The 57,671-nt window shown below is 58.6% G+C and carries 40 protein-coding genes, 7 tRNA genes, 1 pseudogene and 2 riboswitches (1 of these 50 running past the window's edge); of the genes and pseudogenes, 20 read left to right on the top strand and 28 right to left on the bottom strand.

Translation table 11 applies throughout. From position 1 onward, the window contains the following. Positions 1-315 precede the first annotated feature (315 nt). Positions 316-1,944: an MCR-3-related phosphoethanolamine--lipid A transferase gene (locus CK911_RS01010; RefSeq protein ID WP_098968686.1), complete on the top strand. Its 1,629-nt coding sequence runs from the start codon at positions 316-318 to the stop codon at positions 1,942-1,944. Between the two features lie 151 nt (positions 1,945-2,095). After that, positions 2,096-2,476: a diacylglycerol kinase gene (locus tag CK911_RS01005; protein WP_098968685.1), complete on the top strand. Its 381-nt coding sequence runs from the start codon at positions 2,096-2,098 to the stop codon at positions 2,474-2,476. Positions 2,477-2,553: 77 nt separating this feature from the next. On the opposite strand, the gene CK911_RS01000 is transcribed toward CK911_RS01005, so the two are convergent. From CK911_RS01000 to CK911_RS00930, 13 genes are all read right to left on the bottom strand, one after another. Continuing rightward, positions 2,554-3,258, bottom strand: a complete 705-nt coding sequence (locus tag CK911_RS01000) for an AcvB/VirJ family lysyl-phosphatidylglycerol hydrolase (protein ID WP_172953933.1) — start codon at positions 3,256-3,258, stop codon at positions 2,554-2,556. 11 nt (positions 3,259-3,269) lie between these two features. After that, the gene (gene mprF, locus CK911_RS00995; protein ID WP_098968684.1) at positions 3,270-5,819 is read right to left on the bottom strand and encodes a bifunctional lysylphosphatidylglycerol flippase/synthetase MprF; all 2,550 of its coding nucleotides are present in this window, start codon (positions 5,817-5,819) and stop codon (positions 3,270-3,272) included. A 151-nt stretch (positions 5,820-5,970) separates the two neighbouring features. Beyond that, positions 5,971-6,153: a hypothetical protein gene (locus tag CK911_RS00990; RefSeq protein ID WP_042021685.1), complete on the bottom strand. Its 183-nt coding sequence runs from the start codon at positions 6,151-6,153 to the stop codon at positions 5,971-5,973. 54 nt (positions 6,154-6,207) lie between these two features. Then, positions 6,208-7,533, bottom strand: a complete 1,326-nt coding sequence (gene rstB, locus CK911_RS00985) for a two-component system sensor histidine kinase RstB (protein ID WP_098968682.1) — start codon at positions 7,531-7,533, stop codon at positions 6,208-6,210. Positions 7,534-7,554: 21 nt separating this feature from the next. Continuing rightward, positions 7,555-8,265, bottom strand: coding sequence for a two-component system response regulator RstA (gene rstA / locus CK911_RS00980; protein WP_098968681.1), 711 nt, complete (start codon positions 8,263-8,265; stop codon positions 7,555-7,557). Positions 8,266-8,425: 160 nt separating this feature from the next. Then, positions 8,426-8,773, bottom strand: a complete 348-nt coding sequence (gene yajD, locus CK911_RS00975; protein ID WP_042021689.1) for an HNH nuclease YajD — start codon at positions 8,771-8,773, stop codon at positions 8,426-8,428. Positions 8,774-8,913: 140 nt separating this feature from the next. After that, a tRNA-Ala gene (locus tag CK911_RS00970) sits at positions 8,914-8,989 on the bottom strand. A 34-nt stretch (positions 8,990-9,023) separates the two neighbouring features. Next, a tRNA-Ala gene (locus tag CK911_RS00965) sits at positions 9,024-9,099 on the bottom strand. Positions 9,100-9,147: 48 nt separating this feature from the next. Beyond that, positions 9,148-9,223, bottom strand: a tRNA-Ala gene (locus CK911_RS00960). Between the two features lie 65 nt (positions 9,224-9,288). Then, positions 9,289-9,364 (bottom strand) — tRNA-Ala (locus CK911_RS00955). Between the two features lie 27 nt (positions 9,365-9,391). Then, positions 9,392-9,467: transfer RNA gene (locus CK911_RS00950), tRNA-Ala, on the bottom strand. Between the two features lie 777 nt (positions 9,468-10,244). Then, the gene (locus CK911_RS00935; protein WP_172953932.1) at positions 10,245-12,176 is read right to left on the bottom strand and encodes a glycoside hydrolase family 19 protein; all 1,932 of its coding nucleotides are present in this window, start codon (positions 12,174-12,176) and stop codon (positions 10,245-10,247) included. A 78-nt stretch (positions 12,177-12,254) separates the two neighbouring features. Then, positions 12,255-14,876 (bottom strand): glycosyl hydrolase family 18 protein, encoded by a 2,622-nt coding sequence (locus CK911_RS00930; RefSeq protein WP_098968677.1) that lies wholly within the window; start codon positions 14,874-14,876, stop codon positions 12,255-12,257. A gap of 99 nt (positions 14,877-14,975) precedes the next feature. After that, positions 14,976-15,063, bottom strand: a riboswitch (cyclic di-GMP riboswitch). 303 nt (positions 15,064-15,366) lie between these two features. Between CK911_RS00930 and CK911_RS00925 the strand changes: the two genes are divergently transcribed. Next, positions 15,367-16,716, top strand: coding sequence for a sensor domain-containing diguanylate cyclase (locus CK911_RS00925; protein ID WP_098968676.1), 1,350 nt, complete (start codon positions 15,367-15,369; stop codon positions 16,714-16,716). Positions 16,717-16,752: 36 nt separating this feature from the next. Here CK911_RS00925 and CK911_RS00920 read toward each other — a convergent pair whose 3' ends face one another. The 3 genes from CK911_RS00920 to CK911_RS00910 all read right to left on the bottom strand — a co-directional run bounded on the left by CK911_RS00920 (position 16,753) and on the right by CK911_RS00910 (position 24,304). Further along, positions 16,753-17,715, bottom strand: a complete 963-nt coding sequence (locus CK911_RS00920) for an IS1595 family transposase (RefSeq protein ID WP_098968675.1) — start codon at positions 17,713-17,715, stop codon at positions 16,753-16,755. Positions 17,716-17,830: 115 nt separating this feature from the next. Continuing rightward, entirely contained in the window at positions 17,831-20,425 is a 2,595-nt protein-coding gene (locus tag CK911_RS00915; protein ID WP_098968674.1) for a glycosyl hydrolase family 18 protein, read from the bottom strand. A 101-nt stretch (positions 20,426-20,526) separates the two neighbouring features. Beyond that, a riboswitch (cyclic di-GMP riboswitch) is annotated at positions 20,527-20,614 on the bottom strand. Positions 20,615-20,848: 234 nt separating this feature from the next. Next, positions 20,849-24,304, bottom strand: coding sequence for a PAS domain-containing hybrid sensor histidine kinase/response regulator (locus CK911_RS00910; protein ID WP_098968673.1), 3,456 nt, complete (start codon positions 24,302-24,304; stop codon positions 20,849-20,851). 224 nt (positions 24,305-24,528) lie between these two features. On the opposite strand from CK911_RS00910, the gene CK911_RS00905 reads away from it, so the two are divergent. The 3 genes from CK911_RS00905 to CK911_RS00895 are packed head-to-tail and all read left to right on the top strand — an operon-like array spanning position 24,529 to position 26,596. Then, entirely contained in the window at positions 24,529-25,152 is a 624-nt protein-coding gene (locus tag CK911_RS00905; protein ID WP_042021696.1) for a DUF2975 domain-containing protein, read from the top strand. 9 nt (positions 25,153-25,161) lie between these two features. Then, positions 25,162-25,371 carry a helix-turn-helix transcriptional regulator gene (locus tag CK911_RS00900; RefSeq protein WP_098968672.1) on the top strand — a complete coding sequence of 70 codons (210 nt, stop codon included), beginning with the start codon at positions 25,162-25,164 and terminating at the stop codon, positions 25,369-25,371. Positions 25,372-25,378: 7 nt separating this feature from the next. Further along, positions 25,379-26,596, top strand: coding sequence for a hypothetical protein (locus tag CK911_RS00895; RefSeq protein ID WP_098968671.1), 1,218 nt, complete (start codon positions 25,379-25,381; stop codon positions 26,594-26,596). 77 nt (positions 26,597-26,673) lie between these two features. Here the strand turns inward: CK911_RS00895 and CK911_RS00890 are convergent, their stop codons facing one another. Together CK911_RS00890 and CK911_RS00885 are read right to left on the bottom strand one after the other, a co-directional pair. Beyond that, the gene (locus CK911_RS00890; RefSeq protein ID WP_098968670.1) at positions 26,674-27,828 is read right to left on the bottom strand and encodes a 3-phenylpropionate MFS transporter; all 1,155 of its coding nucleotides are present in this window, start codon (positions 27,826-27,828) and stop codon (positions 26,674-26,676) included. A gap of 290 nt (positions 27,829-28,118) precedes the next feature. After that, positions 28,119-30,224 (bottom strand): TonB-dependent hemoglobin/transferrin/lactoferrin family receptor, encoded by a 2,106-nt coding sequence (locus tag CK911_RS00885; protein ID WP_098968669.1) that lies wholly within the window; start codon positions 30,222-30,224, stop codon positions 28,119-28,121. Positions 30,225-30,419: 195 nt separating this feature from the next. Between CK911_RS00885 and CK911_RS00880 the strand changes: the two genes are divergently transcribed. From CK911_RS00880 to CK911_RS00870, 3 genes are read left to right on the top strand one after another with little or no spacing between them, the layout of a single operon-like run. Continuing rightward, the gene (locus tag CK911_RS00880; protein ID WP_098968668.1) at positions 30,420-31,391 is read left to right on the top strand and encodes a ChaN family lipoprotein; all 972 of its coding nucleotides are present in this window, start codon (positions 30,420-30,422) and stop codon (positions 31,389-31,391) included. Positions 31,392-31,416: 25 nt separating this feature from the next. Beyond that, positions 31,417-31,971: a cysteine hydrolase family protein gene (locus tag CK911_RS00875; RefSeq protein WP_068976874.1), complete on the top strand. Its 555-nt coding sequence runs from the start codon at positions 31,417-31,419 to the stop codon at positions 31,969-31,971. Between the two features lie 37 nt (positions 31,972-32,008). After that, positions 32,009-32,392, top strand: coding sequence for a hypothetical protein (locus CK911_RS00870; protein WP_042021714.1), 384 nt, complete (start codon positions 32,009-32,011; stop codon positions 32,390-32,392). 91 nt (positions 32,393-32,483) lie between these two features. Here CK911_RS00870 and hutZ read toward each other — a convergent pair whose 3' ends face one another. Together hutZ and hutX are read right to left on the bottom strand one after the other, a co-directional pair. Beyond that, positions 32,484-33,041 carry a heme utilization protein HutZ gene (hutZ, locus tag CK911_RS00865; RefSeq protein ID WP_098968667.1) on the bottom strand — a complete coding sequence of 186 codons (558 nt, stop codon included), beginning with the start codon at positions 33,039-33,041 and terminating at the stop codon, positions 32,484-32,486. Further along, positions 33,038-33,550, bottom strand: coding sequence for a heme utilization cystosolic carrier protein HutX (gene hutX, locus CK911_RS00860; protein WP_098968666.1), 513 nt, complete (start codon positions 33,548-33,550; stop codon positions 33,038-33,040). Before hutX ends, hutZ begins: the two co-directional genes overlap by 4 nt. Positions 33,551-33,721: 171 nt before the next feature. Here hutX and CK911_RS00855 point away from each other — a divergent pair, with 171 nt between their 5' ends. The 8 genes and pseudogenes from CK911_RS00855 (at position 33,722) to pepE (ending at position 43,662) form a co-directional block, all read left to right on the top strand. Beyond that, a complete protein-coding gene (locus CK911_RS00855) occupies positions 33,722-34,573 on the top strand; it encodes a hemin ABC transporter substrate-binding protein (protein WP_098968665.1) in 852 nt (283 codons plus the stop codon). After that, entirely contained in the window at positions 34,570-35,601 is a 1,032-nt protein-coding gene (locus CK911_RS00850; protein WP_172953931.1) for an iron ABC transporter permease, read from the top strand. The genes CK911_RS00855 and CK911_RS00850 overlap by 4 nt, the downstream gene beginning before the upstream one ends. 11 nt (positions 35,602-35,612) lie before the next feature. Then, a complete protein-coding gene (locus CK911_RS00845) occupies positions 35,613-36,425 on the top strand; it encodes a heme ABC transporter ATP-binding protein (protein WP_098968664.1) in 813 nt (270 codons plus the stop codon). Positions 36,426-36,630: 205 nt separating this feature from the next. Further along, complete coding sequence (locus CK911_RS00840) at positions 36,631-37,989, top strand: endonuclease/exonuclease/phosphatase family protein (protein WP_098968663.1); 1,359 nt, start codon at positions 36,631-36,633, stop codon at positions 37,987-37,989. 246 nt (positions 37,990-38,235) lie between these two features. Then, positions 38,236-39,929 (top strand): annotated as a pseudogene (locus CK911_RS00835) (LytS/YhcK type 5TM receptor domain-containing protein). Then, a complete protein-coding gene (btsR, locus tag CK911_RS00830; protein ID WP_033136215.1) occupies positions 39,923-40,660 on the top strand; it encodes a two-component system response regulator BtsR in 738 nt (245 codons plus the stop codon). Before CK911_RS00835 ends, btsR begins: the two are co-directional and overlap by 7 nt. A 217-nt stretch (positions 40,661-40,877) precedes the next feature. Next, positions 40,878-42,686 carry a carbon starvation protein A gene (locus CK911_RS00825; RefSeq protein ID WP_098968662.1) on the top strand — a complete coding sequence of 603 codons (1,809 nt, stop codon included), beginning with the start codon at positions 40,878-40,880 and terminating at the stop codon, positions 42,684-42,686. A gap of 250 nt (positions 42,687-42,936) precedes the next feature. Next, positions 42,937-43,662: a dipeptidase PepE gene (gene pepE / locus CK911_RS00820; RefSeq protein ID WP_098968661.1), complete on the top strand. Its 726-nt coding sequence runs from the start codon at positions 42,937-42,939 to the stop codon at positions 43,660-43,662. Positions 43,663-43,782: 120 nt separating this feature from the next. Here pepE and CK911_RS00815 read toward each other — a convergent pair whose 3' ends face one another. From CK911_RS00815 to dnaB, 3 genes are all read right to left on the bottom strand, one after another. After that, the gene (locus tag CK911_RS00815) at positions 43,783-44,202 is read right to left on the bottom strand and encodes a secondary thiamine-phosphate synthase enzyme YjbQ (protein ID WP_098968660.1); all 420 of its coding nucleotides are present in this window, start codon (positions 44,200-44,202) and stop codon (positions 43,783-43,785) included. Further along, positions 44,202-45,275, bottom strand: coding sequence for an alanine racemase (gene alr / locus CK911_RS00810; RefSeq protein WP_098968659.1), 1,074 nt, complete (start codon positions 45,273-45,275; stop codon positions 44,202-44,204). The genes CK911_RS00815 and alr overlap by 1 nt, the downstream gene beginning before the upstream one ends. A gap of 200 nt (positions 45,276-45,475) precedes the next feature. Further along, positions 45,476-46,870: a replicative DNA helicase gene (dnaB, locus tag CK911_RS00805; RefSeq protein ID WP_042021740.1), complete on the bottom strand. Its 1,395-nt coding sequence runs from the start codon at positions 46,868-46,870 to the stop codon at positions 45,476-45,478. Positions 46,871-47,233: 363 nt separating this feature from the next. Here dnaB and CK911_RS00795 point away from each other — a divergent pair, with 363 nt between their 5' ends. Next, a complete protein-coding gene (locus CK911_RS00795) occupies positions 47,234-48,094 on the top strand; it encodes a Tim44 domain-containing protein (protein WP_068976889.1) in 861 nt (286 codons plus the stop codon). A gap of 178 nt (positions 48,095-48,272) precedes the next feature. Here the strand turns inward: CK911_RS00795 and CK911_RS00790 are convergent, their stop codons facing one another. The 3 genes from CK911_RS00790 to CK911_RS00775 all read right to left on the bottom strand — a co-directional run bounded on the left by CK911_RS00790 (position 48,273) and on the right by CK911_RS00775 (position 50,130). Continuing rightward, the gene (locus CK911_RS00790; protein ID WP_098968657.1) at positions 48,273-49,547 is read right to left on the bottom strand and encodes an alpha/beta hydrolase; all 1,275 of its coding nucleotides are present in this window, start codon (positions 49,545-49,547) and stop codon (positions 48,273-48,275) included. 427 nt (positions 49,548-49,974) lie between these two features. Then, a tRNA-Asn gene (locus tag CK911_RS00780) sits at positions 49,975-50,050 on the bottom strand. Positions 50,051-50,054: 4 nt separating this feature from the next. Further along, positions 50,055-50,130, bottom strand: a tRNA-Phe gene (locus tag CK911_RS00775). 264 nt (positions 50,131-50,394) lie between these two features. Between CK911_RS00775 and rraB the strand changes: the two genes are divergently transcribed. After that, positions 50,395-50,730 carry a ribonuclease E inhibitor RraB gene (rraB, locus tag CK911_RS00770; protein WP_042021758.1) on the top strand — a complete coding sequence of 112 codons (336 nt, stop codon included), beginning with the start codon at positions 50,395-50,397 and terminating at the stop codon, positions 50,728-50,730. 90 nt (positions 50,731-50,820) lie between these two features. Here the strand turns inward: rraB and CK911_RS00765 are convergent, their stop codons facing one another. Then, positions 50,821-52,776: an EAL domain-containing protein gene (locus CK911_RS00765; protein ID WP_098968655.1), complete on the bottom strand. Its 1,956-nt coding sequence runs from the start codon at positions 52,774-52,776 to the stop codon at positions 50,821-50,823. Between the two features lie 184 nt (positions 52,777-52,960). Between CK911_RS00765 and CK911_RS00760 the strand changes: the two genes are divergently transcribed. Next, the gene (locus CK911_RS00760; RefSeq protein WP_068976891.1) at positions 52,961-53,455 is read left to right on the top strand and encodes a hypothetical protein; all 495 of its coding nucleotides are present in this window, start codon (positions 52,961-52,963) and stop codon (positions 53,453-53,455) included. A 68-nt stretch (positions 53,456-53,523) separates the two neighbouring features. Here the strand turns inward: CK911_RS00760 and CK911_RS00755 are convergent, their stop codons facing one another. After that, positions 53,524-57,671 carry the 3' portion of a VWA domain-containing protein gene (locus CK911_RS00755; protein ID WP_157774501.1) on the bottom strand. It continues 193 nt past the right edge of the window, so 4,148 of the gene's 4,341 nt are visible here — the last part of the coding sequence; its start codon lies beyond the right edge, outside the window; the stop codon is at positions 53,524-53,526.

Raw genomic sequence — 57,671 nt, 5'->3', positions numbered from 1 at the left:
ACCCATCCGGTGGTTCGACAACGATCCGTCGAATAGAGCATGTCTGTGATTTCTTAAGAAATGCTTAAGCTCGATAAAATCGACAAAAAAACTGCTTTTTAGCCAGATGAGAGTCCGCCAGGCAACAATTTCCTCTTAATTTTTTCTTAAGGTTCAAGGGTTATTGTTCACTCATACTTCAGATTATTGATAAAGCTCATTATGCAACACGCCCTTACAAATATTGGGCTTTCTCTTCGTCCTGCTCTGGTACTATCCCCACGCAGTAATGGAATACCCAAAATCAATGTTTGAAATGCCTCTCTGGGAGAAGTCATGCCTTCAGTTGTTAAAATAAGAGTTGTGCCATTTATTTTATTGTTGGCGTTGGTGTTTGCCTTTCTGCTCAATTGGCCAGTATTGCTCCACTTTTATGAGATCTTCACCAATATGGAGCACTTCAAGATAGGGTTCGCAATATCGATCCCCATCCTGCTGGTGGCTGCACTTAACTTCGTCTTTATGCCATTTTCAGTGCGCTATCTGCTCAAGCCGTTCTTCGCGTTTCTCTTCGTGGTTGGCTCTATCGTCAGCTACACCATGATGAAGTACCGCGTTCTGTTTGATCAGAACATGATCCAGAACATCTTCGAGAGCAACCAGAGCGAAGCCCACTCCTATATATGTTTGCCCATAGTGGCCTGGGTGTTGCTGGCCGGAGTGTTGCCCGCGGTGTTGCTCTTTTTTGTGAAAATTGAGTATCCGAAAAAGTGGTATGCAGGCCTCTTCCAGCGTGGACTCTCCATGCTGGGCTCAGTGGCAATCGTCGGGATCATCGCCGCCTTCTACTATCAGGATTACGTCTCCGTCGGCCGCAATAACCAGACCCTCAACCGTGAAATCGTGCCTGCCAACTTTGTCTACAGCACCACCAAGTATCTCTACAAACGATATCTGGCTGAGCCGGTTCCCTTTATCACGCTGGGGGATGATGCCAAGCGGCTGGCGGCGAATGAGGATAAGCCGACCCTGATGTTCCTGGTGGTGGGGGAGACCGCGCGCGGCAAGAACTTCTCGATGAACGGCTACGGGAAAGAGACCAATGCCTTTACCAGCAAGAGCGGTGGCGTGATCTCTTTCAATGATGTCCGCTCATGCGGCACTGCGACAGCTGTCTCTGTGCCCTGCATGTTCTCTAACATGGTGCGCAAGGAGTATGACGACAATCGTGCCCGCAACAGCGAGGGGCTGCTGGATGTGTTGCATAAAACCGGGGTCTCAGTGTTCTGGAAAGAGAACGACGGCGGCTGCAAAGGGGTGTGCGATCGGGTGCCCAATATCGAGATCAAGCCCAAGGATCACCCGCAGTTCTGCGATAACAACACCTGTTATGACGAGGTGGTGCTGCAAAACCTCGATGATGAAGTCGCACAGATGAAAGGGGACAAGCTGGTTGGCTTCCACCTGATTGGGAGCCATGGCCCGACCTACTACAAGCGTTACCCCGACACTCATCGTCAGTTTTTGCCGGATTGCCCACGCAGCGACATCGAAAACTGCACGGATGAAGAACTGGTCAATACCTACGACAACACCATCCGCTATACCGATTTCGTGATCGCAGAGCTGATTGCCAAACTGAAAACCTACGAAGAGAAGTACAACACGGCGCTGATCTATGTCTCCGACCATGGCGAATCACTGGGTGCGTTGGGGCTCTACCTGCACGGTACGCCCTACAAATTTGCACCCGATGACCAGACCCGGGTGCCGATGCAGGTCTGGATGTCTCCCGGCTTCTCCCAAGAGAAGGGGTTGGACATGAGCTGCTTGCAGCAGAAGGCCACCGATACCCGTTACTCCCACGACAATCTCTTTTCGTCCGTGCTGGGGATCTGGGATGTCAAAACGGCGGTCTACGATCAGGGGCTGGATATCTTCAGCCAGTGCCGAACTGTGCAATAAACCCTGTATGGGGCGCTCATGCGCCCCTTTTTCATCCCCCTATTTGTTTAATTTGTCATGTAAACGCCCCTGCCAGGGTTCAGGTTTTCTATACAGCAGGGGCGTGTTCACCATGACGTGTTCACCATGAAAAGAGGAAGAGGAAAAGGAAATGGCAAAACCCGGTGCAACAGGGATCACTCGCGTCATTCATGCAACCAACTACAGCATGAAAGGGCTCTCGTCGGCCTGGCAGCATGAAGCCGCTTTTCGCCAGGAGTTGCTGCTCATTTTGTTGCTGATGCCGCTGGCTTTTTTCGTTGGCGACGGCCTTAACCAAATATTGCTGCTGATCGTCATCAGCTGGCTGGTGGTAATTGTGGAGATCCTCAACTCTGCTGTTGAAGCGGTGGTCGATCGGATTGGCTCTGAGCATCACGAACTCTCCGGCCGTGCCAAAGACATGGGCTCTGCCGCTGTTTTTATCTCGCTTGCCCTCAATGCGCTGGTGTGGGGCGCGCTGACCGGTCGTAACCTGCTTGGGTGGTGGTAATAAGCAGTGGTTGGCAAGAGATGCCGGATAAACAGAGAGGGCGACCGCATGGTCACCCTCTCTTGCTTCATCATCGCTCAGGGCGTGGTGAGCGTCATGTGTTTGGTGATGGCCTGATAGAGCTGGGGGTAGTCATCTTCAAAATGGTGGCCTCCCGGTAGCGTGACAGTGGTGACATTGGCTTGGTTGAGGCGGGGACAGAGGCGGTCGCTGTCATCGTCATCGGCTCCTTGCAGGCAGATCATCGGCAGATCACGGATGGTCTTCACCTGCGGTTCGGTCGGGTAGCTGCGGGCCTTGTGAGTCAGCATGTCGCTGACGTGGATCTCGAAATCCGAGCTGGTGGAGGGAGATAGCATCACAGCCCCTTCCAGAGTCTGGCGATAGCGCTCCGGCAGTCGGTTGATGACGAAGGGGACTATCTCAGCACCAAACGAGAAGCCCACCAGCAGCCAGCGCGGGCGTTGCCAGCGAGCCTGGTAATCGTCGAGGATCCGCTCCAGATCGGCAGTCACCTGTTCCGGGGTTTTCTTCTTCCAGTAGTAGCTGAGGGAGCTCCAGCCCACCACCGGCATGCCATGCAGTTGCAACTGGGCGCTCAACCCCTTGTCGAGGGCCGCCCAGCCGCCATCGCCGCTGAGAAACACCACCATGGGGGCGTCGGATGGCTGCTTGACCGGCAGTTCAATCAAACTCAGATCATCCTTGACCGGGGCCGCTTGCGCCGCAAATGACGAGATGGGCAGTACGAGACTGAGTAACAGCAATATCAAGGCTCTCATGGGCCATGCTCCTATTTCTTGATCAGCCCCAGCGGGCCGCGGCTAATCAGGGTGATCAGGTGAGTCAGGGTTCTTGGCAGTGCCAGCTTGCTGTTGCAGAGCAGGTAGCGCGGCTCCCAGCTGGGCGAAAACTTCTCTTTGTAGCGGCGAAGCCCCTGAAAGTTGTAAAAACGGCTGCCACGCATAAACAGGGTGTTGCCGAGGCGATCCCAATAGCTGCCGAGCGGGTGGTCATTGAAGCCGGACATGGGGGCCATCCCCAGATTGAAGCGGGCGTACCCCTGCGCCTTGCCCCACAACAGCAGCTCGACGAAGAGAAAATCCATGATGGGGGCAGTGCCGCTATCCAGGCTGTAACGCATCAGATCGATGGAGAGGCTCTCCTTGCTGTCGCTGACCCAGAGGTTGGCAAAGCCGACGATCTGCCCCTCGTGCCGTACCAGCGCTGCCGGGCTCAACGTCAGGTAGTCAGGCTCGAAACGGCCGACCGAGAAGCCCTTCTCTTTGCCCATCTTGCTCTGCATCCAGCTATCGGAGACGGCTTGCAGCCTCGGCAGCAAGGGGGCAACGGCAGTGGCCTCCACCACTTCGAAGATCAGCCCCTCCCGTTTTCCCTTGGTGTGGCTCTGGCGCAGGTTGCGCAGCCGGCTGCCCGCCAGATCGAAGCGGGTCAGATCGACCATAGCCTCTTCGCCGAGCTTGAAGGGGATCAACCCCAGCTCCAGATAGAGGGGAAGGTAGCGGGCCGACACCTGATAGAAGACCGGGTTGGCGTCGTGCTCGTCGCAGCGCTCCCGAAATTGCCAGAGCAGCTCTTCAATCAGCTCGGGGCGACCGACCGGATCCCCCATCACAATCCAGCTGTTGCCCTCGATGCCATACATCAAAAAGGCGTCACCGGCGGGGTGGAACAGCAGGGATTTATCTTTCAGCTGGGCCAGATAGCCGTGGCCCCCGCCGTCCCGCACCACCAGCGCATGAGCGCGTGCCAGCGCTTCTTTATCCGGCTTGTTGCCCACGATACGCAGCGGCGCCAGCAACTGTGCAACCCCGACGACTGCCAGCACGGCCACCACGCTACCCATGGCACGCAAGCCTCTGGCGGCACCGCCGTGAGGGGAGAAGTGGAACCAGAGGGCGTGGTCATACTCCACCTGACGGTAGGAAAAAAGCAGCAACCAGAGGGCCCCCAGCAGTACGGCACCGACCGAGATCAGCCAGCCCGGGGTGAACTGGGCATGCAGCAGGGATCCCTTGCGATAGAACAGCGGGCGACAGGGGGTCATGATCAGCAGAAAGCTGCCAAGCAGCAGGGTGGACTCCCAGTCTCCCCCCTTGAGCAGGGAGAAGGTCATCCCCAGCACCAGCAGTAGCTGGCTGATGCGAAAGGCGGCGTCGTGGCGGCGATAGAGGCTGCGGGCCAGCAGGATCAACAGCACCCCACTTACGCTGCCGAGGACGTGGGAGAGCTCCAGCAGATGGAGTGGCAGCACCTGCAGCAGTGTTTCGATGCGGCTGCGCATGGTAGGGATCATCCCCGAGCAGAGCAGCAGGCTGCCGGCAGCAAAGGTACCCAGGCTGATGAGGGCGGGCAGAAATTCGCGCACCGCGCTCATGATCCCCTGCAGCCGTTGCCAGCGAGCTTTCTGCTGCAGCATCTCCTGACTGGTAAAGAGCAGCAAGGCGCAGAGGAAGGGGAGCACGTAGTAGATGCCGCGATAGAGCAGCAGCGAGGCGAGTAGCTTGTCGGCCGGCAGATAATTGGCCAGCAGCAGACTCATGCTCGCTTCAAAGACCCCTATCCCGCCGGGCACGTGAGCCATCACCCCAAGGAAGCTGGCCAGCACGAAAGCACTGAGCAGCACTGGGTAGGGAACGCTCTGGGCGGGTAACAGCACAAACAGCACCGCGGCCGCGGCCATCCAGTCGATCAGGGCAACCAGTAGTTGCAGCAAGCGCACCTTGAACTCGGGCAGGGTCAGGGTGTGTTCCCGCCAGGAGAGCCGGGGTTGCGGCCAGCAGAGATAGCTCACCACCAGCAACAGCGCCATGGCGCCGGCCAGCTTGAGCAAGATGTCTGCCCACTGCGGCCAGTCTGGCAGCAACTGCGAGACATCGTTGGTCAGCAAGGCGCCGCCCCCCCAGGCCAGCAAGCCGAGGAAGAAGGTGATGGAGCAGAACAACACGACGCGGGCCACCTCCCCGGTGGCGAGCCCCAGGCTGGAGTAGATCCGGTAGCGTACCGAGGTGCCGGTGAGCAGGGCAAAGCCAAGGGTGTTGGAGAAGGTGTAGGCAATAAACGAAGTGATACCGACCTGTTGCCAGGGGAGCTGCTTGCCCAGCGCATGGAGAGCCAGTAGATCGTAGCAACAGAGGCAGGCATAACTGAACAGGGTCAATAGCAGCGCGGCTGCCAACAGGGGCAGTGGCTGCGACCAGATGGCGACACGAATATCATGCCAGTGCCATGAATGGGTCAGGTGATAAAGCACGGTCAGTGCGGTGCCCAGCAGCAGCAAGCTGCACAAGGGGCCTAACCATTTAACGAGATGACGCCACATGCCATGTTCCTGTGGTCATTGACCGTTTCCCGCAAAGGGGAGCCGGGTCGTGGATCCGGTTTGGACGAGTGAGGCGCTCGTCAGGAAAATATCGGGAGATATGGAAAGGGAGGCGTCAGCCTCCCTCTGTGATCTCCAGTAATCGGTTGGATCACTTGGTTTTCGGCGCGACTTTAACCGCTGGGGTCTTGGCGTGGGTGGTTTTATGATGTTTCTTCACCACTTTGGTCTGGGTGGCTTGCGGTGCAGCTGCTTTGGTCGGGGTGGCTGCCATGGTGAAACCGGAGGTGAGCGCGAAAACGGCAGCCAAAGTCAGGGGGATAATTTTTTTCATGTTCAATTTCCTTATTCGGGTTGATGTTATGGAGCGTTTCTCCATGACTTCATCCTATGACTGTTGCGGCTGTCCTTCAGTGAGCGGTTGGTGACGGTTTGTATCCAAATGTACAGGGAGGGTTATGCAGAAGCGGGCGCCGCGGTCACTGGCCAGCAGCGCCACATCGCCCCCGTGATGACGGGCAATGCTGCGTACGATGGCCAACCCCAGTCCGGTGCCGCCGGTGCGGCGATCCCGGCTCTGATCAAGGCGCACAAACGGCTCGAAGATCTGGGGGGCCAGGGCCGGATCGATCCCCGGTCCGTCGTCACTCACCTCCAGCAGATAGTGATCCTGCAACCGGGAGAGCGAGAGGGTGACCCGACTCTCGGCATAACGCAGGGCGTTGCCGATCAGGTTCTCCACGGCGCGCGTCAACAGCCGTTGATCGCCGCACCAGGGCATCTGGATGACCGGCAGTTGCAAAGCCAGTGCTTTCTCCGGGTGCAGTGCCTGCCAGTCTCCAAAGTGGAGCTCCGCCCACTCCACCAGCTCCAGCTCATCGAGCTTGAGTGGCAGCTCGGGCCGATCCAGCCTGGCATAGGTGAGCATCTCTTCGATAAGGGAATCCAGCGCCCCCAGATCCCGCTCCAGTGCCTGCTGCTCGGTCTCCGAGGGTTGGGGGTCAAGCATGGCAAGCCGATAGCGCAACCTGACCAGCGGGGTGCGCAACTCGTGGGCGATGGCATCGGTCAGCTGCTTGCGGCTAGCGAGCATCGCTTGCAACTGGGCGGTCATCTGATCGAATGTGCGGCCGACCCGAGCCAGGCTGCTGCCTTGCGGCAGGTTGGTACGACAGGAGAGATCCCCATCTCCCACCCGGCGCGCGATTTGCTCGAGCTGGAGCAAGCCGCGCCAGTGGGGGCGCAGCCAAAGCAGCAGTGGCAGCCCTAGAGAGAGGCCGATCACCAGCAGCAGCCCCACATCGACCCAGTGAAGTTCGTGCAGATAGGAGAGATAGGGCACCGGGCCGACGATCAGCACCTGATCGGTATCGGGGACACGCTGCAGGAAGGTATCATCCTCTTCGACGATGACGATGTTCCCTGCGGCCAGAAAGGCCTGATCCTCGCTGGCCAGGGGCTGGCGTGCCAGCTCGCCGATCTTGAGGGGCAGGGTAAACTGGCTACTCTGTTCCGCCAGCCGCTCCGGCCAGTGCTGTGGCGGAGTTCTCGCTAACTCGCTGGTCAACAGGCCAAGGGAACCTTGCATCATCCGCTCGAGGTAGCGGTCACCCGCCCGCTCGGCAGTCACCTGATAGACCACGCCCACCAGCAGGATGGCCAGGGTAAAGCAGCCGATCAGCAACAGGTAGAACTGGATAAAGAGACGGCGCATGGCGGTGCTCCCGAAAGAGGGTTATTCCCAGGCGTGGGGAACGAACAGATAGCCCTTCTGGCGGACCGTCTTGATCCGGGTCGGGTTGTTGGGGTCATCCCCGAGCTTGCGGCGCAGGCGGGAGATAGCCACATCCATGCTGCGATCCTGGCCGTCATACTCCCGACCGCGCAGGCTGCGAAAGAGGGTTTCCCGTCCCAATATTTGGCCTGCGTGGCAAGTGAGCTCCCACAACAGATCAAAGTCAGCGGTCGAGAGGGCAATGCTCTCGCCGTCGAGCCGCACATCCCGACCCGGTCCATCGACGTGCAATCGGCCAAATTGCAGTTGCTGAGGCACACTGCTGGTGGCAACGGGTTGGGTTGATGTTTGCTGGTGCTGGCGAAACTGCACCCGCAGGCGGGCAAGCAGCACCGGCGGTGGGGTGGTTTTGAGGATGTAATCGTTGGCGCCAAGCTCCAGACTCAGGATCTGGTTCATGTCGCTGTCCAGCGAGGTGAGCATCACTATGGGGCCGTCAAAGCGCGGCCGCAGATCCCGACAGAGAGACATGCCATCCTGCCCCGGCAGCATGATATCGAGCAGCACCAGATCGGGCTGTTCGGCCTCGATCCGGGCTAGCGCCATATCCCCTCTGGGTTCGAGGATCACCTCCATATCGTGGCGACCAAGCCAACGGCTGATGAGTTGGCCAATCTCGGGATCATCTTCAACAAAAAGAATGCGCTGCATAGAAAGGTTCCATTCGAAATCGATGAAGACACGATGCCGGCCAGCATAACAATTAGGTCACCTAGCTCAATCATACGCCAGGAACATCTGCGTCCCTGTTACACCACCCGCAGGGAGCTGACCCGCAAAGGGGTGTGAATCCATTCTGTCAGCAATCCCTCTACGACTTCTTATTCATCCGCGCTTTTAAATCAGCAAAGGGGTTATGGGTCGCTCCACCGGCAGCGTTTTTGGCATCTTCGCCAGCAACGACCGTTGAGCCATATTGATAAGCTTCGGTGTATTTTGAATGCTCATGATCGTGACAGTACAGACAAAGCAGTTCCCAGTTACTGCCATCTTCAGGATTGTTGGTATGGTCGTGATCGATGTGATGAACCGTCAGCTCGCGAAGGTTAGAGTACACAAACTCCCGAGAGCAGCGCCCACATATCCAGGGATATAGTTTCAGGGCTTTTTCACGGTAGCCGCTTTCCAGCTGCGCGTAGTGCTTAGAGATAATTGCCATAATTGATACCAGCCCACCTGAACGTGTGAATGCAATATGGTATCACTGCTGCCACACCGCTCGGCTGGAGAAATAAAATTTTCGTACAACAAAAAGGCCACCGCATTGCGGTGGCCTTTTTGTTTCTTGTCACAAGAATTTGGTGGAGCTACGCGGGATCGAACCGCGGACCTCTTGCATGCCATGCAAGCGCTCTCCCAGCTGAGCTATAACCCCGATTTGTGTGAATGACCGGCAGTCATTCTGAATTTGGTGGAGCTACGCGGGATCGAACCGCGGACCTCTTGCATGCCATGCAAGCGCTCTCCCAGCTGAGCTATAACCCCAAATTCGGTACTGAATGAATGGTTCTGGCGGCCATTCATCCTAAATAGTGGTGGAGCTACGCGGGATCGAACCGCGGACCTCTTGCATGCCATGCAAGCGCTCTCCCAGCTGAGCTATAACCCCACAAAGGTCGGCCTGGGTGATACACACCGCACTGCCCTGGGTATTCAATACAACAATCGAGAATCTGGTGGAGCTACGCGGGATCGAACCGCGGACCTCTTGCATGCCATGCAAGCGCTCTCCCAGCTGAGCTATAACCCCTTTGATTCCAGATTGTTCGAGGAGAATTGGTGGAGCTACGCGGGATCGAACCGCGGACCTCTTGCATGCCATGCAAGCGCTCTCCCAGCTGAGCTATAACCCCAACTCACCTCGGCGCTGACGAAGTTATCTCCGGCAACGGAGGCGGATGATAGGCATCGTGAGCTTTGCTGTCAACCCAAAAATAACTGCCATTGATTCGTTTAGTCAAAATTGCAGCAGTCCGCTGTTTTTACCAGCAAGGAGCATGCTATCTCTCTGTTTTATGTCACAAATCGGCTCAAACTCCGATCTCAAGCCGCGATAGAGTGCAGCCCGTGCAGCAGGCCCCTTTCCGATGCAACGCTTCCGCTCTCTTGCCTTTATTGCAGGTGCGCAAACAGACTCGCTCTCATCACCCCAATCAACCCTCTCCATGAACAAGAAACCCTTTCCATAAAGAATGTTGCACTTGAAAACCTTTTCTATGATTTTCGTAAATTTACAACATAAAAAGTTGATCCAGCTCACAGATAACCATAGGATCAAACCGTGATCCAGGTCACACACCATAACCATAAATGACAGAGCGATGAGGTAAACCATGTTTGAGAATCTGGCAGTCCTGTTCCGCCTCAAGGGCGCAACCACCAAGAGCGGCATTGTAGAGAAAGATGCCTATGCACCGTCCACCCGTGAATACTACTTTCGCTACGGCAAGTAATCGGTGAAAGTATTTCACCAATAACAGTAATAAAACTACATCACGCACATCCTATCGCAGCGCCATCCAGGTGCTGTCCTGTCCCGGCCAGAGAGAGTCCTCGGCCAAACCTGAACTCCACCAAACGAGAATGGGGCCCGCAGGCCCCATTTTTTATTGCATTGGCTCATTGCCGGATCACAGCTTGATCCAGGCATCGCTCCATGCGGTTCCCTTACCTGGCTCATAAGCCCAGGCTGCACCGGAACACCAGCCGGTGTAGGGATGCGGTTTGCACTCGTAGCTGGCGCCGCCATTGCTCACGCGCTCGCCCGCTTTATAGGGAGTGCCCGCCTTGTAGGCCGGGTAGTCACCATCCGGTGGGGTTACCCCCCCCTCTTCCCCTTTGACCAGCAGGGCGTGGTTAGCACTGCGACTCAGGCTCCCTTCGTCGGTCACCGTCAACTTGATAGCCAGCTTGGTATCGGTGGCCGGCTGGGGCAGGGTCAGCTCCAGCGTGACCTGATCCAGTGCCGGGGCGGAGGCGCCGGCAGGCAGGGTCCAGGCATACGCCAGCGGCTTGCCTTCCGGATCGCTGGAATGCTGCGCGGAGAGGGTGACCTTGCTGCCGCCTTCGGCTTGCGCCGGGCCAGTGATGCTGGCCACCGGTGGCAGGTTGGACCCGCCACCATTGTCTTCAATCACCACCTCGGGGAAATAGCGCTGAATACAACGGGTATAGTCACCCTCTTTGAACGCACTATAAGGAGTCTGGTAACCCACCAGTTGACACTCATAGCTCTTGCCACCGTTGGGATTACCAGCAATATAGTTCCAGTTATCAACCCAGTAGATGGGCACTGCGCCCGCCCCTTTATCGTCAAAGTACTTCATGTTTTTGCAGCCAAGAACTTCGTCAGCCGGGATCGGTACGCCGAAGTAGTTGGCAAATTCGCGGTAGTAGTTGATACGGTTCTGGGACTGGGCATGCTCGGCATTGCCGCCACACTCAACGCCACCGTTGATGATCTGGGTAGTCACCCCGAAACCGGGTAGCAGACCGTTCTGCTTGTCATGGTCGTTCGGCTGCCAGGTACCGTCGATGACGTGCAACATGGAAGGCTTGGGCGGCTGCGGATAGGTATAGAAGAACACCGCGCTGGCCAGGTTCAGCCAGCTGTCGGCCACCAGCTCCGGCTGGTCGAGCAGGGTGCGCACCGTGCCAAACATCGCCTCGGAGAAGGGTCCGTAGTTGAAGTTGTAAGAGAGCTGCTTGGCGCCGCGGCCGAAGTAGCTCTTAAACTCGCCATTGTCGAAGGTGCCGCATGGCCACTGCTGCCCCTGCCATACGCTAGGGCTGCATTCAACGTTATAACCGCCGCGCATGGTTTCGTTCCAACCCATCTCGCGCACATAGACCAGCGCCTGACGCCACTCGGCCTCCGGACGCCAGCTCTCGTGGCCGCCGGTCTCCTGAGCGAAGTGAGCAAACATGGTCGCCAGGGTCTTGCGGCAGATGGCGTCGGCATCACGGCCATCGCTGTAGCTGCTGCACAGAGCTGGGAACTTGGCCGCCGCCTGCAGCAAGCCACGGTAGGTATACTCGGGAGCGCGCAGCGGGAACAGGTAGTTGAACTGGCTCTCGCTGAGCAGGCTTTCCACCAGCTTGACGTTATCCGGGTTGTCGGCACGGCCCGGCTGCACCGCTTCCACCACCAGATTGTCACGGGTAGCAATGGAGGCCTTGACTGCTTCCATCGCCGGGAAGTCGGTCAGCGCCCGCTCTTTGGCATCCAGCTCTGCCTGGCTCATATAGACAGGAGTGGTGGTGCCATCCGGCGGCGTAGGTGTGGGTGTTGGCGGAGTGGGCTTGTCGTCACCGTCACCATTGTCCGGCGGGGTCACCTCACCTTCGCCGATCAGCTTCCACGGGGTATCCCACTCGTTGGCAACCGCCATGCTGGGGGTCTGGCCCGGGTTGACCCACCACTTGGCTTCAAATACCTGGCCGTTGTAGTTGACCTGGCTACCGCCCGGGTAGGATTTGTTGATGTCGTATGCTTCGGCCGCCCACAGGTGGCCACTGAGCATCAATCCGGCAAGCAGAAGGGTGATGCGATTTTTTTTCATTATTGTTGCTCTCTTAACTTTATTAGCAGACAAAAACGGGGTCTAAACAGACCCCGCCACAATCATAATGATGTCAACTTAACGGCAGCTTGCTGCGCCAACATCAACCCAGACATCGTGCTTGCCCGGCTCATTACCTTGAGTCCACCACTTGGCCTTCCATTGACGACCGTTGTGGTTGGTAAGTTCCCCGCCGTTGTAGACAACCGCAGCGTTCCAACCCAGCTCAACCTGGCTCTCCAGTGACCACTGATCCGCAGTGCGGCTAGGTTCATTGCCCTGGGTCCAGTACTTGGCACGCCATACCAGCTGGTTGTGGCTCACCTTGTCACCGCCGTTGTAGACCTTGCTGGTCTGCCATGCCGGGACGTTGGCCGCTTCCGGGTCGGTGGTATTGCATGAACCACCTTCCCCACCGTCACCGCCTTCATTGATCGGCGTAACGGTGAGACGGGTTGCCGCACTGGCGTCGAGTGCGCCATCGGAGACGGTCACAGAGAGGTCATAACCGGTTTCAACATCCACTGCAGGACCGGTGACCACCAGGGTGGCACTGTTCTGGCCAGTAGCCGAGATACCGGCTGGTACTTGCCATTGGTAGATCAGCTCGTCGCCATTGGGGTCGGATGCCTTGGCGGTGATGCTCACCTGCTTGCCCTCTTCTACTTTGAAGCTGGCGGGCAGAGTGACCACCGGAGGCAGGTTCGGTTGCGGTGCCTTGTTGGTCACCACCACCTGATCCTTGGCACTCAATTGATGGTCATCGGTCACGGTCAGCTCGAATACCAGCGCGGTATCGGCGCTCACGGCATTCAGATCGACCCGCACCTTGGCTTGCGTGGTATCACCCAGCACGGCTTGCGGACCGGAGACCTGCTTCCAGCTGTAGGTCAGGGCGCCTTTCTCCGGATCGTGGGAGGCTGAACCATCCAGGGTCAGGGAGGCCGGACCGGTCACAGTCACGTCGCTGCCCGCATTGGCGACCGGCGGCTTGTTGACTGGCGGGGTGATCCCCTCACCATGGCCGAGACCTTCGTGCATGGCGTTGAGGATGTCGCCGTTGTCGGCATCGATCTCCCAGGAGAAGAGACCGCCCAGCTTGTTGGCCAGCACATATTGACCTTTCGCCTTGACTGAACGCTCGTCGTCATAGGTGATCAGCTCACCAGTGGAGGGCTTGAACAGGGTCGCCGCTTCGGCGGTCTCGTCGTAGTTGTACTCCCAGCCTGCCCCCATGTGACTGTTGACGATGTGGCGATAGTCCAGCACGCCATCTTCCCAGGTTCCCTTGATCTTGCCGGTCGCAGTACCGGTGAAAGGATCGTTGCCTTGATAGCCGCTCACCCCTTTCCAGCCACGACCGTAGGCGGCGGCACCGATCACCAGCTTCTCGGAGTCGACCCCCTGTGCCAGCAGCTGCTGCACGGCAGAATCAGTGTTGTAGCGCTTGTTGGCAGAGCCATTGGTCGCCTGATACAGGTTGGCCTGATGGCCCAGCTGGGTATTGCTCCAGCCACCGTTGTAGTCGTAACTCATCACGAAGAGGTGATCCATGTACTGCTGGGCAGCCTTGTAATCCACATCCTCAATCTTGTCGTAACCGGCACCGATGGCGGAGGTGAGCTGATAAGTACGACCGGTCTCGGCCTCCAGCTCGTCGAGCATGGCGCGCAGATCCTTCATGATCAGCACATAGGTTTCACCATCTTTGGTCTTGTCCCCCAGATTGGGGTTGGCGCCGTCGCCGCCCGGGAACTCATAGTCGATATCGACACCGTCGAAGAACTTCCAGGTCTGCAGGAACTCTTTGACCGAGGCGACGAACACGTCACGCTTGGCTTTGTCATGCATGAAGAAGAAGGGATCAGAGAGGGTCCAGCCACCGACGGAGGGGAGGATCTTCAGGTCAGGATAGGCCTGTTTGAGAGCCATCAGATTGCCGAAGTTGCCCTTGTAAGGCTCATCCCAGGCGACCAGCGCACCCTGCCCTTTTTGCAGTGCCGCCCAGGGGTCGTGAATGGCGACCTGGAAATCCTTACGCCCAGCACAGGAGCGCTGCAGCGCCTGGAAGCTGCCGGAGATCTCCTTGAGGCTGTCGTTGAGGCCATCACCACCACAGATCGGGGTGAAGCCATAGAGGATATGGGTCAGGTTCTGGGCTGGCAGCTTGTCCACGCTGAAGTTGCGGTCGTAGACACCCCACTCCACATAGTAGGTGCCGACTACCTTGCCAGATTTGTTGGCATAAGGCTTGTTGTGCTCCTGCAGGGCAGGCTTGAGCGGCGCGAGGTGGCTGCCATCGGTATCGGCAACCACGATCTCTTTGGCATCGGACAGGGTGCAACCATCGCCGTTGCACAGCGCGACCTGCATCTGATAGCGGCCACCCTTGTACACCTTGAAGGTGGCGGTGCCGGCCGCTGAAGAGGGGCCGGACCACACTTCTTTGCCATCCAGCAGCACCTTGGCAGTCTGGCCGATATCGCCGCTCCAGATGTTCCAGGTGACGGTCACATCGGCGCCATCCTTGACCTTGACCAGCTCGTTATAAGCGCTCGCGGACTGGTTGACTTCGACGATGGCAAACTTGGTGGGACCCCAACCAATGGCGGGTTTGCCCGGAGCAGCCGCATAAGCGGCGGAGGAGGCGAGCAGGGTACTGACCACCATGGCCAGCAGTGCGGGTTTTGGACTTAGCATATTGCTTTCCTTTACGTTATGGAAAAAACGAAAGGGCAACGCAACACGACAGGTAACACAAAAATGACCACCCCTTGGCAAAGGCAGTCTGCATAACACTGTGGTGGCCCCGCTATCCTAGGTCAACATGTCCCTTAGACCGGAAGCTTTGCGTCCCGACTTTTCAATCGGTTTGCCCTTGTCACAACTTTATTTGCAGCGATAAATAATCGCCGATTAACTGTATGGGTATTCAATGGTTTAAGCAAATCCGACCATTGTTCATCAAGCAGGGGGCACAGGGCCACCTGACGAATAAAAGATTAAAAAACAGACACTTGTAAATTTGCAGCCTTTGGCGTGTCAATGATAAGGCCATTTCATTTTTGCGACACAAGTCACATTAAACCAATAAAAATCAACAAGTAAGAGCATTAAATCGCCAAGGGGTCATCTGAATCAGATTAAATGCATATATACTCGCCCCTTTGCATGACCAGCAGGGATCTTCATGCTCATCGATCTTCCAACCCGAACCAGACAACCCAGATACGACAGATTTGTTCGTCTGACGGTCTATACGCTGCCGCTGTCAGGGATACTCCTTCTGATCAACAGCCTCAACGGCTGGCAAAGGGCTCCACTCGCCTGTGTTCTGGTACTACAGAGCTACCTTATCTGCACCAGCTGGCTCTACCGCAACTACCGCTACCATCTGCACCGCCAGTGGCAACATCTTGACGAAGCACTCCGGATCAATGAAGTCACCACCGAGCTGGCACGCAACTCGGCGCAGTACCAGACCGAAGAGGCCTTTCTGGAGGATCTGCTTCGGCGGGCCATCATGTTGATCCAGGGGGCCGAGATGGGCTGTCTGCTCAAACTGGAGTCCGAGAGCGGCATGCTACGATATGAAGCAGCCATTGGCATGGATCTGGCCAAACTGCGCCAAGTAGAACTTCCTCTGACCCACTCATTTCAATACAAGCTGACCAAAGGTCGATGTCACAAAACGCTGCTGATCAATGATCTCTCCAGACTCAACGCCAACACGCCCCTCACGACAGAGGACCAAACCCTCCTTATCGACTGCTGTGATCAACCGATCCGCGCCACATTGGCCACCCCCATTCATGTGGATGGCCGGCTCTACGGCATGTTGAATATGGACAGCAGCAAACGCCATGCATTTACCCGCTACGACAGCCACCTGATGGCGATCCTGGCACGAGATATTCGCCACGCAATCACCATCTATCAGCAGTCCCACCGCATCTATCAGCTGGCCAATACCGACCAGCTGACTGATCTTGCCAATCGCCAGCGATTCGAGCAGAGCCTACTCGATCAACCGGAAGGCACCCTGCTGCTGATCGACATGGACAATCTCAAACAGCTCAATGACAGCTGTGGCCATCTAGCAGGCGATCGCGCGCTACGCCTTATCGCAGACGGAATACGCCGCCATTTTGGCAAAGATGTTATTGCAGCACGCTTTGGGGGTGATGAGTTTGTGTTGCTCACTCACTTTTCGCCCACCGAATTGCAGCAGGCTCAGGAAAAACTGACCAACATGTTGGCCAGCGCGTCCCCTCCCATCTTCTGCAGCATGGGCTCTGCGTATTACAGTGGTGATTTCAATACGGCTTTTGCTCAGGCAGATTCCGCCATGTATCAGCACAAACGGCGTCGCAAAAAGGAGTGCGCCAAAGCAGCCTTGGGGATGACCTCCGTCCCACCACATTCAGGTAATACGCGCCATTCCAGCGCCAGATCGTGCTCTGTTGAAAAGAGGGCTGAAGCTGACTGGGAGGTCCATGAAGAAAGAGCAAGAGATTCGGTCTGCTCGATGTCCATCTGACTAACTCTTATGCACACAGAGCGCCAATAAAAATGGCTATGTCCCAATTACGTGTTGCATGGGGTACCCCAACGCCTCATGCAGACACGCTTTGATATTCACTCCCTTCCCGTAACGCTCCAGCATCCTGCGCCAACCCAGATAATTCCTCAGGTAATGAGTTGCCACTCCATGGAAGCGCTCCATCCACTCTTTCAACCGATGGTGATACCCATTTACATGCTGGATGTGATACGCACCGACCACCCGCTCACCCTGACGATTGCGCACCACCTTATGGGTCACGCCCTGCTCTTTGCTGAAACTGGCATATACGCCCGCACCATCGCTACACAGCACTGCATCCGGCGAGACCAGGGGCTTCAAGACCGCGATAACTGTTTCGGCATTCATCTTTTCCAACTGAAAATCTGCATGGTGACCAGCACGGTCCTGCACCACCATCACAGGGATGTAATCGGGCCCGGTTCCCCGGGTTCGCCCTTTACCTCCTCGACACCGAGCCAGACGAGGTAATCCCCGCTGCCCCTTGAACGACTCGAGGAAGAAGGTCTCGTCGACCTCAACGATGCCCTCTTCCCGTGTGGCTTGATGGGCGGCCATCGCACGCAAGAAGCGGTGGCGCCAGAGGAAAGCGGTGTTCTTGCTGACCCCGCAACGCAGAGCTGCCCGGCGGACAGTGAGTCCTTCAATGAGGGCTTGCGCGTAGTCTTCCCAGCACTGCGTTTTACGTAATCTGGCCAAGGGGGTCTTGGTCAGCACGGTACTGGTGCGTAGACACAGTTTGCAACGATAGCGACGTAGTCCGCGACTCCATCCCCATGGTGCCAGCTGATTGGCATCGGCCTGACAATGTGGGCAACCGCTGCATGCAGGTAGCTGGGTATTGAGTGAGGTAATGGTGTGGGGCGCCATGAGCTCCTGCCGGGCAACACGGCGTTGGCGCAGGGTAAGCTGTGGAAAGAGAGACAACAGGTGTTGAAAGGCTGGGGTATCCATGATGGTAGACCTCAAGGTAATGACCTACTTCAAGCTTAGCCTTTCAACACATAATTGGGACAGAGCCATAAAAATGGGGCATGACTGGCATGCCCCGCGACCATTCAACTCTTGTTTATTTACAGCTGGCGGCCCCCACATCCTGCCAGACGTCGTGTTTGCCGGGCTCATTGCCCTTGGTCCAGTACTGCGCCTTCCACTGACGGCCGTTATAAGTGGTGATCTCGCCACCGTTGTAGGCCACGTTGGCATCCCAACCCAGTTGCACCTTGCTCACCAGCAGCCACTGATCCGTGGTGCGGCTCGGCTCGTTGCCCTGAGTCCAGTACTTGGCCTGCCACACCAGCTGGTTGTGGCTCACCTTGTCGCCGCTGTTATAGGTGGTTGCCGCTTTCCAAACTGGCCAATTGACCGCATCCGGATCAGTCGCCGTGCAACCACCGCCGCCGCTGGCCGGTTTGACCGTCAAACGGGTTGCCGCGCTGGCATCCAGCCCGCCGTCGGAAACGGTGAGGCTAAGATCATAACCGGTGTCGCTGGTCACGCTCGGGCCTGTCACCACCAGAGTGGCGCTGTTCTGGCCTGTCGCGGTGATGCCTGCTGGCACGCTCCACTGATAGGTCAGCGGATCGCCGTTAGGATCGGAGGCGGTGGCCTTGATGGTCACCTGCTTGCCCGCCTCCACAGAGGCTGTGGCTGGCACACTCACCACCGGTGCCAGGTTGGCTTGCGGCGCCTTGTTGGTGACAACAACCTGATCCTTGGCACTCAACTGCTGGTCATCGGTCACCGTCAGCTCGAACACCAGATTGATGTCGCTCGCCACGGCGTTCAATACCACCCGCGCCTTGGCCTGAGTGGCGTCGAGCAAGCCAGCCTGCGGCCCGGAGATCTGCTTCCAGCTGTAACTGAGAGCACTATTCTCCGGATCGTGGGAGGCCGAACCATCCAGCGTCACCTCGGTCGGACCGGTCACCTTGAGGTCACTGCCCGCGTTGGCCAATGGCGGCTTGTTGACCGGCGGCGTGATGCCACTGCCGTGGCCCAGCCCTTCGTGCATCGCATTGAGGATGTCGCCGTTGTCGGCGTCGATCTCCCAGGAGAAGAGGCCACCGAGCTGGTTGGCCAGCACATACTGCCCCTTGGCCTTGACCGAACGCTCATTGTCATAAGTGATGAGATCGCCAGTGGCCGCCTTGAACAGATAGGGCCCCTCGGCCACCTCGTCATAGCCCTGCTCCCAGCCAGCCCCCATCCGGTTGTTGACGATGTCGCGGTAATCCACCACCCCATCTTCCCAGGTTCCTTTCACCTTGCCGGTCGCCTTGCCGGTGAAGGGGTTGTTACCCTGATAGCCGCTCACCCCGGTCCAGCCACGGCCATACATGGCGGCACCGACCACCAGCTTGCCAGGATCTACCCCCTGCGCCAGCAGCTGATTGACCGCCTTGTCGGTGGTGTACTTGGTATTGGGATCCCAGCTCGCCGCATAGAGGTTGGTCTGGTGACCCAGCTCGGTGTTGCTCCAGCCACCGTTGTAGTCGTAGGTCATCATGAAGATGTGATCCATGTAGGGCTGGGCTGCCTTGTAGTCCACATCCTGGATCTTGTCGCCACCCGCCCCGATGGCCGAGGTGAGCTCATACTGGCGACCGGTCTCGGCCTCCAGCTCGTCGAGCATGGCCCGCAGCTCCTTCATCAGGGTCACATAGGTGGCACCATCGCTCGGGCTACCCAGCTTCGGGTTGGCGCCCTGTCCGCCCGGGTACTCCCAGTCGATATCAACGCCGTCGAAGAACTTCCAGGTCTGCAGGAACTCCTTCACCGAGCCGACGAACACATCGCGCTTGGTTTTGTCACCGAGGAAATAGAAGGGGTCGGAAAGGGTCCAGCCGCCGACCGAGGGGAGGATCTTGAGGTTCGGATAAGCCTGTTTCAGGGCCATCAGGTTGCCAAAGTTGCCCTTGTAGGGCTCATCCCAAGCGGAGAGATTGCCTTGCGACATCTGGACGGCAGCCCAGGGATCGTGCATCGCCACCTTGAAGTCGGCGCGACCGGCACACGCTTTCTGCAGCGCCTGGAAGCTCCCTTCGATCTCTTTGAGGCTGTCGTTGAGGCCATCCCCGCCACAGATGGGGGTGAAACCATAGAGGATATGGGTCAGGTTCTGGGCCGGGATCTTGTCGACGGTAAACTTGCGGCCATAGACCCCCCACTCCACATAGTAAGTCCCCACCACCTTGCCGGACTTGTTGGCGTAAGGCTTGTTGTTCTCCTGCAGCGCGGCCTTGAGTGGCGCCAGATGGCTGCCGTCGGTATCGGCGACCACTATCTCCTTCTTGTCGGAGAGGGTACATCCATCGGCGTTGCAGAGGGCTATCTGAGCCTGGTACCGCCCCCCTTTCTTCACCTTGAATTTAGCCGTTCCTGCAGCGGCAGAGGGGCCGGACCACATCTCCTTGCCATCAAACAGCACCTTGGCGGTCTGGCCAATATCGCCACTCCAGAGGTTCCAGCTCACTTCGACGTCAGCGGCATCCTTCCGCTTGACCAGATTGTTGTAGGCGCTGGCGGCTTGATCGACCTCCACAATGGCAAACTTGGTGGGGCCCGCGGCAATGGCAGGCTTGCCGGGGGGCGCAGCATAAACGGAAGTGGCACAACAGAGACCGACCGCGAGGGCCAGCATGGTAGGCTTTGGACTTAGCATTGTTATATTTCCCTATTTCGTTATGTAGGCAACGAAAAGGGCGACGCCCTGACAGGTAACCCAGAAGCAGTGCGGCCTCTTGGCAAAGGTGCACAACAACCTGTGGTGGCCCCGCTATCTCAAGTACGGCTCATCCCTGGACCGGAAGCTTTGCGTCCCGATCTCGCGATCGGTTTGCCCTTTAGCTACTTCATTCGCGATAAAAATAATCGCATCCCGACTATAGAGTGAGCGGATCAGGTGCGCTACTGTCGACTTTCACAACAAGTGGCTGACCAGAATGGCTATCGGTCGTTATCACACGAAATAGTGAAGGGATCATCGCCAATCCGGGGCCATGTATGACGAACCACCATGACGATGGTTGTCACCATATTTGTGCGGTTTTGTGAGCCGGTTCACGGCTTGCCGCCTGAGGTGCTGCTATCGCAGCAACAGGCTGTTCATCAGCGCCCGCAGTTTGAGCGGTTTGACCGGCTTGCTGATGTAGCCGTAACCTCCCTCGCGGATCTGCGCCTGCAACTCGCTCTTGCGATCGGCGCTGATGATGATGCCCCCCAGCTCGTCGCCACACACCAGCTGCAGCGCAGCCAGCGCCTCCAGCCCGGTCTTGCCGTCGTCGAGGTGATAGTCAGATAGCACCAGCCTAGGCACAAACCCTTCTGCCACCAGCACTTCGGCTTCGGCCAGATCAACGGCGCAGCGCACCTCGCAGCCCCAGCGGCCGAGCAAGGTGCTCATGGCGGTCAGAATGTCCCGCTCGTTGTCGATGCAAAGCACGGCCACCCCCTCCAGCTGGCTGTCACGCACCACAGGCACGGCCAACTGATGGGGCACAACCGGGCGGGTCGCCAGATTGAGGGTCACCGCAAAGACCGACCCCTTGCCCGGCCAGCTCTGCAGGGTGAGCTGATGACCGAGCACTTGCGAGATGCCGCGGGCGATGGCGAGTCCCAGACCGAGCCCCTGCTCCTTGGCGGTGCGGGAGTGATCAAGGCGGGAGAACTCGTCGAAAATTGCCTCCTGTTTATCCTGCGGGATGCCGGGGCCATTGTCCCACACCTCGATGCGGATCTTCTCCCCGATCCGGCGACAGCCGAGCAGCACCCGGCCAGCCGGGTTATAGCGAAACGCATTGGTGAGGAAGTTCTGCAGCACCCGCCGCAGCAGCCGCACATCGCTGTGTACCGCATGCTTGCTCTCCACCACCGAGAAGTGGATTCCCCCCGCCTGCGCCAGCACGCCAAACTCCGCCTTGAGGTTGTCGAACAGATCGCGCAAGGCGAAGTCGATCTTCTTGGCCTTGAACTTGCCCGCTTCGAGCCGCGAGATATCGAGCAGATCGGTGATGAGATCTTCGGTCGCCCCCAATGCATCGTCGATATGGCGGGCGATGCGGGCCTGATCACCAGATGCTGGCAGCATCTCCAACAGGGAGGAGGTAAACAGCTTGGCGGCATTGAGAGGCTGAGTCAGATCGTGGCTGACCGCCGCCAGAAAACGGCTCTTGGAGTGGTTGGCCCGCTCCACCTGCTGGTTCACCAGCAGCAGCTGGCGGTTGAGTTCGGAGAGCTCGTGGGTGCGCTCGGCCACCCGCGCCTCCAGATGTTCGTTCGCTTCGCGCAGCACCCGTTCCGCATCGCGAAACGGGGTGATGTCGGTAAAGGTCATGACGAAACCACCGGCGGGCATAGGGTTGCCCTGCATCTCGATAACCCGCCCGTCCGGGCGCTCTCGCGCCGAGATATGGGCGCTGCCGCGCTTCATAAAGGCGACCCGCCGTGCCACATGGTCCTCGATATCGCCGGGGCCACAGAGCCCCTGCTCGGCGTTGTAGCGGATGATCTGCTCGATGGAGCGCCCCGCCTGAATAAGCCCCGGAGGATAGTGGAACAGCTCGATGTAGCGGCGATTCCAGGCCACCAGCCTGAGCTCCCGATCCACCACAGAGATCCCCTGCCCGATATGCTCGATCGCCCCCTGCAGCAGGCCGCGGTTGAAGCGAAACACGTCGGAGGCCTCATCGACAATGGTGGCAATCTCCTCCAGTTGCATGTTGCGCCCCTGCAGGGCCGAGGCGAGCACCAACCGCGCCGACGAGGTGCCAAATACCCCTGCCAGCAGCCGCTCGGTGTGGGCGATCAGCTCGGCCGAAGCCTGCATCTGGGGCGCCAAGGTGCCGCCCCGCTCACCGGCGAAGCGGCCAAAGGCGCGCTTAACCCGGCTCGAACCGACGAAGCGAGCCGCCAGCATCTCCAGCTCCTTGACCGAGACCCGCGCCTGATAGAGGGCGGCGGTATCACGGCTCGGCTTGCCGACGAAGTTGGCCGCTTGCAGCCGCTCGCTCACCGCCGGGCGCGACAGCAGGGAACCCACCACGTAGCCGAGCAGGTTGAGCACGAGACTCAGGAAGATGCACCAGGCGCCCAGGCTAAGATCGCGAAACGCGGGCCAGTCCGGCGGTGCCAGCAGCTCGGCCAGCGGTGAACCGGCCAGCAACCCGCTCTCCACCAGCAGGGTCACGAACCAGAGACTCACCCCGAGGAAGAGACCAAGATAGACCCCCTTGCGATTGCCGTGGCGCCAGTAGAGACCGAGCAGCAGGGCCGGTGCAAACTGGGCCACAGCGCCAAACGAGAGATAGCCGATGCGGGAGAGACTGGTGAGATCGCCGAGCCAAAGGTAGAGCCCCCAGGCCGCCAGCAAAATCAGCAGAATGGCGCCGCGGCGCACCTGCAGCAGCAGCCGCACCAGCCGTTCGTCGCGCCCCTGCCGCCAGAAACGGCGCAGCAGCACCGGCAGCACCAGATCGTTGCTCACCATGATCGCCAGCGCGATAGTGCAAACGATCACCATGCCAGTGGCCGCCGAAGTGCCGCCGAGAAAGGCCAGCATCGCCATGCCATCAAAACCGAGGGCCATCGGCAGGCTGATCACATAGGTGTCAGACGCCACCTCAGCCCCCAGCCACAGCTTGCCCGCCAGCGCCAGTGGCCAGATAAAGAGCCCCATCACGAACAGGTAGAGCGGGAAGATCCAGCGCGCCCAGTGCAGATCCTGCCCCTGATTGTTCTCCACCACAGTCACATGAAACTGGCGCGGCAGGCAGATGACGGCGCACATCGCCAGTACCGTATAGATGGCGAGCTCCAGCAGGTTGCCGGGGCTCACCGCCATCACCTGCGTAAAGAAGTCGCGGGTCACCTGCTCGTGGGCAACGCCGGGTTTGCTCAAAATCAGCCATAGGGCAAAGCCCCCCACCGCGATAAAGGCCAGCAGCTTCACCACCGATTCGAAGGCGATGGCCACCACCATCCCCCTGTGGTGCTCGGTGGCATCGAGATGGCGAGTACCGAACAGGATGCTGAACAGCGCCAACAGCAGAGTGACCCCGAGCGCCAGCTCGCTGGTGTTGCTGGTCGGGCTGATGCCACCGCTATTGACCATCAGCAGATCCAGCCCGGTGACGATGGCTTTGAGCTGCAACACCAGATAGGGGAGGATCCCCATGATGGCGATGAGAGAGATCACCATGGCGAGCCGCTGGGATTTGCCGTAACGGGCAGCGATAAAGTCGGCGATGGAGGTGATGTGCTCGCGCTTGGCCACCAGAATGAGGCGAGCCAGCAGCCGCCAGCCAAACAGAAAGACCAGCATGGGGCCAAGGTAGATGGGCACCGGCGACCAGGGGGATTCACTCGCCTGCCCCACGGTGCCGAAGAAGGTCCAGGAGGTGCAGTAGACCGCCAGCGACAGACTGTAGAGCAGCGGTTGCCCCTTGAGACGGTGCCGTTTGTGCTTGTCTGCCACGAAGGCGATCAGAAACAGCAGCCCCAGATAGGTGAGCGACAATCCGATCAGCAGCCATCCCTGGTGCATCGATAACTCCTTGTCCATGTTGAGTTTTTGTATACAACCTCGCCAGTCTAGAGAGGCAGCAGCCAAAAGTCATCCCCTTCGGACAGATTGAAATTATCGTTTTTCAATAAGTTTTGCCTTGACTGTATATCGTAAAACGATAAACATTCGCCCATCTGCATATTGATAAACAATAAACTTAAAACCATTCCGCCAGCGGGATGGCGCCCACCATGAGGTTCATGATGAGAACGACCAAACTTGAACGCCTGAGCGTTCTGATCGAGTGGCTGCTGCTGTTTGCCCTGCTCGCCACCCCCACCATTACCCTGATGGAGACCTGGTCCCACCTGTTGGGCGGCAATGACCTGCTGCAAGAGGAGCTCAACCAGATCATCCACAGCAGCGGCTCGCACATTCTCAACGGCGTGCCGCTGGCCAATGGTGAAACGCCATCCCTCGACCTCATCCCGCAGCCCCCCCTTACCATGGCCGACTATCCGCTGCGCACCGCCAACCGGCTGCTCGGCACCCTGGTGCAGTTGCTGCCGGATCTGGTCTTCATGCTGATGCTGTGGCAACTGCGTCAGCTGTTTCGTGGCTACCGCGCCGGTCTGCTCTTCACCTTCGAGCAGATCCGCCGCTATCGGCAGATCGGTGTGCTGCTCTGTGTATCCTTCCTGGTCGAGCTGATCCAGACCCCCTTGCTCGATACCGTCCTCACCATGAGCGGCCCCGAGATACATGGCTCCGTCTCTATCAGCTCGTCCGATTTCCGGCTGCTGCTAGCGGGACTCATCGTACTGGCGCTGGCACTGGTGATGCGCGAGGCCAAACTGCTGGCCGACGAACAGCAACTGACGGTGTAAGTGGAGCCTATGTCCATCATCATCCGGCTCGATGCCCTGCTGGCCGAACGCAAGATGACCGCCCGCGAGCTGGCACAGCGCATCGACATCACCGAGGCCAACCTCTCGGTCCTCAAAAATGGCCACGCCAAGGCGGTGCGCTTCTCCACTCTGGAGGCCATCTGCCGTGAACTCAAATGCCAGCCCGGCGATCTGCTGGGCTACGAGCAGGAGCGCTAACCCCCTTATGAGTCGTCATCTCACCCTGTTTGCCCTGTGGCTGCTGCCACTGTGGGCCTGCGCCGCCGATGGCGCGAGCGGCCCCCGCTACCTTATCGAGCAGGGCGCCAGCGCCAATCTGCTACAAGTTCACCTCACCATGCAGGGTGATCCCCCTTTTACCCTGCTCCCCGCCCGCCAGTTGCCGGGCAGTGCAACGCCGGTTTCCCCCGCGCTGGTCTGCCTTGCAGACAACCAGCCGGTTGCCCTCAACCAGCCCTTCTCTTGCAAGGAGGTAGGCTGGCAGATCACGCTCACACCCGCTCCGGCACTGGGAGCGGATGCCTCGGCCCAACAGTCGCTGCTGTTTGCCCCCAACCAGTGGCTATTGACCGAGTGGGGCAATCTGGTGCGCCAGCTGGGGAGCCGCCGAGGGGAGATCTGTCTGCCGGATGGCTCCTGCCAACCGCTACCGAGTGTCAACCAGCCGCCGCTGATCCTGCCATTTGGTCTAGCCACTGTTCCTGTCAACAAGTCAGCTCCGCGGCTGGTGCTGAGCCATGATGAGACCGCCAATCAGCTCGATCTGCCGGCCTTGCAGCAGCAACTGAATGAGATCATCGACTATCTGGCCTTCCAGCTCGATGTGGCCCCGCCCACTCACCCGTGGCAACTGGTGTGGCTGGGACGAGATGTGGCGACTCGCTCCCTCGGCGGCGCCGCTGGGGATCAGGTGTTTGTCGCCAACTACCCCACCATGAATGGCAAGCCGACGCCACAGGCCCCCCTGCGCCTGCTGCGCACCTCGGCCCACGAGGCGGTGCACATCCTCAGCGCTCACCACTCTGCTCAACAGCCCACTTGGGTCAACGAGAGCCTCGCCGAGTACCTCGCCATCAAGGCGCTGCGCCGCTTTCGGCTGCATCAGGTCACGGCGGTCAACGAACTGGCCGAGCGAGGCAAACAGCTGCCCCATAGGGAGAGCGGGCTCTATCGGGCAGCCCGCGAGGTGCTGGCTGGCGATCGCTCCTACTACCCGCTCTTTTACGTCAAAGGGAGCGCCTTCTGGGAAGCGCTGGAGCGGGAGCTGCAACACAATGACGTGACGCTGGCCCAACTGCTACCCCAACTGAGCTGGTTGCCAGATGGCCGCTTTGATGCCGCCTCCAATGAGCGGCTTGCTGGCACCATCGGCTCGGATACCTGGCACCGCCTCAGCCGCCACTATTTTGGCGAGCAGCAATAACGCCGCAAACCGCAGCAACGAAAAAGGGAGAGCCGTGGCTCTCCCTGTTGCTAGGTGATGATTCAGATAGCCCAGTATCAGGCCGGAGCACTCTCCTGCGCAGACGGCGCAAAGGGGCGCAGCCGCAGGAAGAACACCGGCAACACCACCAGCACCATCAGGAAGAAGATGCCGCCGCCGAGGGGCTCGAACAGTACGCCGCAGATCGCCATCAAGGCCGCCACCGTCATGCCGAGGCCCAGGGCCGCATAGAGCGCCTGGGTCGGGATCAACTGCTCGGCGGGCAGCTGGCGAGTCATGAAACGCACCGCCCCCAGATGGCTCATGCCAAACGTGACCGCGTGCAGCAGTTGCCCCAGCACCAACACCCATAGCTCAGTCGAGGCCCCCAACAATACCCAGCGCACCACACAACCGATGGCACCGGCGATAAAGAGGCTCTGGGCACCAAAGCGCTGCAAGAACCGCTTGTCGGCGGCGAACATGCAGATCTCCGCCACCACCCCTAGCGCCCACAGATAGCCGATGATGGTGCCGCTATACCCTTGCGCCTTCCAGTAGATGGCACTGAAGCCGTAATAGGCGGCGTGGCTCCCCTGTAGCAGAGCTGTCAGCAGCAAGAAGCGGCGCACCGGCGCACTGCGCAGGGTTGCCAGCAAAGAGGCCTTGGCCCGCTCGCCCTGACTATCCTGCGGCGCCGGATAGAGCGGCAGCCAGCTGAGCAGCAGCATCAGCACCAACCCCGCCACCATGGTGTGCAAAATCCACTCGCTGCCAAAATTCCCTACCAGCGCCCCCACCAGCGTCGAGGCGACAATAAAGGCAAACGAACCGCACAGCCGCACCTTGCCGTAATCGAGGTGCGCCTGCACCACCATGCGGGTCGCCAGCGCCTCCCCCACCGGCATCAGGGTCGGATAGATAAAGTTCGCCAGCAGGGTCAAGCCCACCAGCCACCAGAGGTTATGACTGAGGTAGAAACCGAGAAAGGCCAGCAGACTGAGCAGGGAGAGCAATCGGGTAACCGGCAGCAGATGGCCCGCCCCCTTGATCTGCCCCATCACCATCAGGTTGCCGGCAAAGCGGATCGCCATCCCCGCCCCCAGCAGCAGACCTATCATCTCGGCGCTGACGCCCACCCCCTCCAGCCAGAGCGACCAGAACGGCAAGTAAGCGCCGTAGACAAAATAGAAGGCGCCGAAAAAGAGCGCTAACCAGGAGAACGCGGGCATAGATCCTCTGCAACCGGATGACGGGAGCAGAATGATAACCCATCCTCCCCCACAGATCCCGATGGAAACCCCGCGAAAAAAACGAAAAAACTTCAATAAAATTGAACTATTACCGAAGAAGCAGGGTCTACCTGGTAACACCTCCTCCTGGTTAGTGTTGCAATCCTTCCACCCGCCCATGGCGGGTTTCTTTTTTTAGGCAAACATCTGCTCTGCTCCATCGTCACAACATGGCGGCCACAAAAAAGGGGCCGAAGCCCCTTTGATCATCTGCGTCTGTTGTTTGCTCTTTAGAATACGTATTTGACCCGTGCGCTCAGGTTGCGGCCCGGCTCGGTCATGGCGCTGGTATCAGAGCCTTCGGCCCGACCGGCGATGCGCTCGTAGCTGGTGTACTCCTTGTCAAACAAGTTGAAGACCCCAACGTTGAGCTGCAGATCGGTCATCGGGTTGAACTGGGCGTACATATCCACCACGCCCCAACCGGCCGCCTTCACATACTCGTTGCCCTTGGCATCCTTGCGTACCTTGTCCATGTCGTCGGCAAAGCGCAGGGCGGTGTTGAAGTTCCACTGGAACTGTTCCAGACGCACACCGACAGAGCCGTTGAGCGGGCTCAGGCTGTTGATGTAGTTGCCATCCCCATCCTTGCCTTCAATGTAAGCCAGGTTGCCCCAGACATTGACGATGTCGTTGAGCCAGTAATCCGCCTTGGCCTCAACCCCTTTGGTGGTCGCCTTGCTCAGGTTCTGGTACTGGTAGACGGCGGTGCGCCCCTGTTGACCCACTTCCACCATCTCGATGAAATCATCGAACTTGTTGTAGAAGCTGGCTACTTCATAACTGAAACCGTTACTGCTGCCACGAACGCCGAGATCGATGCCGTCGCTGCTCTCCGGATTGAGATTCGGGTTGGGCTCGATACGGTAGCCATAGGCCTGATGGTTCAGGGTGGAGAAGGCGCTGTCGTACATAGGTGTCTTGAAGCCGTGGCTGTACTGGGCGAACAGGTTGGCCGCCTCGTGCGCCTTGAACACCAGACCCAGCTTGGGCGACAGCTCCCCTTCCGAGAACTTGTGCAGCTGGTCGCCGGTGTAGGCCGGATCCTTGTCCGGGGTCATCCGGTAGTAGTCATAACGGGCACCCGGGGTCAGCACCCAGCTCTCACCAAACTTGATCTCGTCAAAAGCCCACAGGGCGCTACGCTCGCTGGTGGTAGCCGGGAAACTCAGCTCGTTATAGCCAGCAAAATCACCGGGGGTGGTCGGCCCCTTGTAGCGGGTACGTTCGTTGCCGGTGTGCTCGTATTCAGCGCCCCAGGCCAGACGGTGGTTAGCCACTGCCTTGTGGAACTGCAGCTGGGCACCGATGTTCTTCTGATCGAACATGTTGTGATCCAGCGAGTTTTTGGTCACATAGGGGTTGCTCGGGTTAACCGGATATTTGGACGAAGCGTACTGATCCAGCGTCTGCTTGGTGCGAGCGAAGTAGACCTTGGTATCCATCCGATCGGCCCAGCTTTGATTGAGCGCGATACCGTGATCCAGCACCAGCGACAGGTTGTCGGTCTGCTTGTCAGTAATGGGCTGATCAAACACGCGGGCGGTGCCGGTACCGACCTTGTTGAGCTTGACTGCATCCGGCTCCTCGCCATCGGTCAGGTAGTCGACGGTCAACTTGAGGAACTGCTCATCGGAGAGGTTCCACTTGCTCTTGAGCAGCAGGGCGTGGGTGCCGATATCAAAGTCGCTCTTGCTGGAGTCGTAATTCTGGGTCACACCGCCATCGCGCCAGGTGTAGCGCAGCAGGTTCTCCACCTCGCCGGTGCGCAGGGCGCCGGTAAAGCCCGCCATCTTCTGGTGGCTGCTGGAGGCGTAACCACTGGTCACATCCAGATAGCTGTCTTTGCCCTTGAGGAAGTCGCTGGCATCCTTGGTGGTGATGGCGATAACGCCCCCTAGCGCATCGGAGCCATAGGCGGCAGAGGCCGGCCCCTTGGCCACTTCTATCTGCTTGATCATGTCGGTATCAAAGTAGCTCTGGCCAACCCCGCCCTTGCTGTAGGCATCGTTCTGGCGAACCCCGTCGCGCACCACCTTGACCCGGTTTTCCCCCATACCGCGGATGACGAAGGTCTGCGCATCCCCCTGACCGCCTAGCACGGTCACACCGGGCTCGTAGCGGAACAGATCGGCAACATTGGTGACGACCTGTTCTTCAATCTGCTTGGCGGTGATCACCGAGATGGGGCCGGATACATCTTCCAGTTTTTGCTCCATCCGTGAGCCGCTGACGACCATGACTTCATCTGCCTTGTGACTGGCAGCAAAGGCTTGGGAAGAGAGGCTGGCAGCCACGGCAAGGGCGACCAGAGAGAGTGCATTTTGATGGGTCACAGCGAATCCTTATTGAGAACTGTTATCAAACAGAGCGCATATTACCCAGCTCTCGACAAAGATCAACAAGAAACGAAATCATTCTCATTTTGCTTTGAACTGAATTGGTTTTACACTGTCGCCGTGTATTGCCCCTATATTCTTTTTTAGCCCCCCGCGATGCACTGCATCCGGACATATCAGCAGTGAGATCCCATGATTAGACGACTTCCCCTGCTTGCCCTGCCGCTGTTGCTGACCGCCTGCGCTACCCACACCCAACCGACCGTTCCCTCACAGCTACAGACGCTCTATGACTACCGGCTGAGCAATGACCGCCAAGAGGATCTGACCCTGACACAAGCGATCTCGCCTATTGCCGACGCCGATATCATCCTGGTGGGGGAGCTGCACAGCCACCCCGGTGTGCACCTGCTGCAATCACGGCTATTGACCGAACTTAATACCATCAGTCAACAAAACGGGCGGCAGCTGGCACTGTCCATGGAGCAGTTCAGCCGTGCCGACCAAGGGACGCTGGATGCCTATCTCGCCAACAAGATTGGCGAAGCGGCATTGATCCGTGAAGGCAACGCTTGGCCCAACTACCCCAGCGACTACCGCCCGCTGGTGGAATTTGCCAAGGCGCACCGGATGCCGGTGATCGCCGCCAACGCCCCCAAGCCACTGGTGAGCTGTGTCGGTCAGGAGGGGCCTGAGTGGCTCGACAAGCTGCCGGTCACTCGCCGCAGCCAACTAGCCCGCCAACTGACCCTGGGTGATGACCCCTATCGCCAGAAGTTCATGGCCTCTATGCATCACGGCGATGCCGACAGCAACGCCCGCCGCTTCGCCGCCCAGACCAGTTGGGACGACACCATGGCCGAGAGCATGGTGGATTACCTCGCCACGCACCCGGGCCAGCAGATCATGCACATTGCAGGCAACTTCCATGTCGAAGGGGGGCTTGGACTGGCCAGTCGCATCGCCAGTCGTAATCCGTCACTCAAAGTCGCGCTGGTGGTTCCCCGGATAGATGAGACCTCTGTTGCAGATCGCGCAACCGATGTGCAGGTTAGCCTGATGCCGCTGCCACAGCGCTGGCAAAGCGATGCGGAAATGAAGCAAGATATGAGTGCGCTGCATCAATCCCGCAGTCGTGACTGTAGCCAGTGGCTACAACCCTAATTTTCCAGGATACGGCGGGTAAAATATGGATGTATTACTGATCATCGATGTGCAGCAAGGGGTCATGAAAGCGACCAACTACCAGCAACAGCAAGTGCTGGCCAATATCAACCGGACTGCGGCCCATGTCAGACAGCAACAGGGACGCGTCATCTATATCCAACATGACTCGCCACCCGGCACCGAACTGGAGCCCGGCACGCCGGGTTGGCAGCTCCATTCTGAACTGCAACCCGCCAAGGGAGATAGCCGGGTGCGCAAGACGGCGAGCGACAGCTTTCTCGATACCGAGCTAGCCTTCCTGCTAGCCGAGCAGCCGGTCGATCGGCTCATTATCTGTGGCTGTGCCACCGATTTTTGTGTCGATACCACGGTACGCAGTGCTGCTACCCATGGCTTCGAGGTGTTGGTATTGAGCGATGGCCACTCCACCGCCGATCGCCCGCACCTGAGCGCCGCCCTGATTGTCGAGCATCATCACTGGATGTGGCGCCACCTCAGCCTGCCGGAGGGGCGACGTGTGACCCTGCTCACCACCGACGAGCTGCTGGCAGTCACTCCTGCCCTGCAGCCATGTTAATCTACTAATCTTGCTGCATTTTTCACTGGAGTCTGTCGTGCGTTTGTTGCCCGCTAGCCTGTTGTTGCTGTTTCCGCTGCTCAATGGTTGCAGCAGCCTGCCGGGGCAAGCCTATGATGGCCCCGAACCACTGTTTCTGACTCACATCAACGAGGAGGGAAGCAAGCGGTTTACCTTTGAAGCCGCGCCCAACGATACTTTGCCGCGCGGCCTATCTGCGGTTCAGAGCCAGCGATTGCTGGAACAACGGGAGGCGCTACAAGAGAACTTGCTGACCGAGACCCTGGCGAGCAAACAATATTGCCGAGAAGGGTACATAGTGCTGAGCCAGAGCTCATGGAAAGTTCGAGGCGAGTGTAACGAGACGGCAATTGATGCGGATCGCCGCACCTTTCCCAACAAGGCCTCCTGGCAAGATTGAGTAAGCCAGACGACGAGATAGCGCAATAAAAACGGGCAGCCAAGTGGCTGCCCGTTTTGTTATGGCTGCTGTCGTGATCGACAGGGGATCGTCAAACCGGTGCATCGGCCGGACTGGTGAGCTCGGCACCGGTGTCAATGCGCTTGTGCCCTTCCACCAGATGGACGAAATCCACCAGCTCGTCACCGGAGACCGCAAACGCCTGGCCGAAGCCCTTGACGAACAGCCCCTGCTCCGGCTTGAGGCGGAACAGCTTGAAATCTTTGAGGTTGGAGAGACCCTTGATGATCTCGCCAAAACGCCCTTCCAGCGCAGCGACCGCCTTGCTCCAGCGAGCGTCATCACGGGCGACCACTTCAGCTACCGCATCGAAGGTCAAGCGCTTGCGGGCAAACAGCTCACGGGCACCGCTCTCATCCTCGATCAGCATCAGGGATACCCGGGGCACCTGTTGCAGATTGCGGGCGTGGCGGGCGATCTCGGAGATCAGCACATAGTAGCCATCCTCTTGCAGCACGAAGGGAGCGTAACTGGCGTTGGGATTGCCTTCGCTATCGACAGTGGCGAGCTGCAGGGTACGACAGCTGTCACGAAACTCGCGGATCTCCGGTTGCAGACGGTTCTGCAGACGTTCCTGACGTTCACTCATGCTTTGACTTCCTCTTGAGACTGTTGGCGCAGGGCCATAAAACGGGTGACCTGATCGGCCAGCAGCTGACGTTTCTCGTCACGACCCAGATAGACCTTGAAGATGCAGCGACCAGAGTGACCGAAGAACTGGAAGGAGTGCCCCTCCTTGCCCATGAACAATTTGCTGACCAGCGCAATCCCCGCCACGTTGTCGAGCTTGAGGTGGCCATGCAGCTCGCCGTCACGGCCCATCAGGTTGTAGTAGCCGCGCGCATCCTTGCCTTTCGGGAAGGGGGCTTTTACCTCGAAGATGGAACCATCAGATTCAACGATGGTGGTGACATGACCCCAATCGGCCAGATCTTCCAGCAGACCTTGGGCTCGCTCGGCAGGCAGCAGGGTCACCAGCTCGGCGGGCAGATGGCGAACCACCTGCCACTCACTCACGCTGAGCTGAGCGGCCAGCGTAGAAGGATGGGCGCCGGGATCCTGCTCCAGCAGCGCGTGAATGCGTTGTGCAATGCTCATGTTTTCTCCCTCGACGAGACACCTTTGTCCCGCTCTTTATCATGGTCGCTACTCTAATAAAGCACTGACACCAATGCAATTGATAATTGCTATCATTATCAGTGCAATTTATTCAAAGCCTTGATATTCTCGGCGGCACACCCGTTACATTCACCCTTTTCGGAGGTTAGCATGGGCCGTCGTTTTGCCCTCGCCATCACCCTGCTCTGCAGTTCACTGCACCCCTTCTCTGTCGTTGCCGCCGACGGAGAGAAAGAGCGTATCGTCAGTATCGGCCCGGCCACCACAGAACTCATTCTGGCCCTTGGTGGTGAGTCCAGCCTGATCGCTACCGATGTCAGCAGCCCCTTGCCAAAAGGGCTGCCCAAGGTGGGCTATCACCGGGCACTGGCCGCCGAAGGGATCCTGAGTCTCTCCCCCACCCGACTGGTAGGCAGCGACGAGATGGGCCCGGCCCCGACCCTGGATCAGCTGCGCCGCGCCGGGGTCAAGGTGGAGGTGCTGGATACCGCACCGACTCTGGCCAACCTCAACCAGCGTATCGACACCCTCTCCAGCCTGCTGGGCGACAAAGCGGCTGGCGATCGCCTGAAGGCGAAGATCCAGGCCCAGACCGATCAGCTGGCGGCGCAAGCCAAACAGAACAAGCCGCTCAAGGTCGCCTTCCTGCTGCTGCACAAAGGGCAACCCACCAGCATCGCCGGGGGTGACACCACTGCCAGCGCGCTGGTCTCGCTGGCAGGGGGCATCAATCCGGCCGCCGAATTGCGCAACTACAAGCCGGTATCCGCCGAATCCCTCATCGAGATGCAGCCCGATCTGGTGCTGGTCAGCGGTCGTGACTGGCAGCAATATGCCGATCCGGCCAAGGTGCTGGCAGAGGTGCCCGCACTGGCCGCCACCCCGGCTGGCAAGCGCAACGCCATTCACGCCATCGACGGTCACGCCCTGCAAGGGGGCCTGAGCCTCAACTCCCTGCAACAGGCGAACCAGATCGCCCAGTGGATCAAACAGGGGTCATGATGCGCTTGCCCCTCTCCTGGCTGCTAGCCTTCACCACGGCCGCACTGGCGCTATTGCTGCTCGGTTCGCTGGCAACCGGCCCCATGACGCTCACCCTGGGCGAGAGTCTGCGGGCGCTGTTTGCCGGGCAGGAGAGCGGGATTGAGGCGCACAAACTGCTGATCGTGCAAGGGATCCGTCTGCCCAGAACCCTGCTTTGCATCGCGGTGGGGGGCATTCTCGGGCTCTGTGGCGCCGTGATGCAGGGGCTGTTTCGCAACCCCCTGGCCGACCCCGGCATCATAGGTGTCTCCGGCGGTGCCGCACTGGGGGCGGCGCTCGCCATCGTGCTGCTGGCCCCCCTTGGCCAACAGTTGCAAGCCACCATCGGGGTTGGCCTGCTGCCCCTGCTCGCCTTTCTCGGCGGCGCGCTCACCACCACCCTGGTCTATCTGCTCGGCACCCGCGAGGGGGGCACCTCGGTCACCGTCATGCTGCTGGCCGGGGTCGCCATCACGGCGCTCTCCGGCGCGGTGATCGGCCTGCTCACCTATCTGGCGGACGATCAGATGCTGCGCAACCTGAGCCTGTGGCAAATGGGAACGCTGGCGGCAGGCAAACCGGCCGATGTGGCGCTGGCCCTGCTCACCCTGGCGGCGCTGCTGTGGCTCTTTATGCGCGATGCCAATCCCCTCAACGCCCTGCTACTGGGTGAAGGGGAAGCCCGTCATCTGGGGGTCAATGTGCAGTCCCTCAAGCGCCGCCTCATTCTGCTCACCGCAGCAGGCGTCGGGGTGGCGGTGGCGGTATCGGGGATGATCGGTTTCGTCGGACTGGTAGTGCCCCATCTGGTGCGCCTGCTGGCAGGCCCCAACCATGTCCGGTTGCTGCCGCTCTCGGCCCTGCTTGGCGCCGCCCTGCTGCTGGCGGCAGACATGCTGGCGCGCACCCTGCTGGCACCAGCCGAACTGCCGGTGGGCATTATCACCGCCTTGATCGGCGCCCCCTTCTTTATCTGGCTGCTGGTAACCGGCCGCCGCGCCCTGTGATACGGACTGTTATGCAACCACTCTCATCCTCACTCTCCTCCCCCCTGTTGACCTGCTCCCGGCTCAGCCTGCGCCGTGGCCAGCGCCAGATCCTGGATGGGCTCGATCTGAGCCTTGAGAGCGGCACCCTCACCGCCCTGCTTGGCCCCAATGGGGCGGGCAAGAGTTCACTGCTCAAGTGCCTGACCGGCGAGCTGGAATATGAGGGCGCCATCACCCTGTTTGGCGAAAATCGCCAGCAGTGGAGCGGCAAGCAGCTGGCTCACCGGCTCGGGGTATTGCCGCAAAGCTCGTCCCTCAACTTCCCCTTTCTCTGCGAAGAGGTGGTCGCCATGGGGCGCTTGCCTCACAGTGAACCGGCAACCCGGCGTGACGAGATAGTGGCGGCAGCCATGACCCATGCCGGGGTCGAGCATCTGGCCAAGCGGCTCTATCCGGGACTCTCCGGCGGCGAGCGGCAGCGGGTGCAGTTTGCCCGGGTGCTGGCGCAGATCTGGCAGGCCCCCTCCCCGACAGATCAGGCCGAGCAACCCCGCTTGCTGCTGCTCGACGAGCCCACCTCGGCCCTCGATCTGAAATACCAGCATCAGCTGCTCACCATGGCGCGCGCCCTGGCCAGCCGTAATACCGCGGTGCTGGTGGTACTGCACGACCTCAATCTGGCGGCGCGCTATGCCGATCGGCTGGTGATGCTGGAGCGGGGCAAGCTGATGGCCGATGGCACACCTGCCGAGGTGCTGACCCCTGAGCTGATTGCCCGTCTCTATGACTATCCGGCCCAGGTGATCCACCACCCCGAGAGCGGCCTGCCGATGGTGGTGTAACGCTTTTCGATTTAACAGCTAGAAAAAACGTTTTCATTTGATTCTTTAAGCTCATCTGCGACATAAAAAAATTGTGATTGCGTAAAATTTAGTGTGATGAGAATCACATTTAATCGATGGATAAATCCAAGTGCGATTGAGTAAAAACTACAATACCGCCGCCTCACAGAAGGCTCGACTCAATTGATGCTACGGAATAATTACAATGAAAAACCTCAACAAAACCCTACTGGCTGCCGCCATTTCTCTCGGGATGCTGGCTGGCTGCAACAGCGACAACGACTCAAAGGCTGCTGATCCCATGGTACGTTTCGCCACCTTTAACCTCTCTTTTGACCGCACTGCCGCCGGTATGCTGACCGGGGAGCTGGCACTGACCCGTACCGCGCAGGATGCGCTGCTGGCCCGCCTCGCCGAAGGGAGCCTGAGTGGCACAGAAGAAACCAAAGCCAAGAACGTGCAGCAGATCCGCAACGTGGCCGAGATCATCCAGCGCACTCGGCCAGATGTGTTCCTGCTAAACGAATTCGACAACGATGGCAAAGGCGAAAACACCGCCGACCTGAAAGCCTTCAACGACAACTATCTGGCCCACGCCCAGCACAGTGAAGTGACTGCCATCAGCTATCCGGTGATGCAGAACTTCGCCACCAATACCGGCCTGCAAAGCGGTTATGATCTCAATCTCGACAACAAGACCACTGGCGACGATGCCTGGGGCTTTGGCAACTACCACGGCCAGTACGCCTTTGCGGTGATGTCCAAATATCCGATTGATACCAAGCAGATCCGTACCTTCCAGAAGTTCAAGTGGAAGGATATGCCGGGCGAGCAGAACCCCATCATCGATGACTGCAATAACCCCAAGGCCAAGATCCCTGCCAACCGCCAGTGTGGCGATGCCTGGTATGACGATGCGGCCTGGCAGCAGTTCCCGCTCTCCTCCAAGAACCACGCCGATGTGCCGGTGCTGATCAAAACCGACAAGGGTGAAGAGGTTATTCACTTCCTGATCTCCCACCCAACTCCCCCCATCTTCGGCAATGCGGCTCGCCACAACGTCAAGCACAACCGTGCCGAGATCGCCTTCTGGAACGATTACGTCAAGGGTCTTGGCTACATGACCGATGACAAGGGCACCAAAGGTGGACTGACCAAAAACGCCAAGTTCGTTATCGCGGGCGATCTCAACGCCGACCCGCAAACTGGCGACGGCGATCTGACCGCCATCCAGGCGCTGCAGGACAACGCCCTGATGAACCAGGCCGTCACCAATGGCACCTTGATCCCGGTGAGCGAAGGGGGTCCCGAGTGCCTGGCCACTCAGCCGCAACTCTGTTCACGTAACAACAATCGTCCGAACCCTGAGCGGATCACCAGCAGCAGCGGCTTGCAGCTGGATCACGTGATCCCCTCCGCCAACCTCAATGCGGTCAAGAGTGGCATCTTCTGGCCTGCCAGCTTCGAGGCCGGTTATCACCTGGTCTATGATGCGAAACTCGGCATCGCCAAGGGGGTCAGCTCGGATCACCGTCTGGTCTGGGTCGATTTCAAACTCGATTGAGCCATGCGCTGACTGCCAATTCGGGGGCCTCTTGGCCCCCTTTTTGTTGCCGCAACAGGCCCCTCGCAGCCGTCATCACCGCCACCATACTGATTAACCAGACAGTTAGCGCCCGCCACTGCGTCAGATGATTCTGCAAATCGTGCGCTACGCCACCATTCCGATAACCCTGCCTTGCAAGGGGGTATGGGGTTTGCTAATACTCCGCGTCCATTAAATGACCAACCATTACCGGGGCAATGAGCCGTGGCATTTGAACAATTCACTCTGGTGATCTCGCTGTTCCAGCAGCTCTGCGTCTATCTGGTGATCGCCTGGCTGCTCTCCAAGACGCCGCTGTTCATGCCGCTCACTCAGGTGACCCTGAGCTGGCCCCACAAGATCCTCTGCTACCTCATCTTCTCCGGCTTCTGTGTCATGGGTACCTACTTTGGTCTGAGGGTAGAGGACTCCATCGCCAATACCCGTGCCATCGGTGCCGTGCTGGGGGCATCGTCGGCGGCCCGGTGGTGGGGCTGTTGGTGGGACTCACCGGCGGCATCCATCGCTACTCGCTGGGAGGCTTTACCGCGCTGGCCTGCACCTTCTCCACCATCGCCGAGGGGCTGCTCGGCGGACTGGTGCACCGCCACTTCGTCGCCCGCCACCGGCTCGATCTGCTGTTCAGCCCCTGGGTGGTGGGGTCGGTGGCCCTGGTCGCCGAGCTGATGCAGATGGGCATCATCCTGCTGGTGGCCCGCCCCCTCGATGACGCCATCCACCTTATCGAGAACATCATTGCTCCCATGCTGGTGGCCAATACCTTGGGGGCCGCCATGTTCATGCGGATGATCCTCGATCACCGCGCCATGCTGGAGAAGTACTCGGTTGCCTTCTCTGCCCGCGCCCTCAAGATTGCCGAGCGGGCGATGCGGGTGCTGGACAAGGGGTTCACCCAGGATGCGTGTCAGCAGATGGCGCGCATCCTCTACGAGGAGACCGGGGTGGGCGCGGTGGCCATCACCGATCGGGAGAAGCTGCTCGCCTTTATCGGCATCGGCGAGGATCACCACCTGCCGGGCACCGCCATCAACTCGGCCCACACTTTCAAGGCAATCCAGCACAACGAGGTGGTCTATGCCGATGGCAACCTCATCCCCTACAGCTGCAACCTGCATCCCCAGTGCCGACTCGGCTCCTCGCTGGTCATTCCGCTGCGGGGGGAAGAGGGGTCCGTGGTGGGCACCATCAAGCTCTACGAACCCAAACGCAAGTTCTTCTCCTCCATCAACCGCACCCTGGGAGAGGGGATCGCCCGGCTGCTCTCCGGCCAGATCCTAGCGGGCAAATACAACGAGCAGAAGCGGCTGTTGGCCCAGTCGGAGATCAAGCTGTTGCAGGCGCAGATCAACCCGCACTTTCTGTTCAACGCCCTCAACACCCTGTCGGCGGTGATCCGGCGCGATCCCGAGAGCGCCCGCACCCTGGTGCACAACCTCTCCACCTTCTTTCGCAAGAACCTCAAGCGGCAAGGGGACGAGGTGACCCTGGCCGACGAGCTGGAGCATGTGAACGCCTATCTGCACATCGAGCAGGCCCGCTTCGCCGAGCACCTGATCGTGCAGATCGACATTCCCGAGTCGCTGCTGGAGTACCGGCTGCCTACCTTCTCCCTGCAACCCATCGTCGAGAACGCGGTCAAGCACGGCATCTCCCAGATGTTCGAACCCGGCCTGCTGACCCTGACCGCCCGGGTTGAGGCGCTGCGGGTGGTGCTGGAGGTGTGCGATAACGCCGGGCTCTATCAGACGAAACAGGAGGGAAGCGGCCTTGGCATGAACATAGTGGATCGGCGCATCAAGGCCCGTTACGGCGCCGAGTACGGGGTCGCCATCGACTGCGTCCCCCATCAATCAACCCGGGTGAGGATCACCCTTCCCCTGCAGGAGAGCCCATGCTGACCGCCCTGATCGTTGACGATGAACCCCTCGCCCGCGAGGAGCTACGCCTGCTGCTGGAGCAGGCGGGCAATATCCGCCTGCTGGGAGAGTGCGCCCACGCCATGGAGGCGCTGCCCGCCATCCACCGCCTCAAACCCGACCTGCTGTTTCTCGACATCCAGATGCCGCGCATCAACGGGCTGGAGCTGGTGAGCATGCTGGATCCGGACTTGCGCCCCCACATCGTTTTCATCACTGCCTACGACGAGTTTGCCCTGCGCGCGTTCGAGGAGAACGCCCTCGACTACCTGCTCAAACCGGTCACCAGTGAGCGGATGAACCGGGCGCTGGAGCGCATCAAGCGGCTGCTCTCGCCAAAAGGTGAGCTGGCCGGTCAGCCGCTGCCGGATCCGTCCCGCATCGCCCAGCCCCTGCGCAGTATCCCCTGCACCGGCCACAACCGCATTCTGCTGCTGCCCCTTGGCGAGGTGGAGTTCATCCACAGCGATCTCACCGGTAACCGGGTGATCAGCGGCCAGCAGCAGGGCACCACCGAACTGACCCTGCGCACCCTGGAGGAGAAGACCGGCTTCGTGCGCTGTCACCGCCAGTACCTGCTCAACCCGGGCCAGATCCGTGAAATCCTGCTGCTCGACGGCGGGCTGGCGGAGGTGGTGACCCAGGGCGGCCACAAGGTACCGGTGAGCCGCCGCTACCTCAAACCTCTCAAAGAGCTGCTCGATATCCCCTGATGGAGCGGGACGCTTAACTCCGCTCCTGCTCTGCCAGCGACCACTCACCCGCTGACCACGGCCGTCGGCACACCCGCCAAACCACTCGGGGTCGCTGTTCTGCCACTCGCGGGCGGCCCTCTGCCACTGACCTTTTCTTCGCTCCCCTTTCCCCACCGCATGAGTAGAGTGCAGCCTGAGCCCGGCCAGACTGGCCACAGGAAAAGGAAACTCCCCCATGCAACACGCAATCACTTTTGTCATTGCGGCCCTCTGCATCCTCGCCATCGCATATCGCCTCTACGGCATGTTCTTTGTGCGCAAGGTGCTGCAGGCTGACGACAAACTGGTCACCCCCTCCCACCAGCTGGAAGATGGCAAGAACTATGTGCCGACCAACAAGTGGGTCAACTTCGGCCAGCACTTCGCCGCCATCGCTGCTGCCGGTCCGCTGGTCGGCCCGGTGCTGGCGGCCCAGTACGGCTACCTGCCGAGCTTTCTCTGGCTGCTGATCGGCTGCGTTATCGGCGGCGCGGTGCACGACACAGTCGTGCTGTTTGCCTCCATGAAGCATCAGGGCAAGTCTCTCTCCGAGGTGGCCAAGGCAGAGCTTGGCCCCATCGCCGGCTGGTGCACGGGCCTTGCGATGCTGTTCATCATCACCATCACCATGGCGGGCCTCTCCATGGTGGTGGTGCACGCGCTGGAGCGTAACGCCTGGGGCGTGTTCGCGGTGTTCATGACCATCCCCATCTCCATGGTGGTGGGAATTTGGCACAAGCTGACCGGCAACCTGCAAGCCGCCTCCTGGGTCGGGTTTGCCGCCGTGCTGGCCTGCGTCTTCTTCGGCCCCTACGTGCAGGAGAGCGCCTTCGGTGCCTGGCTGACCCTGCGGGCCGAGACCATCAGTCTGGCGCTGCCCATCTACGCCTTCTTTGCCACTGCGCTGCCGGTCTGGCTGCTGCTCACCCCGCGCGGCTACATCTCCAGCTTTATGAAGATCGGTGTATTCGGCGCGCTGGTGATCGGCGTTATCTGCATCAACCCGGAGATCCAGTTCCCCGCCATGACCCAGTTTGTCCACGGCGGCGGCCCGGTACTGGGTGGCCCGGTCTGGCCCTTTATCTCCATCACCATCGCCTGTGGCGCCATCTCCGGCTTCCACGCCTTTATCGGCTCAGGCACCACCCCGAAACTGGTGGACAAGTGGAATGACATTCTGCCGGTCGCCTTCGGTGCCATGCTGGCCGAGTGCGTGGTGGGCGTGATGGCGCTGATCGCCGCCACCGCCCTGCATCCGGCTGACTACTTCGCCATCAACGCCACCCCGGAGGCCTTCGCCAAACTGGGGATGCAGGTGGTGGATCTGCCGTTCCTCTCCCAAGAAATCGGCATGGATCTGAACGGTCGCACCGGTGGCGCCGTCACCCTGGCGGTGGGCATGTCCTACATCTTCACCAAGGTGCCCTGGTTCAGTAACCTCGCCTCCTACTTCTTCCAGTTCGTGGTGATGTTTGAAGCGGTCTTTATCCTGACGGCTGTCGACTCCGGCACCCGGGTCTCCCGCTACCTCATTCAGGACTTCTTCGGCGAGTTCTACCCGCCCCTCAAGCGCATCGACTGGATGCCGGGCGCCATCGGGGCCAGCGTGCTCGCCTGCGTGATGTGGGGGTATCTGCTGATGTCCGGTGATATCGGATCTGTGTGGGCGCTGTTCGGGGTATCGAACCAGCTGATGGCCTCGGTGGGCCTGATCATAGGTGCCACCATCATCTTGCGACTGGCCAGCAAGCGCCGCTACATGCTGACCTGCCTCATCCCGCTGGCCTACCTGTTCGTCACCGTCAACTACGCCGGTTACTGGATGATGAGCAACGTCTACTTCAACTCGGCGGCCAAGGGTTACAACCCGATGAACGGCATCATCTCCCTCATCATGCTGGTGCTGGGAATGCTGATCCTGCTCTCCGCCCTGCGCAAATGGAGCGAGCTGTGGAAGCTGCGTCAGCAGCCCTCCTACAAGGTGGTTGAAGCGACCGCCTCCTGATGGGCGAGTGGCTTTACCCCTGACATGACCCCGCTGCGGCGGGGTCTTTTATTGGCAAGGGGTGGCGCGTTGACCACGGCTCATTAATCCACCGCTTGGCATGACATCACCCATCCATAGCGGTTGAATGGGCCCCCCGATCACAGAACCGCCGCGCCAATGGTGGTAGCATGCCCCCTCTTGCCATCCGGCCGCACGGCGGATCCGGTGGCCCTCCCTCCTCCGCTTTCACTTTTTGAGGAACGATTTGATGGAACTGCTTCTGCTAAGCAATGGTAAAGCCAACGAATTTCCGGGTCTGCTCGGCTGGGCCCGCGACCGGGTTCAGAGCCTGCTGGCCCGCAAACCGGTCAAACGCATTCTGCTTATCCCCTACGCGGTGATCCGCAGCGACTGGGATGCCCGCGCCAATGATCTCACCGAGAGCCTCGGGATCGAGACCATCAGCATTCATCACTTCGACGATCCGGTCGATGCCGTCAATCAGGCCGACGCCATCTTTATCAGCGGTGGCAACACCTGGCGCCTCAACCAGCTGCTGCACGAAAATGGCCTGATCGTGCCGATCCAGCGTGCCGTGCGCGAACGTGGCGTCCCCTATGTGGGCTGGAGCGCCGGTTGCAACGTGGCGACCCCGAGCATCCGCACCACCAACGACATGCCGGTCTGCAACGCCGCCGTGCTGCCTGCGCTGGGCCTGTTCCCGCTGCAGATCAACCCGCACTATCTGGACGCCAGCATCAGCGGCCACATGGGCGAGACCCGCGACGAGCGTCTGGCGGAATTCTGCGCCATCAACCAGAGCGAATATGTGGTGGCCCTGCGCGAAGCGAGCCTGCTGCAGATCAGTGGTGACACCATCGAGTACTGGAGCGCCCGCGATCAGGACTTCAAGATCTTCAAACACGGCCAGGAGCCGCAAGCCTTTATGGACGCGAGCCCCTTGGCCGAGCTGACCCCCTTCAAGGTCGGCTGAGCCACGAAGAGCACCGCACCACTGGCAAGCGGGTAACGCACAACCCTGTAGAAACGACAGAGGGATGGCTCGGCGCCATCCCTCTTTTTATCTTGTTCTTTTGACTCAATACCGACCTGACTACTCCCCCTGCAGAGTCACCAGCACCTTGCGGGCACCGCCATCGACACGATGCTCGCCAAGCCAGATCCCCTGCCAGGTGCCGAGCGCCAGCTGACCATCGCGGATCGGCAGCAGCAGGCTCACCCCGAGCAGGGAGGATTTGATATGGGCGGGCATGTCATCCGGCCCCTCATAGGTGTGGCGATAGTAGGGGGCATCTGCCGGCGCCAGCCGATGCAGATGGGCCTCCATATCGCTGCGCACGCTGGGATCGCAATTCTCGTTGAGGGTGAGCGAGGCGGAGGTGTGTTGCAGCAGCAGGTGCGCCATGCCGATCCGGTAATCCGCCAGCATCGGCAGCTTGGGCACCAGCTCGTCCGTCACCAGATGAAAGCCCCGCGAACGGGGCTTCAGGGTCAACAGGCACTGCTGCCACATCAGACGTATTCCATAAAGACGCGGGAGGTGAGCTTGGTGATGAGCTCGTAGGGGATGGTGCCAATCTCGTCGGCCACCCGCTCCACCGGCAGCCCCTCGCCCCACAGCACCGCCTCGTCACCGGCCTTGTCGGTGGCGCCAGGCCCGAGATCGACCGTGCTCATATCCATGGAGACACGCCCCACCAGCGGCACGATGCGACCGTTGATCAGCACGGAAGTACCATTGGGCGCCATGCGCGGATAGCCGTCACCGTAGCCGATGGCGATCACCCCGAGCCGGGTATCGCGATCCGCCACCCAGTTAGCGCCATAGCCCACCGGCTCGCCCGCCTTGTGATCCCGTACCGCAATCAGTTGTGTCTTGAGGGTCATCACCGGCTGCAGGTCATAATCGGCCGCCACAGTGTTGGGGAACGGAGATACGCCGTAGAGGATGACGCCGGGGCGAACCCAGTCGCAGTGGGAGTCCGGCCAGGCCAGAATACCCGCCGAGTTGGCCATGGCCCGCTCGCCTGCCAGCGGCGCCGTCAGGCGGCTAAAGAGATCAATCTGCTCGCGGGTGGTGGGCTGCTCCAGCTCATCGGAGCGGCTGAAGTGGGTCATGATGTTGAACGGCTGTACCACGTTCTTGCACTTGCCGAGTCGTTCGATAAAAGCAGGCATCTCGTCGGCGCGCACCCCGAGGCGGTGCATGCCGGTGTCGAGCTTGAGCCAGGCCACAACGGGGGCTGGCAACTCGACCTGCTCCAGCGCTTCGAGCTGCTCCCAGGTGTGGACCGCAGTCTGCAGGTTGTTGGCCGCCAGCACCGGCAGATCGTCGGCGGAGAAGAAGCCCTCCAGCAGCACGATGGGCTTGACCACGGCGCAGGAGCGCAGCATCAGCGCCTCTTCGATCCGGGCCACCGCATAGGCATCCGCATCCACCAGGGTGCGGGCGACCGGCAGCAGTCCGTGGCCATAGGCGTTGGCCTTGACCACAGCGATGATCTTGCAAGCGGGAGCGTGGCGCTTGACCACGGCGAGGTTGTGGCGCAAGGCCGCAGTGTTGATTTGGGCAGTAGCCGCTTTCATGGTTTTCCCTTACGAGGGCACAAATGGTCTCCCCCTCATCGGGCCGAAGACCGCCACTCACTTATCGTCGTCGAAGGCCGGACCGGCATAATTGTCGAACCGGGAAAACAGGCCCTGACCGGCTGCCTCTCAGTGAATGGCAAGCGGGTCAGGGCGGTGGCGGCAATCCTGACTATCAGGATTGCCTTACTTGTTACTTATCAATAATCGTCATCAAACGCCGGGCCGGCATAGTTGTCGAACCGGGAGAACTGACCCTGAAAGGTGAGGCGCACACGCCCGATAGGGCCGTTACGCTGCTTGCCGATGATGATCTCGGCAATCCCCTTGTCAGGACTGTCATCGTGATAAACCTCATCACGATAGATAAACATGATCAAATCCGCATCTTGCTCGATGGAGCCCGATTCACGAAGATCCGAGTTGACCGGACGCTTGTCGGCCCGCTGTTCCAGACTTCGGTTCAGCTGGGAGAGCGCCACCACCGGGCACTGCAGCTCTTTCGCCAAGGCCTTGAGGGAGCGGGAGATCTCGCCGATCTCCAGCGTCCGGTTATCAGACAATGCAGGGACTCGCATCAGCTGCAAGTAGTCGATCATGATCATCGAGAGGCCACCGTGCTCACGGGCAATCCGGCGGGCGCGGGAGCGCACATCGGTCGGGGTGAGGCCGGAGGCGTCATCGATATACATCTTGCCCTTCTCGAGCAGCAAGCCCATGGTGGACGAGAGCCGCCCCCAATCCTCATCATCGAGTTGACCGGTCCGCACCTTGGTCTGATCGATACGACCGACCGAGGCGAGCATACGCATGATGATCTGCTCGGAGGGCATCTCCAGCGAGAAGATGAGCACTGGTTTGTCGGCGGTGAGGGCCGCATGTTCGCACAGGTTCATGGCAAAAGTGGTCTTGCCCATGGAGGGACGGGCCGCCACGATAATCAAATCCGAACGTTGCAAACCGGCGGTCATCTTGTCGAGATCGCCGTAACCGCTCGACACCCCGGTCACGCCATTGTGGGGGGTCTTGAACAGCTCTTCAATCTTGTCGACGGTCTGCTCGAGAATGACCTTGAGGGGCTGGGGCCCTTCATTGGCGCTGGTGCGCTGCTCGGCAATCTTGAATACCTTGCTCTCGGCCAGGTCGAGCAGGTCACCTGAGGTGCGCCCTTGGGGCTCGTAGCCCGCTTCGACTATCTCGTTGGCGACCGAGATCATCTCCCGCACTACCGCCCGCTCACGCACGATCTCGGCGTAAGCGTTGATATTGGCAGCGCTCGGGGTGTTCTTGGCGATCTCCACCAGATAGGCGAAGCCACCTGACTCCTCCAGCTGTTCGGATCGCTCCAGCTCCTCCTGCAGAGTGATGAGATCAATGGGGTTGCCCACATTGGAGAGGCGAGTCATGGCCTGGAAGATCAACCGGTGCGGACGGCTGTAGAAATCCTTGTCGATCACCCGCTCTGCGACCCGATCCCAGGCGTCGTTATCCAGCATCAAACCGCCCAGAACGGACTGCTCGGCCTCAAAAGAGTGGGGAGGAACTTTCAGCTGTTGTGTCTTGGCGTCTTTTTTCGCCGTCACTTGCTCTGCCATACACATAAAAACCGCAGCGGGAAGGGGACGGGAATTTTACAAAAGAAAGCCAGAGACGGCGAGCCCTATCTGGCGGCTCATACCATCATAAAGGGCCAAATGAGGGCTTGTTCCTCTTTAGCGGTTTTGATTTTGCTACGCATTTTGCGCGCCTTGCGACTCAATCGTCTGTTTTTCATGCTGCGTGTTCCCTATCGTTGACGCCAACCCCAAACGATCTCGTTCATGAATAATTCATGCCAATGGTGATATTGATCAATACAGGCTGCGACACATTTAGGGACAGGCAGCCTGCAATGCGCCTTGCTGAGCTTGCCAAAGCAGAGCATGCCCCACCCACAGACGAGAGTGAAAAGAGTCAAAATGAAAAAGATGCTGACCCTGTTTGCCATGATCCTGGCCATTGGCCTGGGGGCACCTCACGCCGAAGCCAAGAAATTTGGTGGCGGCAAATCCTTTGGTAAAAGTTACAAAACTGCGCCGGCCCAACCTGCGGCCAAACCGGTCGACAACAAGAATCCGACCCTGGGCGCCCAAACTCCGCCGAAAAAGAGCGGCATGATGGGTGGCCTGCTGGGTGGCCTGTTGGCCGGTGGTCTGTTTGCCTACCTGCTGGGCAGCGGTGCCTTTGAAGGTCTGCAAGGTATGGATATGCTGCTGATCGCCGCACTGGCGCTGGGTGCCGTGTTCCTGCTGCGCGCCTTGCGCCGGGGCAAGGTCGCGACGCCACAGCCACAACAGGCAGCCTATGCGGGTTATCAACCACCGCAATCCGCTGCCCCGCAGCAGTTCGAGCAGAGCAACAGCGCACCGCAAGCCACCGGCTTTGCTGACAGCGATGTGCCGTTCCGCTTGCCGCCCGGCTTTGACATGAACGGCTTTTTGGCCGGGGCCCGCGATCACTATCGCACCCTGCAAGAAGCATGGAACAAGAACGATCTGGAAAAAGTACGCGAGTACGTGAGCCCGGAGCTGTTTGAACAGCTCAAAGCCGAGCGCGCCGAACTGACTGGCGACCAGCATACCGAAGTGATGTATGTGGATACCCAGCTGGTACGTGCTGACTATGGCAGCGACTGGGCCCAGGTGAGCGTACGCTTCAGCGGCCGCTACATGGACCGCCAGGAGCAGGTCGAGGATGACATCAAAGAGGTATGGCACCTCGAGCGTAATCTGGCCAAAGATAATGCACCTTGGCATATCGCAGGTATCGAGCAGCTGTAAGGCTTAACGCCCATCGGTCTGTAATAACGCAAGAGGCGGCCAATCGGCCGCCTCTTCTCATTTCATCCCCGATCATGTTTATCGTCGATTGTGGCTACCCGCCAGATGGTGTGCGCCCAATGGCAAAGGGCTGTCATCTCATGACCACAGCCTCTGCCTGGTACATTCGCGCCGAGCCTCAGCGATCCCGGTTCAGGGCAATCAGTCGATCGAGCACCACCTCACCATCGGCACGCAAGCCGTTGTGCTCATATTCATTGGTGATCCAGGCGCGGCTGCAGCCAAGGCCCCGCAGGGTTTCCCGGCTGTAGTCAAACTCCACATACATATCCTCGGCATAGACGGCGCAGGCCACCGGTACCTTGTTGCGCGCAAGTTGGGCAGGGTCATAGAGCGCACCCCAGTCCGCCTTGTTGGCCAGCAGATGAGCCGCCTCCTTGAGAGGCAGCAACTCGCGGAACTGCTCGAACATCCAGGGGAAGATCATCTCGCCGGTGAAGGCAAAATCCTTGCCCGCCGCCCAGTTCAGCGCCGGGAACTCCCCTCTGACCCGCGCCGCGGCCCAGCGGGTTGCCTCTCCTTCGGCGTAGATGGCCTCGTGCAGGATGGCAAACAGCGGGTTGGTATTGAATGGCTGCATGCTCTGCACCTGATAAAGGAAGGCCGGGTTCAGCTTGTCGCCCATAAATGCCCCCTCCAGCAGATAGTAAAGATCATCAAATGCACCGCTGGCCCCCAGATCCAGCCCTTGCTGCTGCAGCTGCTCCACCGTCAGCCGCTGTCCGTTGGGCAGCCGTACATCATGCAGGTGGAGGTGGTTGGCCAGCCGGTTAGCGATGGCCTGGGCGTGGGGAAAACGGGCGAAGAAGGCGCGATTCTTGTCTGCCACTCGCTGATAGGTAGCGCGATAAACCTCTTCTGCGCTGCGACCGATGGGAGCAATACCGCCGGTGATATAGACCTCCCGTAAACTGTCGGGATAGAGCGAGAGATAGGTGAGGCAGCAGAACCCGCCAAAGCTCTGACCCAACAGGCTCCAGCGATGCTTGGGGCTGAGCTCCTGTCGAATGAACTCGGCATCCTGCACTATGCTGTCGGCGCGAAAGTGGCTGAGGTAATCCGCCTGCTCAACGGGGGTCATCTTGGCCAGCGCATGGGCGTGAATGGGGCTCGACATGCCGGTGCCACGCTGATCGAGCAGCAATACTCTGAACTCCTGCAACGCCCGCTTGAGCCAGCCACTGTTGACGGTCGGACGCGGCGCGCCAAACCCCGGCCCCCCTTGTAAAAACAGCAGCCAGGGCAGCGACTCATCGAGCTTGTCTTTGCGACAGAGGGTACGGGCAAACAGGGTGATGCTGTCACCATCCGGATCATCATGATCAAGGGGGACGGTAAAAAAGTGCGGCTCGCAGTGGATGCCGTCCAGTACATAGCGCAAGGGGCTGTTCATCAGGGATCTCTCCGTCAGGATGGGAACATCTCTCACCCCATCATAACCTTGGCCAAAAGCGGGGTCACTCCGGTTTTTCAAAATATCAACAATGGTTTAAACACCAATATGGGGCCTGACAAACTGCGGTTCGCGGCTGCTGAATTAATTGTTCTCGGGAGATATTGACGCCATGCAGCCATTCAACAAAGATGGCCTGCCTGAACAGGAGTTCAGGTGTTCAGGCCATAAAACGGATAAGGGAATGTGATGAAGCCAAAGTGGGTCAGGGCCAGAAAGAGAGAGAAAAAAGCATGCCCAGGCAGCATGTTGCAAACAGGTATGTTGCTGTTCAGCGCCACCTGCGGGGCGACCCTGTTTTTAGCTGCCTGCAACGGGAATTAACAGATGAAAAAAAGCCCGCTCGATTGAGCGGGCTTTTCGAATTTGGCTCCTCCTACTGGACTTGAACCAGTGACATACGGATTAACAGTCCGCCGTTCTACCGACTGAACTAAGGAGGAATTTTGGTGCCCAGAGACGGAATCGAACCGCCGACACGGGGATTTTCAATCCCCTGCTCTACCGACTGAGCTATCTGGGCAACGGCGCGCATTAAACCCTTTCTGCGGTACGGTGTCAACAAGATGCCACGATAAAAAATGCGTTCGCTCAACAACTGAACGTCAAGGCCATTTATTCACCAAAACCTTATCATTTCACAGCCTTAGCTGTGGTTGCGCGGCATATATACGCTGCCAATCTCATGGAAAATAGCAGCTCCGTCGCTCAGCCGCATTGAGCCAAATCCACTCTGCGAGTATGCTTTGCCGCAATGATACCGCCTGGAGGCAACATGAGTCTGAATATGCAAGAGTGGCGCGACGAAGCCGCCGAGATCGTTAACGAACTGCTGGCCGATGGTAGCAATCCTGAAGCAGATTACGAAATTGAGCACCACTTCGCCTGCCAGGACTTCGACCGTCTGGAAAAAGCCGCGGTTGACCTGTTCAAGGCTGGTTTTGAAGTGACTGATGCCGAAGAGATGGAGCTGGATGACGGCGCAACTATCTTCTGCTTCGACGCCACCATCGAGTGCAAGCTGAATGTCGATGCTATCGTTGCCGATATCGCCAAGATGCTGCCTATCCTCGAAAAATACGGGGTGGATTACGATGGCTGGGGCACCTACTTCCAGGATTGATCCGCTGCTGCAATAAACAATGAGGCCACCTTATCGGTGGCCTCATTGTTTTTCACCCTTGAGGTTGCACACCTCATCACGGCGAACCTCTCACTCCAGATAACTGGCTGCAAACTCGGCAGGTGGCAGCGGGCGGCTAAACAGATAGCCCTGCAACCGATCACAGCCCGCCTCGGTCAGCCACTGCTGCTGCTCTGGCGTCTCCACCCCTTCGGCAGTGATGCAGATCCCCAACTCGTGGCCCAGACCGATCACCGAACGCACGATGGCGGTGGTCGCTGTATTGCTCGCCAGCCCCTGCGTGAAGCTGCGATCCAGCTTTAGAGTCGCCACCTGCAAACGTGGCAGATAGGCCAGCGAGCAGTAACCGGTACCGAAATCATCGATGGCCAGCTGAAAACCCGCGGCGATCAGGTTGTCGAGATTGGTCTCAATCTCGTCGGCATTTTCCATCAATACCCCCTCGGTGATCTCCAGCTCCAGCTGACTAGCCTTGAGCCCATGCAGGGCGATACAAGCGGATACCCGCTCACAAAGCGCCGGATCGCGAAACTGCAAAGGAGAGAGATTGATGGAGAGCACCATCTCTGGCTGGATGTTTTGCCACTGCGCCAACTGGGCACAACCCTGCTCCAGCATCAGCTGACCCAGCTGACCAATCACCCCCATCTCTTCCGCAAGCGGAATAAACTCCTCGGGGGAGATCATCCCAAGCTCTGGATGAGGCCAGCGGCAAAGCAACTCGGCACCATGCAGCCGGTGAGTGCGAGTACAGATGATGGGCTGATAGACGGCAACCAACTGGGCGGACTTGATGGCCAGCGGCAACTGGGCGGTGATCAGCTGACGCCGCTTGAGCCGGGCATGCAGCGCGGGATCAAACAAAGTGCAGTACTGCTGCTGCCGCTTGCCCTGGGCCAGCGCCGCCTCGGCATGGCTGAGCAACCGTTCGGCATCGCTTGCCTTCCCCTGCGCCAGCCCCAAAAATACCGGGATCTGGATACGATGCTCTTCCACCTGATAGTGCTCCATCAACTGCTGCTGCAGATGCTGGCTCCAGTCTTGAAGCGGTTCATTCAAGTCTGGCAGTAACAGACTGAAATCATCGGCAGCCACCCGGCAAAGCAGAGAGCGCGGTGGAACCAACTGCTGCAACCGCTTGGCAACCTGGCTGAGCAGGCGATCGGCAATCCGGATCCCGAAGCGATCATTGATCTCGCGAAAATGGTGCAGATCGACCAGCACCAGGGTGGCGTTGCGTCCCCCCAGATGACGGCAGGTCAGCAAGAAACGAGAGAGTTTGAGCAGCCCGGTCAGGCTGTCGTAGTGCTGCTCCTGTTGCAACTGGGCCTGAGTGGTTCGCAGGCCGGTGATATCACGGCCCAGCGTCAAGACCCCGAGGGAGTGGCCATCACCATCAGGCACATCGACCCGGGTGATCTCCATGTGCCGCCCCTGCCCTCTGGCATCCAGCAGACAACACTCGCCATTACCCATCCCCTGCGGCGCTGCCAGCCGGAACGGCAGCTGCTGACCAAGCACCTCATCCACCCCCTGACCGATAAAGTCGAGGAATGCCTGATTGCACTCCAGCAACACGCCATCGTGATCATCAAAACGGATCAGATCAGGAATGGCATCGAGCAAAAAACGCTGCAGTAGCTGCTGCTGTTTGACTGTCTGTTCGAGGTTTTTACGCTGGGCAATTTCGTTGACCACCCCAAACACTGCATATGCCTCTCCCTGGGGGTTATAAAGCGGCACCTTGTGGATCTCGACCCAACAGGTATTGCCGCCACTCTTGCAGTGCAACTGCTGATAGAGCAAGGGGACTCTACCTGCCAGCACCTGCTCATCCTCGCCGCGAAAGACATCTCCCCAAGGCATATCCGCATCCGTCTTGCCGACCACCTCGGCAGAGGATGCCATTTGCGCCTCAAGCACAAACATCCGATTGGCGAACAGATAGCGCCCATGGCTATCCCGACAAAAGATACTCATAGGCAATTGGTCGATGATCTGCTGCAGCAGATCTGGAGTGAACATGTGGGTCACGGCGGCGCTTATGGAGGAATTTCGAGCAAATCTATGATAGCAAACCTATTTTGTAAAGCGCCCCGATCCCCTCCCATGACATCCGTTTCAGGATGCTTGCTGACAGAGGTTGTCGCTCCGGCGATAATAGGTGCCGGTTGGCCTATGGCCAGGTGATATGGACGAGAGAGACACAATGAAAAAAATAATGGGAAGTGCGCTGGCGCTGCTGCTGGCTGGTTGTGCGGGTGACAATAACGGCGGTGAAGAGTATCGCTACAACCCGCCGATTGCCAAGGCTACCAACAACACTCAGGAGATGGCGATCCCGGTAGATCTGGTGTGGGCACGTGCCGAGAAGTGGTTCACTGATCACGGCCTCACCATCGAAAATAGCCAGCGTGGTGCCGGCCTGATGACCGCCAACGTCAACCAGTCAGCCGATGGGCTGGAGTGGCTCGATTGCGGTACCATGGGTTCCAAAGTTGCACTGGGCAACCCGAACTTGCAGATCAACCTGATCATCACCCAAAGCGGCAATAGCAGCGTGGCGACCGTCAACGTCAAGGGCAACACCGAGCTGTTCTTCGTTGAATCCTCAGGCGAGCGGGTAGCGGCCCCTTCCATCAAACCGGTCTGCGTCTCCCGCGGTTCTCTGGAGCAGAGTCTGTTTGCCACCCTCGGCAACTGATATTCCCGGCATCGAGATATAAAAAAGCGGCAGATTGCTCTGCCGCTTTTTATTGCCCGCTACCGAGCTTATTTATCGATATCGAGCAAGTGGTTTTGCAACATATAGTTGATTACCTGTTCTGATGCACTAGAGGTTGAAGAATCATAAACTTGATTCGAATCCCCAGTAATGCTTTCGAACGTTGTGTTCAAAAGTACGATCTCCTGACTCACAACTGAACTTCCCTCAGAAGCTCGAACCTGGATATGTACATCAGTTCCGGATTCGAACACAGAAAGCAGCTTTGTTAAATCAGCTTCCTGCTTGGTTCCATCGTGATCAAGCAAATCGGACAGATCCAGCTTATCTGACTTCGCAATATCGACATCTTTGAACTGATTTTCCTTGTACCAACCATAACGTCCATAACTATCACCATAACCTGTGGTAGTACTTTGATGGCCCACATGGAAATCCGTTATGTAGTCAATGACGTGGGAAGGCGTATTACCACCGACAGCGCCTTGTTCAAGAGCATCACCCTGTTGCCAGAGGAAGGTATCGGCACCATCCCCTCCAGTCAGTACATCCCCGTAGTAGAGCTTGCCATCTACGTTGATCGGACCAGAAGATCCGTGACCATTCGTTCCACCAATCAGAATATCTTCCCCCTGGCCTCCCGTCAGATGGTCATACCCCTGTCCACCATAGAGAGTCACTCCAGAACGAGTATCAATATTCTGTTCGAGCATGACCTGAGGACCACCACCATGCACGCCACCCAAGGCGATATGCACTTGGCTGGCATTTAGCACTGTCAGATGATCATCACCATCGTTGCCTGCGAAAGTTCTTCCGTTATCGGATGAATCTATTGTCAGGTTCAAAGAGCCTGTTGCTCTGTCTCCATCAGCATCAACAAGCTCAAAGCCAATACTCTTGCTCTGGGCTCCATGTTGAGAGGTTTGGTAAAGGTATTCACCGGTCACCAAACCAATTGTCAACTTGTCGCCATTGCCAAGGGTAATCACCAACTGCTGGCTCTGCGCATCATAACGCCCCCCCTGATCGGCACCGCTGACAAGACGCCCATTCTCGATGGCGTAGATGTGACCATCAATACGTACCGTGCGGATGGCACCGCCATCGGCACCAGTCCCCGTACCAACCTGACCAAAGAGATCTCCGCTGACGCTGCGCTGAGCCGTGCCACTGATGACCTGCTCCAGCTTGCTCATATCTGTCACGACGATGGCATCGGTATTCTTCTCGCTCACACCATCATAGGCAGCTAAGTCGAGAGCAGACTGGCTAACTTGGGAGCCCATCCCCAAAGAGTAACTTTTTATATCATTTGCCTTTAGGAAGTTAATCCACTGTTCCTCCGGCACTCCATAACTATTCCAAGGTTCTCCATCAGACAAGAAATAGCTGATATTTTGCACACCTTGACCTACCAGCTTACCGGGGTCAGCAAAAGCACTAATACTTTCCTCAATAGCCCCCATATAGTTGGTACCTCCATCGGCACGCAAGGACCAGATGTAATTCTTAGCTGCGCTTACAGTCATCCAGCGCTCACCTATATCGTCGCCATCATTACTAAAAGTAACGATGCGTACTTTGGTTGTGCCAAGGCTATCGTAGGTATTCAATAGAGAGAGCAAAGACTCCTTTGCGATGTCGAGTCTAGTTTTACCCGGCACACCTGAGCCATCATTCATGGAACCGGACACATCGACGATCAACATCAGATTGGTCTGAATACCGGCTCCCTCTATATGCGCCGTCTGAGGTGTGACCACAACGGGGCTATCATCTTCAACCTGGATGGTCAAAGTTCCTTTACCGATTGCCTTGCCATCGCTGACTTCTACTCCGACATTGATCGCCAGGCGCCCTTCCACGTTGTCTGCATTGACATGATCCAGCGGCTTGAACAGATTGACGTTGTAATTGCCCTGCTTGTCGATGGTGACCGTCACGGCAGTCGGGCCGTTATCACCCACCTTACCAGTCAACATCAGGCCATCAGTCGAGACACTCCACTTGATCGGGCTACCACCGGAAGTGAAGCTCTCTGTCGGCGCGACCAGTTTAACTGATTGGATGGTATCGCCATTAGCATCACTGATTGCCAACTTGCCAGAAACCGAGATGTCATTTGTACTATCCAGATTCGTACTTTGACCACGGAAGTCGGTGGTATCCACTAAGCCACTGGCCAAGCCTTCTTCGGAGACGGCAACCGACGCAGCAGTAATCACCGGGGCCACGTTGGCAGCCAGTACCTGAACCGGCAGGAAAACCTCACTGTAAACGGTATCCAACACCTTGCCAGTGGAGGTCACTTCGGTTGCCGTTGCTTTGACCACCAGATTGTAGTTACCCGGGTCATTCACCTTCAATTGCAATGTCGACAGACTCCAGCCACTAACCAAAGCCTTACCAGTAGCATCCACGGTAATACTGTGGTTAGCCGCATCTTTCAACACGGCATCCTTCGGCAGACCACTAATCTCGACCGTCAGGGTTTCGGAACCGTCAATGTCCACGAGGGCGGAGTTGATGGCACTGAGCTTGATGAATGAGTCTTCGTAACCTTTATTGTCCACCGCCTGGAACTTGATGTTATCCAGAATTGCACCGTACGAATCAGAATCATTCGACTCGAATATCAGGCGGTATTTTGCTGTGGTGTCTACTGGCAGACCCACGAGTTGATTCAGCTTCCAACTGTCATCTGTCGGATTAAAGTTGTACAACACGCGCTCAGTACCGCCAACCGGCACACCATTGACATCCAGCTGAACGAACTTGACCGTCAACGCACTGGAAGATATCGAACTGGTACGCGCAGCAATATCGAACCCCAACTGGTAGAAACGCCCCCCTTCACAGTTGAAGTCAGCATAAAGCGTCTTCACTCCCGATTTTCCTTCGATCTCCATCACCTGATTGTTACTGCTACCACCACCCACATAAACCGATTCTTTGCCAACCTCGATACGGTTTCCACCATCAGCCGTTTTCCAGATACCAATGGTTCCTGCGCCTTGTACGGTGTTCAGGTCAATGTTGTCGCTCCAGGTTGCCGAACCCAGTTTGACATCTTCAAAATTGATCGCAGCCAAACTCTGGAAACCGGACAACGACAACAACGGCTTGTCGGCCACCGGAGTCAGATCCACCACAACACTCTTGCCGGTAGCAATCGCATCAGCGCCCTGCAACACATCGAATCTGATTGTCGTAAGGTCGTTGCCTTTGTTGCCCAAACCTTGGCCAGGGCCATAGATGTCCGCCCCAGACATATTGTCAGCTGGGTCAAATTTCACCTTACCGCTGTCGATATCAACCTTGCTGAAAATTTTGGTTTCGTTCTGGCCCAGCACCTTGTATTGCCCTGTCGAATCAAGATATTTGATGATGCCGGTGCCATCCTGATTACCAGAAATCCGGACGGTAGACGCATTATCCGAGATCCCGAACGACGCCCATGTCAGGGCGACATCCGTATCCTCGATCCCCATCAACATAGTTGGAGCTACGGTCGTTGGCACATTGCCATTCAGGGTCAGCACCGCCGAATTTGACACGTCGCCATCGTTATCTTTAACGGTATAAGCAAACTCTTCTGTCACAGCACCAACAGCTGGCGTGTACTTGATCGAGTCAATGACATAACCGTTCTGGTTACCGCTATAGCCCAACACCAGATACTGGAAAGGGGTATTTGTCGAGATATTGAACGATTGCAAACTTCCATTATTGGAAGACGATAGCAAGGTACCGGAGCCGACCAACACACCATTCGCATCATAGGCTTTCCAACTTGCGCTGCCCTGTCCGCTATTAAGCTCGTTGATACCTATCTGAGCAAAATTGGATAGCGCCTTAAGCCCTATCACCAGCGCTTCGCCACTACCGATATCGTTCGTACCGCTACCACTCTGGGAGACGCCAATACCAGGCTTGGCATTGTTGCCGCTGGTACGAACATCCACGAGTGCCGTTGCGCTATCGGTCAGGCCGGTCAAATTCAGTGAGGTGCCATTCAGCGGCAGCGAGTTATTCTGGAAGCCATATACAGCAAAGGCAGATTTCACCGCCGCGCCACCTTCAACCGCCTGCACATCGGTATCCAGCTTGCTGGTATAGGTGTAGTTACCATCAGCGTTCACGGTCAGATCGCCATATTTACCCGCCACCGTTACGCTACCTGATGCACCAA

It is taken from the genome of Aeromonas sp. CU5 (genome assembly GCF_002586745.1).
In the GTDB taxonomy this organism is placed as follows: Bacteria; Pseudomonadota; Gammaproteobacteria; order Enterobacterales; family Aeromonadaceae; genus Aeromonas; species Aeromonas sobria.
This window is presented reverse-complemented; position numbering and strand designations above follow the sequence as displayed.

Excerpts from the sequence above, each read along its gene's own strand:
- CK911_RS00880 (WP_098968668.1), top strand. The coding sequence starts at position 30,420 with ATGATTAGACGACTTCCCCTGCTTGCCCTGCCGCTGTTGCTGACCGCC.
- btsR (WP_033136215.1), top strand. The coding sequence starts at position 39,923 with ATGCTGACCGCCCTGATCGTTGACGATGAACCCCTCGCCCGCGAGGAG.
- rraB (WP_042021758.1), top strand. The coding sequence starts at position 50,395 with ATGCAAGAGTGGCGCGACGAAGCCGCCGAGATCGTTAACGAACTGCTG.
- CK911_RS00850 (WP_172953931.1), top strand. The coding sequence starts at position 34,570 with ATGATGCGCTTGCCCCTCTCCTGGCTGCTAGCCTTCACCACGGCCGCA.
- CK911_RS00900 (WP_098968672.1), top strand. The coding sequence starts at position 25,162 with ATGTCCATCATCATCCGGCTCGATGCCCTGCTGGCCGAACGCAAGATG.
- CK911_RS00905 (WP_042021696.1), top strand. The coding sequence starts at position 24,529 with ATGAGAACGACCAAACTTGAACGCCTGAGCGTTCTGATCGAGTGGCTG.
- CK911_RS00895 (WP_098968671.1), top strand. The coding sequence starts at position 25,379 with ATGAGTCGTCATCTCACCCTGTTTGCCCTGTGGCTGCTGCCACTGTGG.
- yajD (WP_042021689.1), bottom strand. The coding sequence starts at position 8,773 with ATGGCAATTATCTCTAAGCACTACGCGCAGCTGGAAAGCGGCTACCGT.
- CK911_RS01010 (WP_098968686.1), top strand. The coding sequence starts at position 316 with ATGCCTTCAGTTGTTAAAATAAGAGTTGTGCCATTTATTTTATTGTTG.
- hutZ (WP_098968667.1), bottom strand. The coding sequence starts at position 33,041 with ATGAGTGAACGTCAGGAACGTCTGCAGAACCGTCTGCAACCGGAGATC.
- mprF (WP_098968684.1), bottom strand. The coding sequence starts at position 5,819 with ATGTGGCGTCATCTCGTTAAATGGTTAGGCCCCTTGTGCAGCTTGCTG.
- CK911_RS00910 (WP_098968673.1), bottom strand. The coding sequence starts at position 24,304 with ATGCACCAGGGATGGCTGCTGATCGGATTGTCGCTCACCTATCTGGGG.
- rstA (WP_098968681.1), bottom strand. The coding sequence starts at position 8,265 with ATGCAGCGCATTCTTTTTGTTGAAGATGATCCCGAGATTGGCCAACTC.
- alr (WP_098968659.1), bottom strand. The coding sequence starts at position 45,275 with ATGAAAGCGGCTACTGCCCAAATCAACACTGCGGCCTTGCGCCACAAC.
- dnaB (WP_042021740.1), bottom strand. The coding sequence starts at position 46,870 with ATGGCAGAGCAAGTGACGGCGAAAAAAGACGCCAAGACACAACAGCTG.
- CK911_RS00845 (WP_098968664.1), top strand. The coding sequence starts at position 35,613 with ATGCAACCACTCTCATCCTCACTCTCCTCCCCCCTGTTGACCTGCTCC.
- CK911_RS00765 (WP_098968655.1), bottom strand. The coding sequence starts at position 52,776 with ATGTTCACTCCAGATCTGCTGCAGCAGATCATCGACCAATTGCCTATG.
- CK911_RS00815 (WP_098968660.1), bottom strand. The coding sequence starts at position 44,202 with ATGTGGCAGCAGTGCCTGTTGACCCTGAAGCCCCGTTCGCGGGGCTTT.
- CK911_RS00760 (WP_068976891.1), top strand. The coding sequence starts at position 52,961 with ATGAAAAAAATAATGGGAAGTGCGCTGGCGCTGCTGCTGGCTGGTTGT.
- CK911_RS00915 (WP_098968674.1), bottom strand. The coding sequence starts at position 20,425 with ATGCTAAGTCCAAAGCCTACCATGCTGGCCCTCGCGGTCGGTCTCTGT.
- hutX (WP_098968666.1), bottom strand. The coding sequence starts at position 33,550 with ATGAGCATTGCACAACGCATTCACGCGCTGCTGGAGCAGGATCCCGGC.
- CK911_RS00790 (WP_098968657.1), bottom strand. The coding sequence starts at position 49,547 with ATGAACAGCCCCTTGCGCTATGTACTGGACGGCATCCACTGCGAGCCG.
- CK911_RS00840 (WP_098968663.1), top strand. The coding sequence starts at position 36,631 with ATGAAAAACCTCAACAAAACCCTACTGGCTGCCGCCATTTCTCTCGGG.
- CK911_RS00890 (WP_098968670.1), bottom strand. The coding sequence starts at position 27,828 with ATGCCCGCGTTCTCCTGGTTAGCGCTCTTTTTCGGCGCCTTCTATTTT.
- CK911_RS00825 (WP_098968662.1), top strand. The coding sequence starts at position 40,878 with ATGCAACACGCAATCACTTTTGTCATTGCGGCCCTCTGCATCCTCGCC.
- CK911_RS00795 (WP_068976889.1), top strand. The coding sequence starts at position 47,234 with ATGAAAAAGATGCTGACCCTGTTTGCCATGATCCTGGCCATTGGCCTG.
- CK911_RS00875 (WP_068976874.1), top strand. The coding sequence starts at position 31,417 with ATGGATGTATTACTGATCATCGATGTGCAGCAAGGGGTCATGAAAGCG.
- CK911_RS00855 (WP_098968665.1), top strand. The coding sequence starts at position 33,722 with ATGGGCCGTCGTTTTGCCCTCGCCATCACCCTGCTCTGCAGTTCACTG.
- rstB (WP_098968682.1), bottom strand. The coding sequence starts at position 7,533 with ATGCGCCGTCTCTTTATCCAGTTCTACCTGTTGCTGATCGGCTGCTTT.
- CK911_RS01005 (WP_098968685.1), top strand. The coding sequence starts at position 2,096 with ATGGCAAAACCCGGTGCAACAGGGATCACTCGCGTCATTCATGCAACC.
- CK911_RS00990 (WP_042021685.1), bottom strand. The coding sequence starts at position 6,153 with ATGAAAAAAATTATCCCCCTGACTTTGGCTGCCGTTTTCGCGCTCACC.
- CK911_RS00925 (WP_098968676.1), top strand. The coding sequence starts at position 15,367 with ATGCTCATCGATCTTCCAACCCGAACCAGACAACCCAGATACGACAGA.
- CK911_RS01000 (WP_172953933.1), bottom strand. The coding sequence starts at position 3,258 with ATGAGAGCCTTGATATTGCTGTTACTCAGTCTCGTACTGCCCATCTCG.
- CK911_RS00930 (WP_098968677.1), bottom strand. The coding sequence starts at position 14,876 with ATGCTAAGTCCAAAACCCGCACTGCTGGCCATGGTGGTCAGTACCCTG.
- pepE (WP_098968661.1), top strand. The coding sequence starts at position 42,937 with ATGGAACTGCTTCTGCTAAGCAATGGTAAAGCCAACGAATTTCCGGGT.
- CK911_RS00920 (WP_098968675.1), bottom strand. The coding sequence starts at position 17,715 with ATGGATACCCCAGCCTTTCAACACCTGTTGTCTCTCTTTCCACAGCTT.
- CK911_RS00935 (WP_172953932.1), bottom strand. The coding sequence starts at position 12,176 with ATGAAAAAAAATCGCATCACCCTTCTGCTTGCCGGATTGATGCTCAGT.